General features: G+C 68.6%; 49 protein-coding genes and 2 pseudogenes (1 of these 51 only partly in view). 30 read left to right on the top strand and 21 right to left on the bottom strand.

Annotated elements, in window-relative coordinates:
• Positions 1–414 (bottom strand): annotated as a pseudogene (locus U4Z64_RS33665) (hypothetical protein); the annotation flags it as partial.
• 554 nt (positions 415–968) lie between these two features.
• On the opposite strand from U4Z64_RS33665, the gene U4Z64_RS33670 reads away from it, so the two are divergent.
• The 3 genes and pseudogenes from U4Z64_RS33670 to U4Z64_RS33680 all read left to right on the top strand — a co-directional run.
• Positions 969–1,322, top strand: a complete 354-nt coding sequence (locus U4Z64_RS33670) for a DUF4148 domain-containing protein (protein WP_321822272.1) — start codon at positions 969–971, stop codon at positions 1,320–1,322.
• Positions 1,323–1,404: 82 nt separating this feature from the next.
• Positions 1,405–2,196: an alpha/beta hydrolase gene (locus U4Z64_RS33675; RefSeq protein ID WP_321822304.1), complete on the top strand. Its 792-nt coding sequence runs from the start codon at positions 1,405–1,407 to the stop codon at positions 2,194–2,196.
• 74 nt (positions 2,197–2,270) lie between these two features.
• Positions 2,271–2,483, top strand: a pseudogene (locus U4Z64_RS33680) (amidase); the annotation flags it as partial.
• A gap of 66 nt (positions 2,484–2,549) precedes the next feature.
• On the opposite strand, the gene U4Z64_RS33685 reads toward U4Z64_RS33680, so the two are convergent.
• Positions 2,550–2,687 (bottom strand): hypothetical protein, encoded by a 138-nt coding sequence (locus tag U4Z64_RS33685; RefSeq protein WP_321822273.1) that lies wholly within the window; start codon positions 2,685–2,687, stop codon positions 2,550–2,552.
• A gap of 221 nt (positions 2,688–2,908) precedes the next feature.
• Between U4Z64_RS33685 and U4Z64_RS33690 the strand changes: the two genes are divergently transcribed.
• The 5 genes from U4Z64_RS33690 to U4Z64_RS33710 all read left to right on the top strand — a co-directional run bounded on the left by U4Z64_RS33690 (position 2,909) and on the right by U4Z64_RS33710 (position 7,640).
• Entirely contained in the window at positions 2,909–3,379 is a 471-nt protein-coding gene (locus U4Z64_RS33690) for a rhodanese-like domain-containing protein (protein WP_321822274.1), read from the top strand.
• Between the two features lie 28 nt (positions 3,380–3,407).
• Positions 3,408–4,367, top strand: coding sequence for a serine O-acetyltransferase EpsC (gene epsC, locus U4Z64_RS33695; RefSeq protein ID WP_044849008.1), 960 nt, complete (start codon positions 3,408–3,410; stop codon positions 4,365–4,367).
• Positions 4,364–4,585: a helix-turn-helix domain-containing protein gene (locus tag U4Z64_RS33700; protein WP_044849007.1), complete on the top strand. Its 222-nt coding sequence runs from the start codon at positions 4,364–4,366 to the stop codon at positions 4,583–4,585. The genes epsC and U4Z64_RS33700 overlap by 4 nt, the downstream gene beginning before the upstream one ends.
• A 135-nt stretch (positions 4,586–4,720) precedes the next feature.
• Complete coding sequence (locus U4Z64_RS33705) at positions 4,721–5,653, top strand: family 2A encapsulin nanocompartment shell protein (RefSeq protein WP_034205507.1); 933 nt, start codon at positions 4,721–4,723, stop codon at positions 5,651–5,653.
• On the top strand, positions 5,628–7,640 hold the full coding sequence (locus U4Z64_RS33710; protein WP_321822275.1) for a family 2A encapsulin nanocompartment cargo protein cysteine desulfurase: 2,013 nt from the start codon (positions 5,628–5,630) through the stop codon (positions 7,638–7,640). The genes U4Z64_RS33705 and U4Z64_RS33710 overlap by 26 nt, the downstream gene beginning before the upstream one ends.
• A 93-nt stretch (positions 7,641–7,733) precedes the next feature.
• Here U4Z64_RS33710 and U4Z64_RS33715 read toward each other — a convergent pair whose 3' ends face one another.
• Positions 7,734–8,348 (bottom strand): LysE family translocator, encoded by a 615-nt coding sequence (locus U4Z64_RS33715; RefSeq protein ID WP_044847315.1) that lies wholly within the window; start codon positions 8,346–8,348, stop codon positions 7,734–7,736.
• A 259-nt stretch (positions 8,349–8,607) separates the two neighbouring features.
• On the opposite strand from U4Z64_RS33715, the gene U4Z64_RS33720 reads away from it, so the two are divergent.
• Positions 8,608–9,759, top strand: coding sequence for a porin (locus tag U4Z64_RS33720; RefSeq protein WP_321822276.1), 1,152 nt, complete (start codon positions 8,608–8,610; stop codon positions 9,757–9,759).
• Between the two features lie 109 nt (positions 9,760–9,868).
• Here the strand turns inward: U4Z64_RS33720 and groL are convergent, their stop codons facing one another.
• The 3 genes from groL to U4Z64_RS33735 form a co-directional block, all read right to left on the bottom strand.
• A complete protein-coding gene (gene groL / locus U4Z64_RS33725; RefSeq protein WP_044847313.1) occupies positions 9,869–11,509 on the bottom strand; it encodes a chaperonin GroEL in 1,641 nt (546 codons plus the stop codon).
• Between the two features lie 13 nt (positions 11,510–11,522).
• Positions 11,523–11,813 carry a co-chaperone GroES gene (locus U4Z64_RS33730; protein ID WP_011356207.1) on the bottom strand — a complete coding sequence of 97 codons (291 nt, stop codon included), beginning with the start codon at positions 11,811–11,813 and terminating at the stop codon, positions 11,523–11,525.
• Positions 11,814–11,937: 124 nt separating this feature from the next.
• Positions 11,938–12,684, bottom strand: a complete 747-nt coding sequence (locus tag U4Z64_RS33735) for a hypothetical protein (RefSeq protein WP_321822277.1) — start codon at positions 12,682–12,684, stop codon at positions 11,938–11,940.
• A gap of 270 nt (positions 12,685–12,954) precedes the next feature.
• Between U4Z64_RS33735 and U4Z64_RS33740 the strand changes: the two genes are divergently transcribed.
• From U4Z64_RS33740 to U4Z64_RS33760, 5 genes are all read left to right on the top strand, one after another.
• A complete protein-coding gene (locus tag U4Z64_RS33740; protein ID WP_321822278.1) occupies positions 12,955–14,910 on the top strand; it encodes an arylsulfatase in 1,956 nt (651 codons plus the stop codon).
• Positions 14,911–14,920: 10 nt separating this feature from the next.
• Positions 14,921–15,970 carry a formylglycine-generating enzyme family protein gene (locus tag U4Z64_RS33745; RefSeq protein WP_321822279.1) on the top strand — a complete coding sequence of 350 codons (1,050 nt, stop codon included), beginning with the start codon at positions 14,921–14,923 and terminating at the stop codon, positions 15,968–15,970.
• On the top strand, positions 15,967–16,776 hold the full coding sequence (locus U4Z64_RS33750) for a MetQ/NlpA family lipoprotein (protein WP_321822280.1): 810 nt from the start codon (positions 15,967–15,969) through the stop codon (positions 16,774–16,776). Before U4Z64_RS33745 ends, U4Z64_RS33750 begins: the two co-directional genes overlap by 4 nt.
• Positions 16,770–17,756 (top strand): YkgJ family cysteine cluster protein, encoded by a 987-nt coding sequence (locus U4Z64_RS33755; protein ID WP_321822281.1) that lies wholly within the window; start codon positions 16,770–16,772, stop codon positions 17,754–17,756. The genes U4Z64_RS33750 and U4Z64_RS33755 overlap by 7 nt, the downstream gene beginning before the upstream one ends.
• Positions 17,757–17,821: 65 nt before the next feature.
• Positions 17,822–18,148, top strand: a complete 327-nt coding sequence (locus U4Z64_RS33760) for an antibiotic biosynthesis monooxygenase family protein (protein WP_044847291.1) — start codon at positions 17,822–17,824, stop codon at positions 18,146–18,148.
• Positions 18,149–18,210: 62 nt separating this feature from the next.
• Here the strand turns inward: U4Z64_RS33760 and U4Z64_RS33765 are convergent, their stop codons facing one another.
• Positions 18,211–19,143 (bottom strand): LysR family transcriptional regulator, encoded by a 933-nt coding sequence (locus tag U4Z64_RS33765; protein ID WP_044847290.1) that lies wholly within the window; start codon positions 19,141–19,143, stop codon positions 18,211–18,213.
• A gap of 203 nt (positions 19,144–19,346) precedes the next feature.
• Between U4Z64_RS33765 and U4Z64_RS33770 the strand changes: the two genes are divergently transcribed.
• From U4Z64_RS33770 to pdeR, 4 genes are all read left to right on the top strand, one after another.
• Positions 19,347–20,120, top strand: a complete 774-nt coding sequence (locus tag U4Z64_RS33770; protein WP_124487714.1) for a putative hydro-lyase — start codon at positions 19,347–19,349, stop codon at positions 20,118–20,120.
• A gap of 273 nt (positions 20,121–20,393) precedes the next feature.
• Positions 20,394–21,698: an MFS transporter gene (locus U4Z64_RS33775; protein ID WP_321822282.1), complete on the top strand. Its 1,305-nt coding sequence runs from the start codon at positions 20,394–20,396 to the stop codon at positions 21,696–21,698.
• A 130-nt stretch (positions 21,699–21,828) separates the two neighbouring features.
• Positions 21,829–25,467, top strand: coding sequence for a hydantoinase B/oxoprolinase family protein (locus U4Z64_RS33780; protein WP_321822283.1), 3,639 nt, complete (start codon positions 21,829–21,831; stop codon positions 25,465–25,467).
• Positions 25,468–26,141: 674 nt separating this feature from the next.
• Positions 26,142–28,145: a cyclic di-GMP phosphodiesterase gene (pdeR, locus tag U4Z64_RS33785; RefSeq protein WP_044847286.1), complete on the top strand. Its 2,004-nt coding sequence runs from the start codon at positions 26,142–26,144 to the stop codon at positions 28,143–28,145.
• Between the two features lie 51 nt (positions 28,146–28,196).
• On the opposite strand, the gene U4Z64_RS33790 is transcribed toward pdeR, so the two are convergent.
• The gene (locus U4Z64_RS33790; protein WP_321822284.1) at positions 28,197–29,060 is read right to left on the bottom strand and encodes a crotonase/enoyl-CoA hydratase family protein; all 864 of its coding nucleotides are present in this window, start codon (positions 29,058–29,060) and stop codon (positions 28,197–28,199) included.
• Positions 29,061–29,619: 559 nt separating this feature from the next.
• Between U4Z64_RS33790 and U4Z64_RS33795 the strand changes: the two genes are divergently transcribed.
• From U4Z64_RS33795 to U4Z64_RS33805, 3 genes are all read left to right on the top strand, one after another.
• Positions 29,620–31,590 carry an APC family permease gene (locus tag U4Z64_RS33795; protein ID WP_321822285.1) on the top strand — a complete coding sequence of 657 codons (1,971 nt, stop codon included), beginning with the start codon at positions 29,620–29,622 and terminating at the stop codon, positions 31,588–31,590.
• 168 nt (positions 31,591–31,758) lie between these two features.
• Positions 31,759–32,760 carry an OmpA family protein gene (locus U4Z64_RS33800; RefSeq protein ID WP_321796449.1) on the top strand — a complete coding sequence of 334 codons (1,002 nt, stop codon included), beginning with the start codon at positions 31,759–31,761 and terminating at the stop codon, positions 32,758–32,760.
• 58 nt (positions 32,761–32,818) lie between these two features.
• Complete coding sequence (locus U4Z64_RS33805) at positions 32,819–32,944, top strand: hypothetical protein (RefSeq protein ID WP_321796664.1); 126 nt, start codon at positions 32,819–32,821, stop codon at positions 32,942–32,944.
• 135 nt (positions 32,945–33,079) lie between these two features.
• Here the strand turns inward: U4Z64_RS33805 and U4Z64_RS33810 are convergent, their stop codons facing one another.
• Complete coding sequence (locus U4Z64_RS33810) at positions 33,080–33,238, bottom strand: hypothetical protein (RefSeq protein ID WP_185500344.1); 159 nt, start codon at positions 33,236–33,238, stop codon at positions 33,080–33,082.
• 611 nt (positions 33,239–33,849) lie between these two features.
• Here U4Z64_RS33810 and U4Z64_RS33815 point away from each other — a divergent pair.
• Complete coding sequence (locus U4Z64_RS33815; protein ID WP_321822286.1) at positions 33,850–35,760, top strand: DUF3857 and transglutaminase domain-containing protein; 1,911 nt, start codon at positions 33,850–33,852, stop codon at positions 35,758–35,760.
• Between the two features lie 336 nt (positions 35,761–36,096).
• Here U4Z64_RS33815 and U4Z64_RS33820 read toward each other — a convergent pair whose 3' ends face one another.
• Positions 36,097–37,131, bottom strand: a complete 1,035-nt coding sequence (locus tag U4Z64_RS33820) for an AraC family transcriptional regulator (protein WP_124487704.1) — start codon at positions 37,129–37,131, stop codon at positions 36,097–36,099.
• Positions 37,132–37,201: 70 nt separating this feature from the next.
• On the opposite strand from U4Z64_RS33820, the gene U4Z64_RS33825 reads away from it, so the two are divergent.
• A complete protein-coding gene (locus U4Z64_RS33825) occupies positions 37,202–38,413 on the top strand; it encodes an MFS transporter (protein WP_321796459.1) in 1,212 nt (403 codons plus the stop codon).
• 17 nt (positions 38,414–38,430) lie between these two features.
• Positions 38,431–38,775, top strand: coding sequence for a hypothetical protein (locus U4Z64_RS33830; protein ID WP_321822287.1), 345 nt, complete (start codon positions 38,431–38,433; stop codon positions 38,773–38,775).
• A gap of 18 nt (positions 38,776–38,793) precedes the next feature.
• Here the strand turns inward: U4Z64_RS33830 and U4Z64_RS33835 are convergent, their stop codons facing one another.
• Positions 38,794–39,261, bottom strand: a complete 468-nt coding sequence (locus tag U4Z64_RS33835) for a MarR family winged helix-turn-helix transcriptional regulator (protein WP_044847277.1) — start codon at positions 39,259–39,261, stop codon at positions 38,794–38,796.
• A gap of 82 nt (positions 39,262–39,343) precedes the next feature.
• On the opposite strand from U4Z64_RS33835, the gene U4Z64_RS33840 reads away from it, so the two are divergent.
• Together U4Z64_RS33840 and U4Z64_RS33845 are read left to right on the top strand one after the other, a co-directional pair.
• A complete protein-coding gene (locus U4Z64_RS33840; protein ID WP_124487701.1) occupies positions 39,344–39,712 on the top strand; it encodes a hypothetical protein in 369 nt (122 codons plus the stop codon).
• 148 nt (positions 39,713–39,860) lie between these two features.
• The gene (locus tag U4Z64_RS33845) at positions 39,861–40,478 is read left to right on the top strand and encodes a glutathione S-transferase family protein (protein WP_321822288.1); all 618 of its coding nucleotides are present in this window, start codon (positions 39,861–39,863) and stop codon (positions 40,476–40,478) included.
• A 64-nt stretch (positions 40,479–40,542) separates the two neighbouring features.
• On the opposite strand, the gene U4Z64_RS33850 is transcribed toward U4Z64_RS33845, so the two are convergent.
• From U4Z64_RS33850 to U4Z64_RS33865, 4 genes are all read right to left on the bottom strand, one after another.
• Positions 40,543–41,265 (bottom strand): HAD-IA family hydrolase, encoded by a 723-nt coding sequence (locus tag U4Z64_RS33850; protein ID WP_321822289.1) that lies wholly within the window; start codon positions 41,263–41,265, stop codon positions 40,543–40,545.
• Between the two features lie 29 nt (positions 41,266–41,294).
• Positions 41,295–42,266 (bottom strand): ornithine cyclodeaminase family protein, encoded by a 972-nt coding sequence (locus U4Z64_RS33855; protein ID WP_321822305.1) that lies wholly within the window; start codon positions 42,264–42,266, stop codon positions 41,295–41,297.
• Positions 42,267–42,433: 167 nt separating this feature from the next.
• Positions 42,434–43,567 carry a DSD1 family PLP-dependent enzyme gene (locus tag U4Z64_RS33860; RefSeq protein WP_321822290.1) on the bottom strand — a complete coding sequence of 378 codons (1,134 nt, stop codon included), beginning with the start codon at positions 43,565–43,567 and terminating at the stop codon, positions 42,434–42,436.
• Positions 43,568–43,680: 113 nt separating this feature from the next.
• Entirely contained in the window at positions 43,681–44,607 is a 927-nt protein-coding gene (locus U4Z64_RS33865) for a LysR family transcriptional regulator (RefSeq protein WP_321822291.1), read from the bottom strand.
• A gap of 436 nt (positions 44,608–45,043) precedes the next feature.
• On the opposite strand from U4Z64_RS33865, the gene U4Z64_RS33870 reads away from it, so the two are divergent.
• The 3 genes from U4Z64_RS33870 to U4Z64_RS33880 are packed head-to-tail and all read left to right on the top strand — an operon-like array spanning position 45,044 to position 50,252.
• A complete protein-coding gene (locus U4Z64_RS33870) occupies positions 45,044–45,634 on the top strand; it encodes a DUF2760 domain-containing protein (protein WP_321822292.1) in 591 nt (196 codons plus the stop codon).
• A complete protein-coding gene (locus U4Z64_RS33875; RefSeq protein WP_321822293.1) occupies positions 45,631–47,472 on the top strand; it encodes an Hsp70 family protein in 1,842 nt (613 codons plus the stop codon). The genes U4Z64_RS33870 and U4Z64_RS33875 overlap by 4 nt, the downstream gene beginning before the upstream one ends.
• 5 nt (positions 47,473–47,477) lie before the next feature.
• Positions 47,478–50,252, top strand: coding sequence for an Hsp70 family protein (locus tag U4Z64_RS33880; RefSeq protein ID WP_321822294.1), 2,775 nt, complete (start codon positions 47,478–47,480; stop codon positions 50,250–50,252).
• A 222-nt stretch (positions 50,253–50,474) separates the two neighbouring features.
• Here U4Z64_RS33880 and ctlX read toward each other — a convergent pair whose 3' ends face one another.
• Complete coding sequence (ctlX, locus tag U4Z64_RS33885; protein WP_321822295.1) at positions 50,475–51,452, bottom strand: citrulline utilization hydrolase CtlX; 978 nt, start codon at positions 51,450–51,452, stop codon at positions 50,475–50,477.
• Positions 51,453–51,510: 58 nt separating this feature from the next.
• Positions 51,511–52,590 (bottom strand): ornithine cyclodeaminase, encoded by a 1,080-nt coding sequence (locus tag U4Z64_RS33890; RefSeq protein WP_044845387.1) that lies wholly within the window; start codon positions 52,588–52,590, stop codon positions 51,511–51,513.
• A 296-nt stretch (positions 52,591–52,886) separates the two neighbouring features.
• On the opposite strand from U4Z64_RS33890, the gene U4Z64_RS33895 reads away from it, so the two are divergent.
• Positions 52,887–53,318 carry an Lrp/AsnC family transcriptional regulator gene (locus tag U4Z64_RS33895; RefSeq protein ID WP_044845386.1) on the top strand — a complete coding sequence of 144 codons (432 nt, stop codon included), beginning with the start codon at positions 52,887–52,889 and terminating at the stop codon, positions 53,316–53,318.
• Between the two features lie 60 nt (positions 53,319–53,378).
• Here the strand turns inward: U4Z64_RS33895 and U4Z64_RS33900 are convergent, their stop codons facing one another.
• The 4 genes in view from U4Z64_RS33900 to U4Z64_RS33915 are tightly spaced (at most 46 nt apart) and all read right to left on the bottom strand, a layout consistent with a single transcriptional unit that may run on beyond the window.
• A complete protein-coding gene (locus U4Z64_RS33900; protein WP_124520387.1) occupies positions 53,379–53,972 on the bottom strand; it encodes a peroxidase-related enzyme in 594 nt (197 codons plus the stop codon).
• Complete coding sequence (locus U4Z64_RS33905) at positions 53,969–54,499, bottom strand: hypothetical protein (protein ID WP_321822296.1); 531 nt, start codon at positions 54,497–54,499, stop codon at positions 53,969–53,971. Before U4Z64_RS33905 ends, U4Z64_RS33900 begins: the two co-directional genes overlap by 4 nt.
• 46 nt (positions 54,500–54,545) lie before the next feature.
• Positions 54,546–55,997 (bottom strand): NAD(P)/FAD-dependent oxidoreductase, encoded by a 1,452-nt coding sequence (locus U4Z64_RS33910; RefSeq protein WP_321822297.1) that lies wholly within the window; start codon positions 55,995–55,997, stop codon positions 54,546–54,548.
• Positions 55,994–56,844, bottom strand: partial view of a LysR family transcriptional regulator gene (locus tag U4Z64_RS33915; RefSeq protein WP_044845383.1) — the 3' portion only. 172 nt of this gene lie beyond the right edge of the window; the window shows 851 of its 1,023 coding nt (coding positions 173–1,023); its start codon lies beyond the right edge, outside the window; it ends in the stop codon at positions 55,994–55,996. The genes U4Z64_RS33910 and U4Z64_RS33915 overlap by 4 nt, the downstream gene beginning before the upstream one ends.

The following is a 56,844-nucleotide window of genomic DNA, read 5'->3' on the forward strand; positions in this document are numbered from 1 at the left end:
TTTGATGTAGTTGCCGGACCAGAGCTTCGGGTTCAGAAACCCATCCGGCGTCACACTCTCCGTGTACTTCGCGGGCGTCAACTGTCCGGCATCGATACCGTGATACATCATCTGATCGTCCAGACGTCCGAGCCGGCGATTCAGACCGGCGCACAGCCCTTCCTCCGAGGCCTCGAACCATTCGCCCTCCGAGTTCACCCCATGCACGAAGATCACGATACCGGGCAAGGGCAATTGCTTGATGCAGATGAGCGGCGTGTTCTTCGCAAACATCGTCACGCCTTCGCCCCGGCCGACGACGATCGGCGGCGGTGCCGGCCGATATGCGGGCGCGTCCGGCGCAGCCGCGTGCGAGACGCGTTCGTCATTGCGCGTTTTCGCTTCCGATCGAGAATCGAAAATTGAATCGGTCATCCAGACTCCTCAACATGCGGGATGCGTTCCACCGTCATCGAACCGACACGGAATGAAAAGATAAGTATCCGAAGCAAGAGGGAAACGTGATCAGGCGGCGAGCATACTGAATCGGCGCGCGTGAAAGACGCGGTCGCCCGAAAACTCCGCGCGGAGGCCGTGATAACGGACACGGATTGTCAGAATGTGTTTCAGGCCCGAATCGGTCGCATGGCTTCGTTGTTGACGTAGTGCGTGGCCTTGCGACCCGCTGTCATCCGACAGGCGACCATCCGGCGAATCAGCCTCATGACGCAATTGCGCGCGAGATCGTGTCCGTACTTGGCAGCGCTCGAATCGCGATCGTCCGTATGTGCGTGGCGATACTGACGGATTTGTATCGCACTGTATCTATCGAGTCTCTGGAGACATCGGATTGCACTGAAGGCGGGTTTCGGAAACAAGCCGGATACGTGAGCGGGTTCTACTGTCGACATGCAGAAAACGTTCGGTGCCAAGCGTTCGCACCGGATGCCGAGTGATCGATACCCCACCTTCCTTCCAGGAGAAATCTCATGAAAACCGCTCGAATCCTCGCAGTTGCCGTACTCGCTTCGATCCCCGCCTTGTCGTTCGCCGATGCCGGCCACGGCCTCACGCGCGCCGATGTGCGCGCCGACCTCGTCCGGCTCGAGCAGGCCGGCTACAACCCGGCCGGCAGCGACGCGCGTTACCCGGACGATATCGCCGCCGCACAGAACGTCATCGCAGCGCAGCAGGTCGCGCGCTCCGATCAGAACGGCCCATCGAAGTCGCAGGACGACAACGTGGCTGCCGCGTCGGCGCCGGCCGCCCGCTACGCCGCGGCCGACCAGCGCGCCGCGCGGAACGCGCGCACGGACGCGGACGATCTGTACGCGCATTCGTGATCCGCTGCCGCGCCTGCCGCACGCAGGCGCGGCTCGATCAGCAACACTTCAGATGAACAACACGATGAAAAGGAGCATGACGATGGTCGGTTTGACGAAACGGGTTCTGGTGTCCGCTGCGGTGCTCGGCGGGCTGTTCGGTGCGGTCTCGGCGCAGGCGGCGCCCAAGGAAGACCTGAAGGGCACGAACGTCGTGCTGGTGCACGGCGCGTTCGCCGACGGATCGAGCTGGAACCGCGTGATTCCGCTGCTCGAAGCGCGCGGCCTGCATGTCGTATCGGTGCAGAACCCGCTGAGCTCGCTCGCCGCCGACACGGCCGCGACGAAGCGCGCGATCGACGAGCAGAAGGGGCCCGTCGTGCTGGTCGGCCATTCGTGGGCCGGTGTCGTGATCAGCGATGCGGGCAACGACGACAAGGTGAAGTCGCTCGTCTACGTCGCCGCGTTCGCGCCGGACAGCGGCCAGTCGATCGCCGACGTCACGCAGGGGCTGCCGGCACCGTCGTGGGCCGGCGAGTTGCGCAACGATGCAGGCGGTTTCGCGACGCTGTCGGACAAGGCGATCGCACAGGATTTCGCGCCGGACCTGCCGCCCGCGCAGCAGCGCGTCGTCGCGGCGACGCAGGGGCCCTGGTACGGTGGCTGCATTTCGGAGAAGGTCGCGCAGGCCGCGTGGCATGCGAAGCCGTCGTCGTTCGTCGTCGCGACGCAGGACCGGATGATCGATCCGAAGCTGCAGGAGGCGATGGCGAAGCGGATCGGCGCGACGGTCACGCGTGTGAACGGCAGCCACGTCGCGATGCTGAGCCAACCGAAAGCCGTGGCCGACGCGATCATCGCGGCCGCGGAACGTGCGAAGCAGGATGCGCAGTGAGTGAAGGCGGCGGCGCGGCGTGCTTGACGCGCGGCGCCGTCGGTGATTGTGAAGTCCCTTGACGAGGAGAATTCATGACGCGGCAACTCTGGCAACTGTCGGCGACCGAAATCGCGCAGCGCGAGCAGCAACGTGAAGTGTCCGCGCGGGAAGTGGCGGATGCCGCGCTGGCCCGCCTCGAAGCGGTGAACCCGGCGATCAACGCGGTGGTCGAGCATCGTCCCGACGACGTGCGTCGGCAGGCCGACGAGGTGGGTCGCGCGATTGCCCGCGGCGGCGATCCGGGCCGCTGATGCGGTGACGGGCGTGGTGCGTCGGCGATGCACCGCGCCGGCCGCCTCCCGTTCGCCGATTCATCGAAGCGTGCGCCGTTCGACCCGGCCCACGATTCCATTCAGGATTCCATCACGACGTGCGGCGCGCGTCGCATGCGGCATCGTTCCCGGCTTCGCCGCCGCCGATCCTTTCAAAAAACCTTCGATGCGCGACATCGAACGGCCATCGCTCCCCGTCCTCCGCACGAATCCGCCCCAATTGCGCGCGTCTGCTATTGCATTTCACGCGCTGCTGATTAGGAAATGAATTTTTATTGGTTCTGCTTCCCCGAGCGCGCTCGCATAGTGGGGCTGACGGCTATAGACAGCACGCAAGCTGCACCGGCCGCATTCCCGGCATGTTTGATCATACGAATCTGCGAGAACAAGGAAGCGTGATGACGTTTGCATTGGAAGAACGAACCGCCGCCCAGCAGGCGCTCGAAGACGCCCGCGCGGCGGCCGCAGCGGCGGGCACGCCGTACGCGGGCGGCGTGGCGCCGGAAGCCGCGTGGGCGCTCTTTTCCGCCGGCGACGCGTTGCTGGTCGACGTGCGCACCGCGGAAGAACGGAAATTCGTCGGCCACGTGCCGGAGTCGCTGCACGTGCCGTGGGCGACCGGCACGAGCATGACGCGCAACCCGCGCTTCGTGCGCGAACTGGAAGCGAAGACCGGCAAGGACGCGGTCGTGCTGTTGCTCTGCCGCAGCGGCAACCGCTCCGCGCAGGCAGCCGAGGCCGCGGCCAAAGGCGGCTTCACGCAGGTATTCAACGTGCTCGAAGGGTTCGAGGGCGACCTCGACGAACAACAGCATCGCGGCGGCAGCAACGGCTGGCGCCATCGCGGCCTGCCGTGGGCGCAGGACTGAGTCACGGCCGTTACGGGGAGAAGTCAGCATGGCCGCATTCGATATCGACGACATCGTTCAGTCGCTCCAGACCGTGCGCCGCGCGTGGCGCGAGAAGCAGCGGCGCTCGCTCGAACCGGGCGGGCGCGACCTGCCGGCGCGCGAGGCGCTCGCACAGATCATCGGCGCGCTCAAGGGCGTGCTGTTCCCGATGCGGCTCGGGCCGCCCGACCTGCGGCAGGAGAGCGAGAACTTCTATGTGGCCCACGCGCTCGACGCGGCGCTGAACGCGCTGCTTGCGCAGGTGACGCTCGAGCTGCGCTACGCGGCGCGGCAACGCAACGCCGACGCGCAGATCGACGAAGCGGCCGCCACCGCCGTGCAGGCCTTCGCGGCACGCCTGCCCGACATCCGCCGGCTGCTCGACAGCGACGTGCTGGCCGCGTTCCACGGCGATCCGGCGGCGGGCAGCGTCGACGAAGTGCTGCTGTGCTATCCCGGCATTCTCGCGATGATCCACCACCGGCTCGCGCACGAGCTGTACCGGCTCGGGCTGCCGCTGCTCGCGCGGATCATCGCCGAGCAGGCGCATGCGGAAACCGGCATCGACATTCACCCGGGCGCGCGGATCGGCGGCGGCTTCTTCATCGACCACGGCACGGGTGTCGTGATCGGCGAGACCGCGATCATCGGCGAGCGCGTGCGCGTGTACCAGGCCGTCACGCTCGGCGCGAAGCGCTTCCCGCGCGATGCGGCCGGTCATCTGGAGAAGGGGCTCGCGCGCCATCCGATCGTCGAGGACGACGTGGTGATCTATGCGGGCGCAACGATCCTCGGGCGCGTGACGATCGGCCGCGGCGCGGTGATCGGCGGCAACGTGTGGCTCACGCAGGACGTGCCGGCGGGCGCGAACATCACGCAGGCCGTGCTGCGCAGCGAGGCGAATGCCGCGCCGCGCGCGCGAAGCGAGCCGGCCGAGCCGGTGCCCGACGCACAGGTGACGACATGAGCGACCTGATCCAGCACTTCGGCGCCAACGTGCGCAAGCTGCGCGAGGCGCGCACGTGGTCGCAGGAGCAGCTCGCCGAACACGCGGGGCTGAACCGCTCGTACGTCGGCGAGATCGAGCGCGGCGAGGCGATCGCCTCGATCGTCACCGCCGACAAGATCGCGCGCGCGTTCGACGTGTCGATCTCGACGCTGTTGCCCGGCGTGTCCGTCGCCTGACGCATTCCGCTTCCTTTCCCATTCGGTGGTGCCGCGTGACGGCTATAGCATGTTGAGCCGGCAGGTGCGTGCTTCCGATAATCACCCAGCGTCATAAGCAATCCCGTTTTTCATCTTAAGAACCCGGAGCCACACATGTCGACCGTTGCAAGCGGCACGGCCGCGCTGAGCGATCACGCCGCCCGCCAACTAGCGAACGCTACCAAGACCGTCCCGCAGCTTTCCACGATTACGCCGCGCTGGCTGACCCATCTGCTGCAGTGGGTGCCGGTCGAGGCCGGCATCTACCGCCTGAACCAGGTGAAGAACCCGGAAGCCGTGCGCGCCGCGTGCACGCAGCTCGAGGACGAAAGCGTGCTGCCGCAGACCTTCGTGCCGTACGAGGAACAGCCGCGCGAGTATTTCCTGAACGCGGTGAGCACGGTGCTCGACGTACATACGCGGATCTCCGATCTCTATAGCAGTCCTCACGACCAGATCAAGGAACAGCTGCGCCTGACGATCGAGACGATCAAGGAACTGCAGGAAAGCCAGCTGATCAACAACCCGGACTACGGGCTGCTCGCGAACGTGACCGACGAACAGCGGATTTTCCCGCTGACGGGCGCGCCGACGCCGGACGACCTCGACGAACTGCTGACCAAGGTATGGAAGGAACCGGCGTTCTTCCTCACGCACCCGCTCGCGATCGCCGCGTTCGGCCGCGAATGCACGCGGCGCGGCGTGCCGCCGCCGACGGTCAGCCTGTTCGGCTCGCAGTTCCTCACGTGGCGCGGCATTCCGCTGATCCCTTCGGACAAGGTGCCGGTCGCGGACGGCAAGACCAAGATCCTGCTGCTGCGCGTCGGCGACAAGCGCCAGGGCGTGGTCGGCCTCTATCAGCCGGGCGTCGCGGGCGAGCAGGGGCCGGGCCTGTCGGTGCGCTTCATGGGGATCAACAACCAGGCGATCGCGTCGTACCTGATCTCGCTGTACTGCTCGCTCGCGGTCCATTCGCCGGATGCGCTGGCTGTCCTCGATGACGTCGAAATCGCCAAGTACCATGACTATCCCGACACCTACCGTTAATCCCGGCTCGGCCGGCAGCGACGCGCTCGCGTTGCCGCACGCGCCGCTGCCGGCCGGCCTGCCCGACCCGGCGGCGCTCGCGCGGCTCGCGTCCGAGTTCTTCGCGACGCCGCCCGGGCAGGCCACCGCGCCCGGGCTGTCGGCGGGCAGCGGGGCGGTCGGCGGCGTGCCGTCGGCGCTGCCGGCTGCCGCGCCGATCCTCGCGTCGGTGAGCAATCCGGCGCCGGGCGGCTCGCCGCTCGCGGGGCCGGGCGGCACGGGCACCGGCGTGCCGGGCCTCGCGCTGCCGCAAGGCAAGGCGCCCGGCACGAACCTCGCGCCGTCCGCGCCGACGCACGTGCTGTCGCTCGGCAATCGCGTGCCCGCGCTCGCGCCGCACGCGGCCGCGCAGAACGGGCTGCCCGACAACGCGGTGTCGATCGCGCCCGCGTTCGAGCCGCGCGTCGGCGGCGCGGCGCTCGGCGTGCCGCAGGCGCAGGCGGCGGTGTCGGAGGGCGCGGTGCAGGCCGCGCCGTCCGCGTCGCCGTTTTACTTCACCGACGGCTCGCGGCAGGGCTGGCAGGCGACGCCGCAGGACATCGTCGTGCCGTCGAACGGCCTCGCGTCGCCGGAAGCGTTCGGACTGCCGGGGGACGATGCGCTGCGCGAACTGCTCGCCGTGCAGCGCGACGTGCCCGTGTCGCGCGCATCGGGCGGCGAGGTGCCGCGTTACTTCATCGACGATACGCGCGTAGCCGAGCCGCAAGGTCAGTTGTATCGCGGCGCACACCCGCCGTTCGACGTGAACGCGATCCGCCGCGATTTCCCGATCCTGCAGGAGCGCGTGAACGGCAAGCAGCTCGTCTGGTTCGACAACGCGGCGACGACGCACAAGCCGCAGGCCGTGATCGACCGACTCGCGTATTTCTATGCGCACGAGAACTCGAACATCCACCGCGCGGCGCATGCATTGGCCGGCCGTGCGACGGATGCGTACGAGCATGCGCGGGAAACGGTGCAGCGCTTCATCGGCGCGTCGTCGCCGGACGAGATCGTGTTCGTGCGCGGCACCACCGAGGCGATCAACCTGATCGCGAAGTCGTGGGGCGTGCAGAACGTCGGCGAAGGCGACGAGATCATCGTGTCGAACCTCGAGCATCACGCGAACATCGTGCCGTGGCAGCAGCTTGCCGCACTCAAAGGCGCGAAGCTGCGCGTGATTCCGGTCGACGATTCGGGGCAGGTGCTGCTCGACGAATACCGGAAGCTGCTCAACGACCGCACCAGGATCGTGTCCGTCACGCAGGTGTCGAACGCGCTCGGCACGGTCGTGCCGGTGAAGGAGATCGTCGAACTCGCGCATCGCGCGGGCGCGAAGGCGCTTGTGGACGGTGCGCAGTCGATCTCGCACATGCGCGTCGACGTGCAGGCGCTCGATGCGGACTTCTTCGTGTTCTCCGGGCACAAGATCTACGGGCCGACCGGGATCGGCGTCGTGTACGGCAAGCGCGCGATCCTCGACGACATGCCGCCCTGGCAGGGCGGCGGCAACATGATCGCGGACGTGACGTTCGAGCGCACGGTGTTCCAGCCGCCGCCGAACCGCTTCGAGGCCGGCACCGGCAACATCGCGGATGCGGTGGGGCTCGGCGCGGCGCTCGACTATGTGAGCCGCGTCGGCATCGAGAACATCGCGCGTTACGAGCACGACCTGCTCGCGTATGCGACGAGCGTGCTCGCGCCGGTGCCGGGCGTGCGGCTCGTCGGCACCGCGCGCGACAAGGCGAGCGTGCTGTCGTTCGTGCTGAAGGGCTATGAGACCGAGGAAGTCGGGCAGGCGCTGAACGAAGAGGGTATCGCGGTGCGCTCCGGGCATCACTGCGCGCAGCCGATCCTGCGGCGCTTCGGGCTCGAGGCGACGGTGCGGCCGTCGCTGGCGTTCTACAACACGTGCGATGAGGTCGATGCGCTCGTGAGCGTCGTGAGAAGGCTGGCGGCACGGCGCTGAGGCGCGCGGCATGCGGAAAGGCCGCTTGCGACTCCCGGCAACGGGGCGTCGCAAGCGGCCTTTTCTCGTGGCGATGCGGCAGCGCGACGGCGCTCAGCGCCCGGCCAGCATGCGCCCGCCGAGCCCCATCAGCAGCAGCCCGGCCGTCGTGTCGAGCACGGCCTTGCGCCGGATCAGCAGCCGGCGCACCGACGGATGCGATGCGAGCAGCGCCATCGCGCAGTACCACGCGCCCGAAATCCCGATCGACAGCACGACGACCGTGAGATCGAGCCACACCGGCGTATGCGCCGGCACCATCAACGCGAAGATGCTGCCGTAGAACGCGACGGATTTCGGGTTCGTCATGCTGACCACGTAGCCCTTCTTCGCGGCCTGCCAGCCGGAGGACGCGGGCGGCGCGGACACGGCGAGCGGCTTGCGTGCGCTCAGCACCATCTTCAGGCCGAGCCAGATCAGGTACGTGGCGCCTGCCAGTCGCAGCGCGGTGTGCACCCAGGCGACGTGGGTCACGAGCAGGCCGAGGCCGGCAATCGCGATCGCGGCCCAGGTGCCCGATGCGGCGGCGAGGCCGAGCCCGGTCATCACGCCTGCGCGGCGCTGCGCGAGCGCGGTGGACGTGACGATCACGAAGTTCGGGCCGGGGCTGGCCACGCTGAGCAGCAGGACGCCGGCGAGCGGCAGCAGGGTGTTGATGGTGGTCGACATGGCGCGGGCGGCGAAGCGGCGGAAGGAGCGTTCATCTTACCCCGGCGTGCCGTCGATGGCGCCTCGCGGTCGTTTCGGCACCGGCCGGCGAGCGTGCGCCGCACGCCGCCGTCATTGTTGAGCGCGTTGGAAAGGTGCAATCCGGAATCGGCAATAGGTGTCGCGAATATGACCGATTATTCTCCCGAGCGCAGTACCGTCCGCCAGCCGCAAATGCTGTCGGACTGCTTACAAAATCAATCGCTCAGGGAGGCCTTTCATGAACCGCATCGTCTTATCCGGTGGTGTCGGCGCGGTGTTCGCCGTAGCAGCGGCATCACCCGCCTTTGCGCAGAGTTCCGTCACGTTGTATGGCCTCGTCGATACGGCGATCCGCTATCAGACTAACGCCGGCCCCGACGGCCGGGACCTGGTCGGCATGACGGTCGGCCCGGAAACGCACAGCCGCTGGGGCTTGCGCGGCAGCGAGGATCTCGGCGGCGGCCTCGCGGCGATCTTTCGTCTCGAGAACGGCTTCGAGCTCGGCGACGGCAGGCTGCACGTCGCGAACACGCTGTTCAGCCGGCAGGCGTACGTCGGCCTGGCGAGCGACCGGTACGGCTCGCTGACCTTCGGCAACCAGTACGCGCCGCTGTACGACACGATGGGCGACGTGTTCGACCCGATGACCGTCGGCGACTACTGGCAGGACAGCTGGGCGTACAACGGCATCGGCAACTACCTGACGGTGGCGAACTCGGTGAAGTACAAGTTCTCGACCAACGGCTTCAGCGTCGATGCGATCTACGGGTTCGGCAATCATGCCGGTGCGATGGGTCTCGACAGCACGTACGGTGTCGAGCTGACCTACGCGCAAGGGCCCGCGTCGATCAACGCCGGCTTCCAGCAGACCTCGGTGTCGTCCGTGAACGGCAGCGCGGTCAACGGCGCGAAGGTGAACTTCCTGCACGTGAGCGGTGCGTACCAGGTCACGCCGTCCGTGCGCCTGCTGGCCGGCTGGCTGCACGGGCAGGACAAGACGGGCACGACCGACTTCAACATGCAGCAGGCCGGCGCGCCCACGCTCGGTGGCGGCAGCCCGAATCGTATCGACGATACGTTCTACGTCGGCGCGAACTGGCAGGCTACCGCGCCCCTGCTGATCACGGTGGCCGGCTATTACGGCCACGCGCGCAATGCGGAGCGGCTCGACGGCACGCTCGGCTCCGGAATCAACTACTCGGCGACCGTGCTGGCCGAATATGCGCTGTCGAAGCACACCGAGGTATACGGCACGGTCGATTTCGCGCGCGGCAACGGCGCGTTCGCGGCCGACTATCCGGGCGCCACCAACCGGCTCACCGGCAAGGTCGACCAGATCGGCAGGACCAACAACGTCGGGGCCGCGATCGGCCTGCGCCAGATGTTCTGACGACGGCGGGCGCGGCGTTCACGCATGAAAAAACGCGTGGCGACCGGTGCCGCCACGCGTCGTGGATCGAAGCGCGGTTGCCCGGTTCGGGCGGCCGCGCACAGCGATGTCAGAAATCGAACCCGGGCCCGCCCGCACCCGGGCCGCCCGGCACCGCGGCCGGCGCCGCATCCTTCGGCGCTTCGAACACGGTCGCGTCGGTCGTCAGCAGCAGCCCCGCGACCGATGCCGCGTTCTGCAGCGCCGTGCGCGTGACCTTGGTCGGATCGAGCACGCCCGACTCGACGAGGTCGCCGTATTCGCCGGTCTGCGCGTTGTAGCCGAAGTTGCCCGTGCCTTCCGCGACCTTCGCGACGACCACGCTCGCTTCCTCGCCCGCGTTCGTGACGATCTGGCGCAGCGGTTCCTCGAGCGCGCGCAGCACGATCTTGACGCCCGCGTCCTGGTCGGCGTTCGCGCCCTTGAGCGCGCGGATCGCCTGCCGCACGCGGATCAGCGCGACGCCGCCGCCCGGCACGATGCCTTCCTCGACGGCCGCACGCGTCGCGTGCAGCGCGTCGTCGACGCGGTCCTTCTTCTCCTTCACTTCGATCTCGGTCGCGCCGCCGACCTTGATCACCGCGACGCCGCCCGCGAGCTTGGCCACGCGTTCCTGCAGCTTTTCACGATCGTAGTCGGAGGTCGCTTCCTCGATCTGCACGCGGATCTGCTTCACCCGCGCCTCGATGTTCTTCGCGTCGCCCGCGCCGTCGATCACGGTCGTGTTTTCCTTGCCGACCTCGATGCGCTTGGCCTGGCCGAGTTCGGCGAGCGTCGCCTTCTCGAGCGTGAGGCCCGTTTCCTCGGCGACGACCTGGCCGCCGGTCAGGATCGCGATGTCTTCCAGCAGCGCCTTGCGGCGATCGCCGAAGCCCGGCGCCTTGACCGCGACCGTCTTCAGGATGCCGCGGATGTTGTTCACGACGAGCGTCGCGAGCGCTTCGCCTTCGACGTCTTCCGCGATGATCAGCAGCGGACGGCCCGACTTCGCGACCTGCTCCAGCACCGGCAGCAGGTCGCGGATGTTCGAGATCTTCTTGTCGTGCAGCAGGATGTACGGGTTCTCGATCTCGGCGATCTGCTTGTCGGCGTTGTTGATGAAGTACGGCGACAGGTAGCCGCGGTCGAACTGCAGCCCTTCGACGACGTCGAGCTCGTCGGCGAGCGACTTGCCGTCCTCGACGGTGATCACGCCTTCCTTGCCGACGCGGTCGATCGCCTCGGCGATGCGCTGGCCGATCGATTCCTCGCCGTTCGCGGAGATCGTCGCGACCTGCGCGATTTCCTTGCTGGTGGTGGTCGGCTTGCTGATCTTCTTCAGCTCGTCGACGGCCGCTGCCACCGCCTTGTCGATGCCGCGCTTCAGGTCGAGCGGGTTGAGCCCGGCCGCGACGTATTTCTGGCCTTCACGCACGATCGCCTGCGCGAGCACGGTGGCCGTCGTCGTGCCGTCGCCGGCGGCGTCGCTGGTGCGCGACGCGACTTCCTTCACGAGCTGCGCGCCGATGTTCTGCAGCTTGTCCGCGAGTTCGATTTCCTTCGCGACCGACACGCCGTCCTTGGTGACGACGGGTGCGCCGAAGCTGCGTTCGAGCACGACGTTGCGGCCCTTCGGCCCGAGCGTGACCTTCACCGCGTTCGCGAGAATGTTGACGCCTTCGGTCAGCTTCGCACGTGCGACGTCGCTGAAAATGATTTCCTTCGCTGCCATGATTTGCACTCCGTTATTGATTGACGACCGCGACGATGTCTTCCTCGCGCAGCACGAGGAATTCATTGCCGTCCACCTTGACCGCCTGGCCCGCGTACTTGCCGAACAGCACGCGTTCGCCGACCTGCAGGTCGGGCACGATGCGCTGGCCGTCCGCGTCCTTGCGGCCGGGGCCGACGGCGATCACTTCGCCCTGGTCGGGCTTTTCCGCGGCGCTGTCGGGGATCACGATGCCCGAGGCGGTGGTGGTTTCCTGGTCGAGTCGTTTCACGATGACCCGGTCGTGCAAGGGGCGTAGGCTCATCTGTCCGTCCTGTTCTGTTGTGTCGAAATTGGCTGGCACTCTTTAGCAGAGAGTGCTGACGAGTATAAAAACGCGTGGCGGCGCGATCCAATAACGGATTCCGAAATGCATTTGCGTGGATGCGCTATGGACGATCACCCGACAGCGCTGCTGAACGCTGTGTGTTCTTTTCCGCGTTCTCCAACGTTCGCCGCAACAGCGTCAGTTCGATTAGCTCGAGTTGGTAAGCGAAGCGCGACTGGACGCGCTTCAGCATCATCGAGCCGACGGACAGACCGAAAACCAGCGCGATACCCCAGAGAATCGCCGTATTGCTGAAGTTTCCGGAGACGAATCCGTTCGTCAGCGTGTTCCGCAGCCACGGCAATCCGCCCGCATCTTTGATATTGGTGAGCGTGATGGCAAGAAGCGCATAGGCCGCCGTACCTCCGCCGAAGAATGAAACGACGCGTGAGTCGAGGCGCTTCACCTTGAGTTGCAGGCAATGCTGCGCGTATTTCAGTGTGTTGTCGGCATAGCTGTTCAGAAGCCGGGCGCTTTTCTCATCAGTCTCTATCTCGCGAATGAGCGTATCCAGCGCTTCCTGTTTCCAGCGAAACATCTGCATGACGCCGACGATGGGCTCAACGATGAGAGAGAGAAGGCTCAAGACCACGGTGAACGCATAGAGCGCCAAGGCCGGCGTTTTTTGCCACTCTGCAGGCGCCAGTTTGTGCCATGCCACCATCAAGAGGAGCAGCAGAAAACAAATGCCGCCGCCAGCAAGCAGAAGTATCGAGCCCTTCCGCGCTCGCTCCATCGACAATGCTTTTGCCGGCCGGTAAGGCTCGAACGTAGAGAGGGTTTTCAGTAGGTCCTTGATTTTCAACATGAGGTCTCCGATGAACATTTCACGGTCGGGTGGCATACAGCGTTGTGCTTTCGACCGACAACAATATGCGGTCGCACGCTTTCATCGCGGTATGCGATCGGATTATGCGTTCGGGATTTCATTTCCTATCTCGATATCGGGAATGACCAGCACGGGCAAGCGCGGGGCGGCGTGCATATTCCCCCTTCCCGTTAGCATGTGACGAATCCGACTTTGGGCGCCGCGCGGGCGCCGCTAAGATCGCCGATCCGTAATCGAGCGTTCGACAAAATGAAAAAGTCCGCGTCGCCGTTGCATGCCTTCCGTTTCCGTGTCGTCTGCGCCGCGATTGCCGGCGCGTTGTCGCTCGCATCGTGCGGGGGCGTCGACAGCGATGCGCCGTCGCAGTCCGCCGCGACACCGCCGCAGGCCGCGAAACGCCCGAACATCCTGTACATCATGGCCGACGATCTCGGCTATTCCGACATCCACGCATTCGGCGGCGAGATCAACACGCCGAACCTCGACGCGCTCGTCGCGTCGGGCCGCATCCTGTCGAACCACCACACGGGCACCGTCTGCGCGATCACGCGCGCGATGCTGATTTCCGGCACCGATCACCACCTCGTCGGCGAAGGCACGATGGGCGTGCCGACCGACGAGCGGCGCGGGCTGCCCGGCTACGAAGGCTACCTGAACGATCGCGCGCTGTCGTTCGCACAACTACTGAAGGACGCCGGCTATCACACGTACATCGCCGGCAAGTGGCACATCGGCTCGGGGATCGTCGGCAGTGCGACGGGCAGCGGACAGACGCCCGACCAGTGGGGTTTCGAGCGCAGCTACGTGCTGCTCGGCGGCGCGGCGACGAACCATTTCGCGCACGAGCCGGCCGGCTCGTCGAACTACACGGAAGACGGCAGCTACGTGCAGCCGGGCCAGCCCGGACAGCCGGGCGGCGCGGGCGGCAATCCGGCCGTGTTCTACTCGACGGACTTCTATACGCAGAAGCTGATCTCGTACATCGATGCGAACAGGCAGGACGGCAAGCCGTTCTTCGCGTACGCGGCCTACACGTCGCCGCACTGGCCGCTGCAGGTGCCGGACCCGTGGCTGCACAAGTACGCAGGCGTATACGACGCCGGCTACGATGCGATCCGCAACGCGCGGATCGCGCGGCAGAAGGCGCTCGGCCTGATTCCCGCCGACTTCAAGCCGTTTGACGGCCTGCCCGAAACGACGGCCGCGTCGCCGGCGACGGCGAACAACGGCACCGCGAACGCGAAGTACATCAGCGCCGTGCATTCGGCCGCCGACGGCTACAGCGACTACGGCACCGGCAAGGTCGACAAGCTGTGGGCGAGCCTGAGCCCGGCCGAGCGCCGCGCGCAGGCGCGCTACATGGAGATCTATGCGGGGATGGTCGAGAACCTCGACTACAACATCGGCCGCTTGATCCAGCACCTGAAGGACATCGGCGAATACGACAACACGTTCATCATGTTCCAGTCGGACAACGGCGCGGAAGGCTGGCCGATCGACTCCGGCGCGGACCCGACGGCGACCGACACCGCGAACGGGCAGGAGCCGGTCTATTCGACGCTCGGCACCGACAACGGCAAGCAGAACGCGCAACGGCTGCAGTACGGGCTGCGCTGGGCCGAAGTGAGCGCGACGCCGTTCCGGCTCACGAAGGGTTATTCGGCCGAAGGCGGCGTGTCGACGCCGACGATCGTGCGGCTGCCGGGGCAGACACGCCAGTTGCCGACGCTGCGCGCGTTCACGCACGTGACCGACAACACGGCGACCTTCCTCGCGGTCGCGGGCGTCACGCCGCCGTCGCAGCCGGCGCCGCCGCTCGTGAACACGCTGACGGGTGTCGACCAGAACAAGGGCAAGGTCGTCTACAACAACCGCTACGTCTATCCGCCGACGGGCCAGTCGCTGCTGCCGGTGCTCACCGGCTCGGCGACGGGCGAGGTGCATACCACGCCGTTCGGCGACGAAGCGTACGGCCGGGCATACCTGCGCAGCGCCGACGGCCGCTGGAAGGCGTTGTGGACCGAGCCGCCGCTCGGGCCGCTCGATGGCCACTGGCAGCTGTACGACCTTGCGGCGGACCGCGGCGAGACGACCGACGTGTCGGCGCAGAACCCGTCGGTGATCAGCACGCTCGTCGATCAGTGGAAGACGTACATGAGCAACGTCGGCGGGGTGGAACCGCTGCGCCCGCGCGGCTACTACTGAGGACGGCACGATGCAGTTCCGCTTCCGGACACTCGGCACGGCGCTCGCGGCCACGCTGTTCGCGGCTGCGTTCGCCGTCGGCTATGCGAGCCCGTCGGCGTCGCCCGCCGGCGCCTTCGACGACGCGAATCGCGGCCGCCCGCTCGTGCCGCTCGGCTCGGAGCGGCAGTGCGAGCGCTACTCGGGGCTGCCCGCGAAGTGGCGCGACGACCCGAAGGCCGGGATGGTGCACCTGAGCGGCGGCGCGTTCGTGTTCGGCAGCACACGCGGCTATGCGGACGAGCGTCCGGCGGGCGACGGCAAGACACGCGTCGGCGGCTTCTGGATCGACCAGACGGACGTGACGATCGCGCAGTTCGCTGCGTTCGTGCAGGCGACCGGCTACGTGACCGAGGCCGAGCAGCAGGGCGGCGCGGCCGTGTTTCACGTGCCGACGCGCGACGAACTGAACGCGCGCGACCTCGCGTGGTGGACCTGGGTGAAGGGCGCATCGTGGCGGCAGCCGCGCGGCCCCGGCAGCAGCGTCGACGGGCTCGGCAACCTGCCCGTCACGCTCGTCACGCAGCGCGACGCGCTCGCGTATGCGCGCTGGCTCGGCCGCGATCTGCCGACCGAAGCCGAATGGGAATATGCGGGCAAGGCCGGTCGCGACGACGCGTCGCTCGATGCGGCGCCGCGCGACGCGCAGGGCAAGCCGGCCGCGAACTACTGGCAGGGCGCGTTCCCGGTGCTCGATACGGCCGAGGACGGCCACGCGGGCCTGGCACCGGTCGGCTGTTATGCGGCGAACGGTTTCCACCTGTACGACATGATCGGCAACGCATGGGAATGGACGAAGGACACGTACACGGGCCCGCATCAGTCGCACACGAACGGCGACACGGCGGCCGTCGCACCGCCGACGCGCCGGCACGACACGCCGATGGTGATCAAGGGCGGCTCGTTCCTGTGCTCGCGCGATTACTGCGTGCGCTATCGCGCGTCGTCGCGCGAACAGCAGGAAGCGGATCTCGGTGCATCGCATATCGGGTTCCGCACGATTCTGAGGGATGCGTCATGAAGCGGGTGATGCATTGCGTTGCCGCGTCGCTGATCGTTGCATGCGGTGTCGCCACTTCGGGCTGGATCGTTGCGGCCGAATCCGTCACGTCGACGATCCGCGTCGGCGTGACACGCGGCGTGCATGCGGACATCCTGGACGAGGTGAAGCGTGTCGCCGCCACGCGCGGGCTGAGCGTCGACGTCGTCGAATTCGACGACGCGTCGCGCATCGATACTGCACTCGCCGACGGCAGGATCGACGCGGCGAGCTTCGAGGACGCGCAGCGCCTTGCCGCGACGCGCACGGCGAAAGGTCATGCACTGAACGCCGTCGCGCCGACCGTCACGCTGCCGATGGCGCTCTATTCGCGCAAGATCAGGAGTCTGAACGAACTGCAGCCGGGCGCGACGGTCGCGATCCCGGCCGATTCGCGCGGGATGGCTCGCGCGCTCGTGCTGCTGCAGAACGACACGCTGGTGACGCTGCGCGACCAGGCCGGCCTGCATGCGACGCTGCGCGACGTGACGGGCAACCGGCTCGCGCTGAAGTTCGTCGCGCTGCGCCGCGACCGGCTGCATGCGGCGCTCGACTCGGCCGCGTTCGTCGCGATCGACTACGAGGACGCCGCGCGCGCGGGGCTGCAGCCGGCGCGCGACAGCATCAATCTCGAGGATGCGCGCTCGCCGTATGCGAACGTGCTGACCGTGCGCGACGCCGACCGCACGAAGCCGTGGGTCGCGCAGCTCGTCGCCGCGTATCACTCGGACGACGTCGCGCATTTCATCCTGACGCGCTATCAGGACTCGGTGCGGCGGCCGTGGTAGACGACTATCGCCTCGCGTGCAATGCGTGCGGCCGCTGCTGCAACAGCGCGCCGACGCTGTCGTTGCGCGAACTGTTCCGGCATCGGCACCGCTTCGTCGGCGCGCTGACGATCCATCGTGTGCCGAAGCGGCGCATCGGTGAACGGACGCGCGCGGGCGGACGCGACCATGCGCTCGACGCGGACGACATCGCCGCCTGCGATGCGCTCGCGAACGCGTTGTTCCACCGCGCGCGCGGCGCGAGCGACGAATGGATTGCACTGACGCTCCAGGGCTACGACTATCCGTCGCTCGGGCGCTGTCCGGCATTGGCCGACGACGGCCGCTGCAGCGTGCATGCGGACAAACCTTCGATCTGCGGCGCCGTGCCGCTCGATCCGATGCTGCCGGACCGCCTGCAATCCCGCGTGCTCGCCGGGCGGCGCGACGAGACGGCGTGGCTCGGTGCGAATTGCATCGTCGGCGCGGACGGCGGCACGGCTTCCCTCGATATGGCGTCGGCGCTGCCGCTCGTGACGGCAGGGCAGGTCGCGGACCGCGCGGCGCTCGACACGTTTCGCGATGCGCTCGCGTTCGAGCGCGCGGTATGGCGCGACGCGGTATTCGCATCGCTGATCGACGGCGGACCGCAGGTGCGCGCGGCGTTGGCGCGGCTTGCGCCCGGCGGCTACCTGACGATGTCGATCGTGCCGGTGCTGCTGGCCGTCGCATCGGTGTCCGCACATTGCCGCGCGTTGTGCATCGACTTCATCGACGCGCAGCGCGCGTTGATCGACGCACGTATCGAGGCGGCACTCGCACGCCGTCGTCTCGACGATCGGCCGGCGACGGCCGAATTGCGCGGCTTTGCACAGGCACTCGAACGTGCGGGGCACGCACTCGCCGCGATGCCGGCCGCCACGGCAGGCACGCGCACCGACGCCCCGCGCATCGATGCGTGGCTCGACGATCGGCACGCTTCCATCGCGCTCACCGCGTGACACCGGCGGCACGCCGCGCGTGCCTTACACTTGGCGCTCTTTCAACCGTCTCCGACGGGGCGCGCATGTACGCATCGACCTTCATTTTCCGCGCAGGGCAATACGACGACGAATTCCACCGCCTCGACCGGCAGATCGCCGACATGGCGCGCGCGACGCCCGGCTACCTCGGCGAGGAGACGTGGGAGAACGCCGAGGCGGGGCTGATCCAGAACGTCTACTACTGGGAATCGGAGGCGGCGCTGCGGCAGTTGATGCAGCATCCCGCGCATCTGGAAGCGAAGGCGAAGCAGGCGCGCTGGCTGGACGGCTATCGCGTGGTGATCTCGCAGGTGCTGCGCGAGTACGGCGACGGCAAGCTCGCGCAGCCGCATGCGCGGCAGCCGGCGTAAGCCGATCGCCGAACGGGCGCTTCAGGCGCCGTGCGTGATCCGCCCGGGATCCCCACACCACATCAAAGCGCCTCGACCAGCAGCCGGTTGCTCTTCTCGCAATACTCGTGACACGCGGCGCGCGCCGCGATCGACGCGCCATGCACGAACTTCGGCGCGTCCGCCCGCCGCGACATCGACACGACGATCGACGGCGGCGACGGCTGCAGCGGCAGCTCGACGACCTCGCCGCTCGCGATCAGCGCATCCACGAACAGCACCGGAATCGCGGCGACGCCGAAGCCGTCGCGTACGAGCTGCACGATCACCGAGATCGACGGCGAGCCGGTGATGCGCGTCTCCGACAGCGGCACGCCATGCGCGTGCGCGAGCGTGCGCACGATGTCCTCGAGCGCGCGGTGCGGCGCGGTACCGCGCCCGTAGGTCAGGATCGGCTGGCGCAGCACCTGCCGCGCGAGGCCGGTGCGCGCAGTCGGCAGCAGCCCCGCGCGCGCGATCCAGCGCACCGGATAGTTCGCGAGCGCGTCACAGACGACCGACGCCTCGTCGCTTCCCTCCACGCGAATGATCAGGTCCAGTTCGCCGGCCATCAGCCGGCGCTGCAGCACGACGCTGACGTCGACGGTCAGGTCGATCTCCAATTGCGGATAGTCGGCGGCGAGGCGGCGCAGGTAATGCGGCAGCCAGCTGTGCACGACCGTCTCGATCACGCCGAGCCGCAACTTGCCGCGCAGCGCGCTTTCGCCGGCCGCGGCGGCCTGCAGCTCGTGCGTCGCCTCGACGACGGCCTTCGCATAGCCGAGCAGGTACTCGCCGTTCGGCGTGAGCCGGAATTCGCGGCTGTCGCGGTCGACGAGCACGGTCTGCAATTCGTCCTCGAGCGCCTTCAGGCGCTGCGAGATCGCGGCCGGCGTCGCATGCAGCGCGGCGGCCGTCGTGCGGAAGTTGCGCAGCTTCGCGAGCGTGACGAAGGTTTCGAGGAAACGCGTGTTCATGGCGGTCGGCAAGGCGTTGGGCGCGCAGCTTGCCCCGCTGAAAAAATGAACGGGACTGGGGAAAACCCGGCTTCGTGTAAAGAAATTCTATACACGCGGCGCAAAAAATCTCGTTGGCGACAAAATTTTTTCTTTTCTATTCTTCGCCGTATCCGCTGACGCAACCGTCATTCCGACGACCTATCGATCTGCCCGCGACCATCATGACGCCTACCGAATTCCGCCAGTCCGTGCGCAACGGCACGTTCCGCAGCCCGACGGCCGGCCAGTGCGGCCCGTTCGCGCAAGCGAATCTCGCGATCCTGCCGAACGCGTACGCGCACGATTTCCTGCGCTTCTGCCAGGCGAACCCGAAGGCGTGCCCGCTGCTGGGCGTAGGCGAACCCGGCGCGTTCCGGCTCGACGTGCTCGGCGAGGATCTCGACATCCGCACCGACGTGCCGAGCTACAACGTCTACCGCGACGGGCGCCTGACCGAGCGGGTCGAATCGCTCGAAGCGCTGTGGCGCGACGATTTCGTCGTGTTCGCGATCGGCTGCTCGTTCTCGTTCGAGGACATGCTGGCGCGCGAAGGGATCGGGCTGCGCCACATCGAGGAGGGGCGCAACGTGCCGATGTACCGTACGACGATTCCGAACCGGCGCGCGGGAATCTTCGGCGGCCAGCTGGTCGTGTCGATGCGGCCGCTGCGCGGCGCCGATGCGATCCGCGCGGTGCAGATCACGAGCCGGTTCCCGGGCGTGCACGGCGCGCCGGTCCATATCGGCCATCCGCAGGAACTGGGCATCGCCGATCTCGGCGCGCCCGATTTCGGCGACGCGGTGACGGTGCGCGACGGCGAGCTGCCGGTGTTCTGGGCGTGCGGCGTGACGCCGCAAACCGCGCTGATGGACGCGAAGCTGCCGCTCGCGATCGCGCATACGCCCGGCTACATGCTGATGACCGACATCACGAACGCGTCGCTGGCCGTGTTCTGACCCGACCGACGCCGGCGGCCCGCACGGGCGCCGGTCCGGCCCCGACGCGGCGGCATGCCGCGACCACAGACGATCCGCCCGCCCGGAGGGTGGTGTGCAGCCGCAGCGCGACGCGCCCAAGCAACACACGACGCAAGCAACGCACGACGCCGACACACCACGCGAACACACGACGCAAGCAACACACGACGCAAGAAGCGCACGACAAACACGACACGCACCACCCGCACCACACGCAAGGTCTCGACCGCATATTTCGACAGGAGCTTCACCATGGAAAGCAAGACCCTCGCGGCGCCCGCCGCCGACCCCGCGGGCCCCGCACGCAACGGCCTGTTCGGATGGTATGCGGACGCGCAGCCGCGCGAACGCCGCGCGTTCTGGAGCTGCAAGGTCGGCTACATGCTCGACGGGATGGATACGCAGATGCTGTCGTTCGTGATCCCGACGCTCGTCGCGACCTGGGGCATCTCGCTCGCGGACGCCGGCTTCATCGGCACGATGACGCTGCTCGCGTCGGCGCTCGGCGGCTGGATCGCGGGCATCCTGTCCGACCGGATCGGCCGCGTGCGCACGCTGCAGCTGACGGTGCTGTGGTTCGCCGTGTTCACCGCGCTGTGCGGGCTCGCGCAGAACTATCACCAGCTGCTCGCGGCGCGCGCGCTGATGGGCTTCGGCTTCGGCGGCGAATGGACGGCCGGCGCGGTGCTGATCGGCGAAGTGATTCGCGCCCGCGATCGCGGCAAGGCGGTCGGCCTCGTGCAGTCGGGCTGGGCGATCGGCTGGGGGCTGTCGGCGCTGCTGTATGCGCTGCTGTTCTCGGTGTTGCCGGCCGAACAGGCCTGGCGCGCGCTGTTCCTCGTTGGCCTCGCGCCGGCGCTGCTGGTGGTCGTGATCCGCCGCTACGTGAAGGAGCCGGACGTCTACGAGAAGGAGAAGGCCACGCAGGCGAAGGTAGCCGACGCGCCGTGCCTCACCGAAATCTTCGCGCCGAAGCTGCTGTCGACGACGCTGCGCGCGGCGCTGCTGACCACCGGCGCGCAGGGCGGCTACTACGCGATCACGACCTGGCTGCCGACGTTCCTGAAGACCGAGCGGCACCTGACCGTGATGGGCACCGGCGGCTATCTTGCGATGATCATCTTCGGCTCGTGGGTCGGCTACCTGACGAGCGCGTACCTGACCGACCGGCTCGGCCGCAAGCCGAACTTCATCCTGTTCGCGCTCGGCTCGATGGTGATCGCGTTCGCCTACACGTCGCCGGTGCTGCACCTCACGAACGCGTCGATGCTGTGGCTCGGCTTCCCGCTCGGCTTCTTCGCATCGGGCATCTTCTCCGGGATGGGGGCGTTCCTCACCGAGCTGTTCCCGACGCGGGTGCGCGGCTCGGGCCAGGGCTTCTGCTACAACGTGGGCCGCGCGATCGGCGCCCTGTTCCCGTTCCTGATCGGCGCGCTGTCGAAGCACTACGGGCTCGGCGCGAGCATCGGGATCTTCGCGGTCGCCGCCTACGGCGTGTTGATCGTCGCCGCGCTGACGCTGCCCGAGACGCGCGGCCGCGAACTCGACGCCGCATAACGCCGCATGGGCGGGCGCCCGCCCGCCGCCTTTCTACCGCTCCCTTTTCATCGAAGCCCTCACGCGGCGCGCGACGCGCGCCGTGCGGCGGCGCTCGTCCTTCGTTCAACGACGCATCGAGTTCATCGCCATGACTGACCGACACACTTTCCCCGTTTCCTCCGACGCCGCGCGCTGGCAATTCTGGATCGACCGCGGCGGCACCTTCACCGACATCGTCGCGCGCCGGCCCGACGGCTCGCTCGTCACGCACAAGCTGCTGTCGGAGAATCCCGAGCAGTATCGCGATGCGGCCGTCGCCGGCATCCGCCACCTGCTCGGCCTCGCCGACGGCGAGCCGATCACGCCCGAGCGCGTCGACATGGTGAAGATGGGCACGACGGTCGCGACCAACGCGCTGCTCGAACGCAAGGGCGAACGCACCGCGCTCGCGACGACGCGCGGCTTTCGCGACGTGCTGCGCATCGCGTACCAGAACCGGCCGCGCCTGTTCGATCTCGACATCGTGCTGCCCGATGCGCTGTACGAGACCGTCGTCGAGGTCGACGAGCGGATCGGCGCGCACGGCGACGTCGTCGTGCCGCTCGACGCGCAACGCGCGGAAGCGGCGTTGCGCCGCGTGTTCGAATCGGGCGTGCAGGCGCTGGCCATCGTGCTGATCCACGGCTATCGCTACACCGCACACGAGCGCGCGCTGGCGGATCTCGCGCGCCGGATCGGCTTCACGCAGGTGTCGGTGTCGCACGAGGTGTCGCCGCTGATGAAGATGGTGTCGCGCGGCGATACGACCGTGGTCGACGCCTACCTGTCGCCGATCCTGCGCCGCTACGTCGAGCAGGTCGCCCACGAGATGCCCGGCGTGAACCTGCAGTTCATGCAGAGCAGCGGCGGCCTGACACGCGCCGACGCGTTCCAGGGCAAGGACGCGATCCTGTCCGGCCCGGCCGGCGGCATCGTCGGGATGGTGCGCGCCGCGCGCGCGGCCGGCTTCGAGCGCGTGATCGGCTTCGACATGGGCGGCACGTCGACCGACGTGTCGCACTACAACGGCGAATTCGAGCGCGTGTTCGAGACGCAGGTGGCCGGCGTGCGGATGCGCGCGCCGATGATGAGCATCCACACGGTCGCGGCCGGCGGCGGTTCGGTGCTCGGCTTCGACGGCGCGCGGCTGCGCGTCGGGCCCGAATCGGCCGGCGCGAACCCGGGGCCGGCCGCCTACCGGCGCGGCGGCCCGCTGACGGTGACCGACTGCAACGTGATGCTCGGCAAGATCCAGCCCGATCACTTCCCGCGCGTGTTCGGCCCGCATGCGGACCAGCCGCTCGACCGCGACGGCGTGGCCGCGAAATTCGCGGCGCTCGCCGACGAGATTCACGCGGCGACCGGGCGGCGCGACACGCCCGAGGCGCTGGCCGAAGGGTTCCTGGAAATCGCGATCGGCAGCATGGCGAACGCGATCAAGAAGATCTCGGTGCAGCGCGGCCACGACGTGTCGCGCTACGTGCTGACGACGTTCGGCGGCGCGGGCGGCCAGCACGCCTGTGGCGTGGCCGACGCGCTCGGGATGACGCAGGTGTTCGCGCATCCGCTCGCGGGCGTGCTGTCCGCTTACGGGATGGGGCTCGCCGACCAGACCGCGATGCGCGAGCGCGCGGTGGAAGCCGTGTTGTCCGATGAATCGTTGCCGGCGCTGAACGCGGCGCTCGACCGGCTGGCCGACGACGCGGTCGGCGCGCTGCTCGAACAGGGCGTGCCGCCGGAGCGCATCGCGACCGAGCGGCGCGTGCACCTGCGCTACCAGGGCACCGATTCCGCGCTCGACGTGCCGGCCGGCAGCGTCGCCGCGATGCAGCAGGCGTTCGAGGCCGCGTACCGGCAGCGCTATGCGTTCCTGATGCCCGGCACGCCGCTGGTCGCCGAGCTGGCATCGGTCGAGGCGATCGGCCGCTCGGATGCGCCGGTCGAGATCGCGCCGCTCGTGCCGCGCGACGCGGGCGCGGCGCCGCGCGCGCACAGCGCCGTGCGTTTCCATTCCGGCGGTCAATGGCACGACGCGGCGCTGTACGTGCGCGACGCGCTGCTGGCCGGCGACACGATCGACGGCCCGGCGATCGTCGCGGAGAAGAACGGCACGACCGTCGTCGAACCCGGCTGGCGCGCGCAGATGACCGCGCAAGGCAACCTCGTGCTGACCCGCACGACGCCGCTGCCGACGCGCCGCTCGCTCGGCACCGATGCCGATCCGGTGCGGCTCGAGATCTTCAACAACCTGTTCATGTCGATCGCCGAGCAGATGGGGCTGCGGCTACAGAACACCGCGTATTCGGTGAACATCAAGGAGCGGCTCGACTTCTCGTGCGCGATCTTCGACGGCGACGGCAACCTGATCGCGAACGCGCCGCACATGCCGGTGCATCTCGGCTCGATGGGCGAAAGCATCCGCACGGTGATCGAGCGCAACCGCGGCCGCATGCGCGACGGCGACGTGTTCATGCTGAACGACCCGTATCACGGCGGCACGCACCTGCCGGACGTCACCGTCATCACGCCGGTGTTCGCGGACGGCTCGGACACGCCGCTGTTCTACGTCGGCTCGCGCGGCCACCATGCGGACATCGGCGGCACGACGCCGGGCTCGATGCCGCCCGATTCGACGCACATTGACGAAGAGGGCGTGCTGATCGACAACTGGCAGCTCGTGTCGGCGGGCGTGCTGCGCGATGCCGACACGCGCGCGCTGCTCGCATCGGGCCGCTATCCGGCGCGCAACGTCGAGCAGAACATGGCGGACCTGCGCGCGCAGATCGCGGCGAACCAGAAGGGCGTCGACGAGCTGCGGCGGATGGTCGGGCAGTTCGGCCGCGACGTCGTGCTCGCGTTCATGGGGCACGTGCAGGACAACGCGGAAGAAGCGGTGCGGCGCGTGATCGGCGCGCTGCAGGACGGCGCGTATCGTTATCCGCTCGACAACGGCGCCGAGATTCGCGTCGCGATCCGCGTCGACCGCGCGGCGCGCCGCGCGGAGATCGACTTCACCGGCACGTCCGCGCAGCTCGACAACAACTTCAACGCGCCGAAGGCCGTCTGCATGGCCGCGGTGCTCTACGTGTTCCGCACGCTGGTCGGCGACGACATCCCGCTGAACGCCGGCTGCCTGAAGCCGCTGACGGTGATCGTGCCGGCGCGCTCGATGCTGAACCCCGAGTATCCGGCGGCCGTGGTATCGGGCAACGTCGAAACGTCGTCGGCGATCACCAACGCGCTGTACGGCGCGCTCGGCTGCGTCGCATCGAGCCAGGGGACGATGAACAACTTCACGTTCGGCAATGACCGCTACCAGTACTACGAGACCATCGCCGGCGGCAGCGGCGCGGGCGACGGCTTCGCGGGCGTCGGCGCGGTGCAGACGCACATGACGAACTCGCGGCTGACCGACCCGGAGGTGCTCGAATGGCGCTATCCGGTGCGGCTCGACTCGCATCGGCTGCGCGCGGGCTCCGGCGGCGCCGGGCGCTGGCGCGGCGGCGACGGCGCGGTGCGGCGGATCCGCTTCCTCGAGCCGATGACCGCGTCGATCCTGTCGAACAACCGGATCCACGCGCCGTTCGGCGCGGCGGGCGGCGGGGCCGGCGCGCTCGGCCGCAACACGATCGAGCGGGCGGACGGCACGGTCGAGACGCTCGAGCATATCGGCCGCGCGCAGATGGCGCCGGGCGACGTGTTCGTCGTCGAAACGCCGGGCGGCGGCGGGTACGGCGCGGCGGGCTGAGCGACGGGGTGTGACGTACGCGGAAAGCGGTGCGGCGGGGCGCCCGCCGCACCGCTTTTCGCGCGTTCCGGGCGGCAATCGCACCGGTTCCATTCATGCTGCTGCATCGGCTGCGTGGCCCGGCGATCTATTCGCTCGCACCGATCGACGCGATGTTGCAACAGCGATGGGAATAAGGGCGCGCATTCACGCACGAACGGGCAACGAGAATCCCCGATTCCGCGCGCGGCGCAATGCGATCCGACCCCGCCGCAGCGCCGTGCCGACACATCGCTGCCGGGATGCCTCGATTTCCCGCAAACCGCCGTCCGGCGGGGCGCTCCGGCGATTCCACCGGCCGGGTTCGACGCGTTCGCGACCGGCTTCGCGCCTCCCGCCGATCACGAAAAATCCGTCATGCCAACCGAGTTCCGATTCCTTGACACCCCGTTCCAAATGTGAGTGCCAATCTTCTTCGTCATTTGATAAGATGGGTTCCATCATTCGTTTGGAAAACCTGCGCGCGAGATGCGCGAACGCCGGGTCGCATTGGTTGGAAACAAGTACGGAACGAGGGCCACTGGCACGGTCATCACGACTGCCCCGCCGGGTACGCGCGCTGCGCGCCCGGGGATCGGGGGCGGCCGGCTCGCCTCCGTCTACACTGTGCGTTTTTTCTGGATCGGGGCGTGTCCATGGATGACGAAAACGATCGCGCCGTGCTCGAAGCGCATCTCGGTACGCATAGCCCGTGCTGGCGGCTCGGCAGCGACAGCAATGCACTCGAGCTGGCCGCCGTTCGCGGCCTGACCAATGTCGCGGTGGCGCTGACCGGCGAGCAGGCCGCGCGGATCCGCGCACTCACCGGCGTCACGTCGCATCTCGTGCTCGAACTCGCGCTGTTCGGCGATCCGGTCAGCCTCCATCTGGTCGGCAGGAAGGTCGACACCGCCAATTGGGCCGGCACCGCCTCCGCCTATTCCGATACCGCGTCCGTCGCGGGCGACCTCGCGCACGGGCTCGCGTTCGCCGAGCAGGTCGTGTCCGAAGTGAATTCGCTCGTCGTGATCCTCGACCGCAACGGCATGGTGCAGCGCTTCAACCGCCTGTGCGAGGAAGTGACCGGCAAGCGCGAGGTCGACGTGATCGGCCGCAGCGCGTTCGAGCTGTTCATGAGCCCCGACCAGGGTGCGCAGTCGCGCAGCAACATCACCGGCTTTTTCGCGAGCAACCGGGCGTTCGAGGTCGAGCGCTACATCAACACGGTCAACGGCCCGCGCCTGTTCCAGTTCCGCAACAAGTTCGTGCAGAGCGGCAGCGGCGCCGACGAGCAATTCCTGATCTGCTCGGGCGTCGACGTCACCGAGGAGCGCAACGCGCAGCAGCGGCTCAGCGAACTCGCGAATTCCGACGTGCTGACCGGCTTGCCGAACCGTCATGCAATCAGCGAGCGCATCCGCGTCGCGCTGGCCGCGGACCGCACCGATGTGCGCGGCCAGGTCGGCATCCTGTTCCTCGATCTCGACAACTTCAAGCGCGTCAACGACCACTACGGGCACATCACCGGCGACCGCCTGCTGCAGGACGTGTCCGCGGTCATCGGCGGCTGCCTGCCGTCCGGCGCGACGCTCGCGCGGCTCGGCGGCGACGAATTCCTGGTGCTGTTCGAGCACGGCACGCGGCCGCTGCTCGAGGCGACCGCGCAGATCATCCTCGAGCGGCTGCGTACGCCGATCCACCTCGGGCTGGTCGAGGTCTACACGAGCTGCTCGATCGGCATCGCGATGTATCCGCAGCACGGCGATTCGCTCGAAACGCTGATCCGCAGCGCCGACACCGCGATGTACGTCGCGAAGGAAGAGGGCAAGCATACGTACCGCGTGTTCTCGCTGGAGATGAACCAGAAGGTCGCGAAGTACATGTGGCTCGACACGAACCTGCGCAAGGCGCTCGAGGAAGAGCAGTTCGTGCTGCACTACCAGCCGGTCGTCGACATCGCGACCGGCGACGTGCACGCCGTCGAGGCGCTGATCCGCTGGCAGTCGCCGGATCGCGGGCTCGTCGCGCCGATCGAGTTCATCCGCTTCGCCGAGGAATCGGGGCTGATCGCGCCGCTCGGGCGCTGGGTGATGCGCACCGCGGCCGCGCAGGCCGCCGCGTGGAAGGCGAAGGGACTCGACGTGCGGATCGCGGTGAACGTGTCCGCGCGGCAGTTGCAGGACATGAACATCGTCGATCAGTTCGCGTCGATCCTCGACAGCGCCGGGTTGAAGCCGAGCCTCGTCGACATCGAGCTCACCGAAAGCAGCTTCATCGAGGACGAAGAAGCGGCGCACGAGCTGATGAAGCAGTTCCGCCAGCTCGGCGCGGAGGTTCACCTCGACGATTTCGGCACCGGCTATTCGTCGCTGTCGCAACTGTCGCGGCTGCCGCTCGATTCGATCAAGCTCGATCGCAGCTTCATCACGGGCATCGACCGCAACCCGCGCTCGCAGGCGCTGGTGCGCTCGGTCGTGTCGCTCGCGCGGGCGCTGAGTTTCTCGGTGGTCGCCGAGGGCGTCGAGACGCACGCGGAAGCCGAATTCCTGAAGCAGATCAACGTCGACCACGCGCAGGGTTTCTACTTCGCGCGGCCGATGCCGGCCCAGGCCTTCGAGGCCTGGCTCGCGGAAACCAGAAAGCTCAGGCTGATCGCCTGAGCCTCCCCGCATGACGGGCGCCGCCGCTTGCGCGGCGGCGCGCCGCTCACGTCACACCGTGCGCAGCTTCGATACGCGCCGGTTCTGCAGCATCACCAGGCGTTCCATGTACGCGAGATCCTTCGGCTCGATCGTGAACGCCGCGTGCACCCATTCCTCGGTGATGTCCATCAGCTCGGAACGCGTGAGATGGAACACGCGTTCGCGGGCGCGCAGCATCGCGCGCACGCCGTTCAGCTTAGGCTTCATCACGTCGATGAAGGTGCGTGTCGCGAGATACGCATCGCCCGCGTCGAACGTCTGGTCGACCAGCCCGCGATCCTCGTACCACTCGGCCGCATGCGCCTCGCCGGACGAGATCAGCGCTTCCGCGAGCCCGCGGTCCGCCTTGCGCGCGACCAGCGAATAGCCGCCCATGCCCGGGAACAGGTTGAACGCGATCTCGGGGAAGCCGAGCTTCACGCCCTTCTGCGCGAGCATGTAGTGGTGCGCGAGGGCGGCCTCGAAGCCGCCGCCCAGCGCGCTGCCCTCGACCATCGCGATCGAGATCGCCCCGGTGCCGAAGCCCGTGTAGATCTCGTATACGCCGTCGATGCACGAGCGCGCGTAGGCCATCAGCTGGTCGCGGCGGCCGCTGCGGATCGCGTCGACGAAGAAGCTCAGGTCGCCGCCGACGTTGAACAGCTCGGGGACGAGCGAGCCCGTCACCCAGAAGTCGAACGGCAGGCCCGAGTCGCGTGCGACGCGCGCGAGATGGATGATGTCGGTGACGAGTTGCTGGTTGAAGCACGGCCGCGGCTCCGATCGCAGCATCATCCACATGACGTTGCGGCCTTCTTCGTAGAACGCGGTCAGCTGCGTGAGTTCGCCTGCTTCGTAAAACGGACGGCACGCCGGATGGGATTGGAGTTGCATGGTATGTCCTCGAGAGATGTGGTTTTTCAGAGACCGACGCGGCCGGCGACGTGGAAACCTGCCCCCGCACGGCGCCGGCCGCGAGGCACCGCCATTGTTGCGCGCGCACAAATGTCGAATTGCGGGGAACAACGCATGACGGGGGCGCGGGCGCGTATCGCGTCGGGCGCGAACCGTGCGGGTCATGCGGGCGATGCGAACGATGTGGTCGATGTGATCGCCCGGCGGGAGAACCGTGATGAGAGGTGGGCGGGATCGGGCCGGTGGTCGTCAGGGGCGGTGAAGGTGGTGAAGGCAGCGAAGGCGGCGAAGGCAGCGAAGGCGGTGAGGGCGGCCGCGATGACGATGCCGTGCGCGATCCGCGCGATCCGCGCGATCGGCCGGCGGGCGGTACGGGCACGCCGCTTCGGCCGACGCGCAGCGTGCCGGCCGCTTACGCGTTGAAAGCGGCGCCGTGCCGCCGACCACGTCTCATGGATTGTGCGGACTGGTGCAGCGGCCGGGCGTCGGCTAGCTTTAGAGGATGACGCCGCCGCGCCCGGCGTCCCGGGAGGGGACCGTGACCGCATTCCAGAAGATGTGGCAGCTGCTCGTCGGAAAGCCGCTGGACCCGCTCGATCCGCGCACGCGCCATGCGATCGCGGTGACGCCGTTGCTGGCTTGGGTCGGACTCGGCGCGGACGGCCTGTCGTCGTCGTGCTACGGCCCGGAGGAAGCGTTCCTCGCGCTCGCGCACCACACGCCGCTTGCGCTGTTCCTCGCCTGCGCCACCGCGGCGACCGTGTTCATCATCGCGCTCGGCTACAACCAGGTGATCGAGCTGTTCCCGACCGGCGGCGGTGGCTATCGCGTCGCGACCTCGCTGCTCGGGTCGAAGCCGGGGCTCGTGTCGGGCGCGGCGCTGCTGGTCGACTACGTGCTGACCGTCGCGACGTCGCTCGCGAGCGGTGTCGACGCGTTCTTCAGCCTGCTGCCGGTCAGTGCGCAGGCGTTCAAGCTCACGACCGAGATCGTGCTGATCCTGCTGATGACGGGGCTCAACTTCCGCGGGATGCGCGAATCGATCATGGTGCTGCTGCCGATCTTCATCGGCTTCGTCGTGCTGCATTTCGGGCTGATCGTATACGGCGTCGCGGTGCACGGCAGCGCGCTGGCGACGATCGTGCCCGACGCGGTGCACGAGGCGCACGGGATGTCGCAATCGCTCGGCGTGTTCGTGATGCTCGCATTGCTGATGCGCGCGTTCTCGCTCGGCGGCGGCACCTATACGGGCCTCGAGGCCGTGTCGAACAACGTGAACATGCTCGCCGATCCGCGCGTGCCGAACGGCAAGGCGACGATGTGGTACATGTCGACGTCGCTCGCGTTCACGGCCGGCGGCATCATCCTGCTGTACATGCTGTGGCACGCACGGCCCATCGAAGGCGAGACGCTCAACGCGGTCGTGTTCGGAAGCGTGATCGATCATCTCGGGCTCGGCTCCGCGTTCGCGCGCCACGCGCTGCTCGCGGCGGTGCTCGCGTTCGAGGCTGGGCTGCTGCTGGTCGGCGCGCAGACGGGTTTTCTCGACGGGCCGGCGGTGCTGTCGAACATGGCGTCGGACTCGTGGGTGCCGCGCCATTTCCGCGACCTGTCGACGCGCCTCGTGCGGCAGAACGGCATCATCGTCGTCGGCCTGTCGGGCCTGCTGATCCTGCTGTGGACGCACGGCAGCGTCGACGTGCTCGTCGTGCTGTACAGCATCAACGTGTTCCTCACGTTCAGCATGTCGCTGTTGGGGCTGTGCACGTACTGGTGGCGCCATCGCAGCGAGCGCGGCTGGTTCAAGCACTTCTTCCTGTCGGCGCTTGGGTTCAGCGTGACGTCGACGGTGCTCGTCATCACGCTGATCGAGAAGTTCACGGCCGGCGGCTGGCTGACGGTGCTCGTGACGAGCGCGGTGATCGCGCTGTGCGTCATGATCAACCGCCACTACGCGTACACGCGCGCGCAGCTCGCGAAGGAAGACGCGCTGTTCTCGGGGCCGCCGCCGGCAGTCGACGAGGCGACGGCGCCGGGCAAGCCCGACCCGTCGCAGCCGACGGCTGTGCTGCTGGTCGGCAAGCATCGCGGCGCGAGCATGCATGCGCTGCTATGGGTGAACCGGCTGTTTCCCGGGCACTTTCGCAACGTGATCTTTCTCGCGGTGGGCGAGGTCGATGCGAAGGCATACGACGGGCACGAGCATCTCGAACGCCTGCGGCACACAATCACCGAGGCGCTCGACTATTACGTCGCGCACTGCCGCCGCAACGGCATCGCGGCCGACTACCGGATCGCGTTCGGCACGAACCCGGTCGTCGAATTCATGAACCTCGCGTCGTCGACGCTCGATGCCTATCCGAACGCGGTGTGCTTCGCGAGCAAGCTGATTTTCAGGCGCGTGAATTTCCTGACCGCGTGGCTCCACAACCAGACGCCGGTCGAACTGCAGGCGCGGCTGCACGTCGAGGGGCGGCAGATGGTGTTGTTGCCGATGAACGTCGGGTAGCGATGCACGCGGGAGACGCCCGCGCACGCTTGGAAACGATTCAACATGACGTGGTGCGTCATATTGTTCAGTATTCGCAAACTATTGCCCGTTTTCCCGGAAAGATTTGATAAGATGCGCGCGCTTCGACGCCATCAACAGAACGACAAATCCTTTCCGAGGGGCTCAATGAAGAACGCAGCATCGTCCGTATTCCATGTCGCGCGCCGTGGCCGCAACGCACTGTTCGCCGCCGCGCTGCTGTCGCTTTCGTCGCTGGCGAGCGCCGGCGGCGACAAGCCGGGTGCGAAAGATCATCCGTTGCTCACGCGTTTCGCCGGCGCGACCATCACCGCATATTCGCAGACGCCGTTCGACGAGGCGTTCCTGCCGAACCAGCCGATCGACGACGAGAGGACCGCCAAGGGCCTGAATCTCGAAGGCAAGATCACGCGGATCTCGTACGCGATCGACGGCGGCCGGTCGACGCTGGAAGTCGAGCGCAACTATCTCGACGCGCTGCAGAAGGGCGGCTTCCAGATTCTGTTCCGCTGCACGGCGGAGCAGTGCGGAAAGAGCGGCGGCAGCGACTTCCAGAGCGTCGTGATCAATTCCGGCCGGCTGCGGCAGGCGGGCGGCGGCGACGCGAACTTCGGCGACAAGCACCGCACGATCCTCGCGAAGCTGCCGCGAGCGTCCGGCGATGCGTATGTGTTCCTGCACATCATGGACAGTTCGGCATCGAACAAGCGCACGCTCGTCTACGAGGAAGTCGTCGAAGTGAAGCCGATGCAGACCGGGCAAGTCAAGGTGCTCGATTCCGGTGCGCTGCAGAAGGGCCTCGCCGCGACGGGCAAGATCGCGCTGTACGGCATCTACTTCGACACCGACAAGGCGCAGGTGAAGCCCGAGTCGAAGCCGCAGCTCGACGAGATGGCGAAGCTGCTGACGGCGAACCAGGCGCTGAAGGTGTACATCGTCGGCCATACCGACAATCAAGGGCAGTTCGCGCACAACGCCGACCTGTCGCAAAAGCGCGCGGAGGCCGTCGCACAGGCACTGGCGACGACCTACAAGATCGCGCCGGCGCGGCTCGTCGCGAAGGGTGTCGGGTCGCTGTCGCCGGTTGCGTCCAACGGCGACGACGCCGGCCGCGCGCAGAACCGCCGCGTCGAACTCGTGCAGCAATAACGCACGCCGGACCGGACGCACGCGCTGCGCGAACGAACAGGGCCGCGGCAACGCGACCGTGACGGGCGATGTGACGCCGACGCGCTACGACCTCAACGGGCAATTGCACGGGCAGCATGCACAGGCCGGCGCATACACGCTCGCGTGGACGTGGCGCGGCAAGCACGTCGGCGATTGCCATTGAACGCAACGACGCTCGACGCGCAAGCAGCCGGACCGCGAGCGCCCTTCTGCGCCCGTTGCTGTCCTCGAGAAACATGTGCCGCCATTCCGGGGCTGTACGCTTGAAGGGGCTCGACGTGCGCGGCGCGCTTTCCGCTTACGAATGGTGATGCGTATGCGAGCGTGCCGAGCGCTGCGACGAGCGGTGCAGCAGCCGGTCGCGCGTGCGGTCGCGGCTGCGCCGTTCCGCGAAGAACAGCACCGCGAACACGAGGACCGCGAGCATCAGGATGATCGCGACGATAGCGTTTTCCATGTCGCCTCCGGCAGGTAGGGGCCGGTGCCGGTCGTTCCGACCCCGGGCCGCGAACGCGCACACGGCGCAGCGGAAACGGGGGGCAAGAACGAGGGCCAGGCCGCGTTCGCGTCAGCATCGGCATCGCTTCGATCAGCGCGATTCCGAGCCGCGCGCCGATCGCGGCGCCGACACGTTCAGGATGCCACCGTTCGAGATGCAGCGCACCGATCGGGATCACGCCCGGCAGCGCGAACGCGATCACGAGATAACCGATTTCGAATTCGTGTCGATCGGCACGATGTCTCCCTCCCCATGTCGGCGTGTCGAATTCACCCGATCGTCATGCGTTTCGGCGACCTCGCACGCGCGCGTTACGCGCCCAAATAATATGTCGCGACATGACATAAATGGCGATCGCGCAGCCAGCAGGGCGCGAAAGTGCGACAGTCTGCCGGCGTGACGCATGCGCGCTTCCTCGTGCGCCCGCTGCATGGCGGCGCGGGCCGCCGCCCCGTGGCTTGACGCTCGCGGGCACGTCACCCACACTGGGTTGAACGACGGGGCGCGGCGCGCCAATGCGTGCCCGAGTTGCGTCCCGACCTGAACACGAACGCGCGGAGAGCTTCGACGTGGTGCGTTTTCCGTTCCGATCGACCGGCAGGCTGCCAGGTCGCGCCGCAGCGCTCGCGGTTGCCGTGACCGCGGTCGCGCTGGCGTTCGTGCGTCCCGCGTTCGCCGACGCGGGCGATGCAGCGCCCGTCACGCTCGTCAGCGACGTCCATGTATTCGTGATCCAGCACGACGGCTCGCTCGACGAGGACGACGATTCGACACTGCGCGCGAACGATGCGAACGGGATCGATGCGATCGCGCAGCGCTATGTGTGGTTCGACAAGAACCTCGAGAAGGTCGACCTGGTAGCGGCCGAGACGATCGATCGCGACGGTGTCGCGCATCCGGTCGGTCCGGAAGGCATCCGCGATGTGCAGGAGCCGCGCTCGGCCGGCGCGCCGACGTTCCAGGACGGGCTGCTGCGCACCGTCGTGTTTCCCGGCGTCGAAGCCGGATCGAGCACGCGCATCGCGTTCCGCAAGTCGCGCACGAAGCCGGTCAACGCAGGTTACTTCGGCTACTACGTCGAACCGTCGCGCGAGCCGGTGGAGAACCAGCGGCTGATCTTCGACGTGCCGGCCGACATGCCGCTGCATGCGGACGCGCGCGGTTACGTCGCGCTGCCGCCGGTGACCGCGAACGGCCGCACGCGCTACGCATTCGAATACCGGCACGGTACGTACGACCGGATCGAGAACGGCTCGGTCGGCTATCCGACCTACGGCGACCGGCTCGTGGTGTCCACGCTGCCCGACTACGCGGCGTTCGCCGCGCGCTACCGCAACGCGGCCGTCGACCCGGGCGCGAACGATCCGGCCGTCGTGCAGCTGGCGCGCGCGCTCACCGCCGGCGCCGCCGATCCGCGCGATCGCGCGCGCGTCCTGTACGACTGGGTGCAGGCGAACGTGCGTTACGTCGCGCTTTTTCTCGGCGAGACGGCGGCCGCGCCGCACCGCGTGACCGACATCCTGCGCAACCGCTACGGCGACTGCAAGGACCACGTCGCGCTGTTCGGCGCGTTGCTCGCGGCGGCCGGCATCCGCAGCGAAGCGGTGCTGATCAATCTCGGCTCCGTGTACACGCTGCCGTCGGTGCCCGGTTACGGCGGCGGCGCGATCAATCACGCGATCACGTGGCTGCCCGATCTCGGCGTCTACGCGGACACCACGACGGCCGGCATCGCGTTCGGCTACCTGCCGCCGATCGTGATGGACCGGCCGGCGCTGCTCGTCGACACCGGCGTGCTGTCGCGCACGCCGGCCACCCAGCCGAAGCACCGCGCCGCGCGCGTGGAGATCGATGCCGCGCAACCGGGCGCCGCGCGGTTTCATGCGCGCGTCGAGGACGACGGCTGGACCGCGGAACTCGAACGCACGCTGTTTCGCCGGGCGGCGCCCGACCGCATCCGGCAGCTCGCGAACGAACGCCTGCGGCAAAGCGGGCTGCGCGGCCGCGCGCAGATCGCGACGAGCGATCGCCGTGCGACGGACGGGCCGTTCGACGTCACGTATGCCGGCACGCTCGATCACTTCGTGTGGCCGGACGGCACGACCGCCGTGCCCGCGCTGTCGAGCCTCACGGGCGGCATCGCGACGCAGGTCGAGGGCTGGCTGGCCGAGCCCGTGCGCACGCAGCCGTGGGCATGCATCGGCGGCACGTTCGACGAGACCGGCCAGGTCGCGCTGCCGGCCGACGTCGCGGTGACCGACCTGCCGGCCGATACGGCCGTGCACGACCGTTTCGTCGAGTTCACGTCGCATTACGTATTCGATGCGGCTGCGCACGTCGTGCAGGTCACGCGGAGGATGAAGGCCGAATTCGGCCGCCAGGTCTGCACGCCCGACGAGTTCACGGCACTGCGCGCGTCGCTCGAACGCATCGAACGCGACACGCAGGCGCAGATCGTCGTGCGGGCCAGGCAACGTTGAAGGTCGGGCGCGGCGCACGCAGCGCCCGGTGCAATCGCGCGTGCGGCCGAAGCCGGCCGGCGCGCAGGAGACGAACATGACGGAACGGGAACACGAGATCGCCGACCTGTCGAAGGAATTGCTGGGCCGGATCGTGCAGGGTGCGGTGACGAACGGCGCGCCGGTGGAGCGCAACAGTGCGCGGCGCTGGCCGTGAAGTGCGCGACGGCGCTGATCGACGAACTCGACGCGCGCAGCGGCTGAGCAGGATCGTCACGCGCGGCGGCTGATCGTGCGATGCCGGGGCGACCCGGCAGGCGTTCGCTGCGCCGTGCGTTGCGCGTGACGCGTTACACGTCACGCATCGGCGTGCGTGTCGCCTTCGGCACGCACCGCGCCCGGCGGCCTGCCGACCACGCGCTTGAACGCGCGGCTGAACGCGGCGAGCGACCCGTAGCCGAGCCGGTACGCCACCGCTTCGATCGTCTCGCCCTCGCGGGCGATCCACTGCGCGGCGAGCCGCATCCGCAACTCGGTCAGGTAACGCACCGGCGTCATCCCGGTGGCCGCGAGAAAGCGCTCGGCGAATACCGAGCGCGACACGCCGGCTTCGGCGGCCAGTTCCGCGACGCTCCAGTTGCGCCCCGGATCGCGATGCAGCGCGACGATCGCGCGGCCGAGCTTCGGCTCGCGCAACGCCTGCACCCAGCCCGTCGCGTCGCCGCATCCGCACTCGACCCAGCCGCGCACGATGAACGCGGCGACCACATCCGCGAGCCGCGCGAGGATGCCCGCGAAACCCGCGCGCGCGGCGCACGATTCGCGCTCCATCGCGTCGAGCATCGGGCGGATTTCCGGGTAACGCGCGAGCAGCGTGCCGACGTGCATGAATGCCGGCATCGTCCCGACGAGCGGCTGCATGCCGCCGAGATCGAGCTCCATGCACGCGCTGAAGATCAGCGCATCGCCGGCGGCCGGCTCCGTCGCGGCGCAGGTCGTCGCGCCCACCGACGCGACCGTGTCGCAGATCTTCGCGGCCGCGAAGCCGCCGATCTCGCGGCACGGCGCGTCCGGATCGGACACCAGCGCATGCGTGCGGCCGTGCGGCAGCAGGATCGCGTCGCCGGCCTCGAGCCGCACCGTCGTGCCGTCCGCGTCGCGCAGCAGCACGGGCCCGCGCCCGACGAAATGGAACTGCGCGCGGCCCGGCGCATGACCGAAGCTCAGCCCGAACGGCCGCGGCACCTGGATCCGGCGGTACTGCACGCCGCTCAGGCGCATCCCCAGCAGCAACTCGCTGACGAGGTCGTGTACGTCGGGCACGGGGGGAAGCAAGGGCTCGGACATCGCGAGATTCGGACGATCGATCAACAAGAACGGATTGTATGTCATAGACCGTCCTGCCGCTGTTCCTTACGATACGCCCTCATCAGTACTTTCCCTAACCGACACGGAACCCCGCATGAATCCCGGAATCTCCTCGGCCGCTTCGACGGCGGCCCCCCGTGAACCGGCCTGGGGCGCGGTATTCGCGATGACGCTCGGCGTGTTCGGCCTCGTCACCGCCGAATTCCTGCCCGCGAGCCTGCTCACGCCGATGGCCGACAGCCTCGGCGTGACCGAAGGCGTGGCCGGCCAGGCCGTCACGGCCACCGCGACGGTCGCGCTCGTCACGAGCCTGCTGATCTCGGCGCTGACGCGCACGATCGACCGCCGGCGCGTGCTGCTCGCGTTCTCGGTGCTGCTCGTCGCGTCCAATCTCGCGGTCGCGTTCGCGCCCGACCTGACGACGCTGCTGATCGGCCGTGTCGTGCTCGGCGTCGCGCTCGGCGGTTTCTGGACGATGGCGACGGCCACCGCGATGCGGCTCGTGCCGACCGCGATGGTGCCGCGTGCGCTGTCGATCATCTTCAGCGGCGTGGCGGTCGCGACGATCGCGTCCGCGCCGATGGGCAGTTATTTCGGGCACCTGATCGGCTGGCGCAACGTGTTCCTGATCGCGGCCGGGCTCGGCGCGCTCGCGTTCGTGTCGCAGGTCATGACGCTGCCGTCGATGCCGCCGAGCGGCACCACGCGGCTGCGCACGCTCGTCGACGTGCTGCGCCGGCCGACCGTCGGCCTCGGGATGTTCGCGACGATCCTCGTGTTCACCGGGCATTTCGCGTTCTTCACGTATCTGCGGCCGTTCCTCGAACAAGTCGCGGGCGTCGGCGTGAACGGGCTGTCGGCGATCCTGCTCGGCTACGGGATCGCGAACTTCGTCGGCACGTCGCTCGCCGGGCGCGTGCTCGAGCACCGGCTGCGGCCGATGCTGATCGGGATGCCCGCGCTGATGGTCGTGCTCGGCGTCGCGCTCGTCGCACTCGGCCGCGCGCCGATGATCGACGCGGTGCTCGTCGCGTTGTGGGGGATGGCGTTCGGCGGCGTGCCCGTCGCCTGGTCGACGTGGGTCACGCGCACCGTGCCCGACGAAGCCGAGAGCGCGGGCGGGCTGATCGTCGCGGCGATCCAGCTCGCGATCGCGACGGGCGCGGCGGCCGGCGGCGTCGTGTTCGACGCGAACGGCGCGGGCGGCGTGTTCCTGGGCGCGGCGGCGGTGCTGGCCGTGGCGGTCGCGACGATCGTGACCGGCGTGCCGAAGCGGGTCGGCGTGGCGCCGGCGCTGGCCGACTGACGGATTGCGGCACGCCGATGCGCGCGATCGCGCATCGGCTGGTGGCGCGGCGAGGTCGCGCCAGTCGCGCATTAGCCGGCCCGAGTCATGCGGCGCGGCGTGGCCGAGTCGATCGTATCAAGCGGGTAGCGGGACAGGACGCCTCCTGGGCGATGTGCGCCGCCGGCATGGCGGCGCGACACCCGAAGCGTGCTTTCGGCATCTGCTCGCTGTCGACGAAACCGCCGGAAACCTACGCACTGCGGCTCGCAACCGTCATCGACGGCGCGCTCAGCAGCGGGCAGGCACTGCATGCGCACGGGCCCGTGCGCTTCCTGCAGGAATGCGCGCAACTGCTGATGCCGAAGAAGGGCCGGAAGTGAATGACGTGACGCGCCGCTTCAGCCGCGCGTAGCCGGATCCTCCGACAGCGCGCGCAACTGGCCGCGCAACACATCGACTGCTTCCGGCGCGAACGGCCGTTCGATCTCGGTATGGGTCTGCTGCCAGAGCGGGAACGCTTCGGCCAGCAACTGATGACCGGCCGGCGTGAGTTCGAGCAGGCGGCTGCGCTTGTCGTCCGGATCCGTCGTGATCGTGAGCAGCCCGCGCCGCTCGAGCGGCTTGAGCGCGGCGGTCAGCGTGGTGCGATCCATCGCGAGCAATGACGCGACCGATTTCATCGCGGCCGGCTGCGGCCGGTTCAGCGACATCAGCAGCGAGAACTGGCCGTTGGTGAGATCCAGCGGACGCAGCACATCGTCGAAGATGCGCGCGAGATTGCGCGCCGCGCGCTGCATGTGCAGGCACAGGCAGCAATCGCGCACCATCAGCGTCGTTTCGAAAGGGAGCTTTTCTTTGCGTGCCATGTTGCAATTGTGTTGATATCAACCTATTGTGTCAAGGGCGAGGTGCGGCAGCCCGCCGTGCCCGCCATCGGACGGAGGAAGCATGAGTGCTCAACAGCAGTTGTATCTCGCGGTATTCCTCGGCAGCAAGGATAGCCCGGGGATGAAGGCGTGGATGGCGTTGCCGGAGGACGAGCGGCGCACGCGGGAGCGCGAAGGGATCGCCGCGTGGCATGCGTGGGTCGAGCGGCATCGCGACGCGATCGTCGAGCCCGGCGGGCCGCTCGGCAAGACCAAGACGATCGGCAAGGGCGGCGTGACGGACACCGCCAATGCGATGAGCGGCTTCACGGTCGTGCGTGCCGCATCGCACGACGCGGCCGCCGCGCTGTTCGAGGGCCATCCGCATTTCACGCTGTTCCCGGGCGATGCGATCGACGTGATGCCGGTGCTCCCGGTACCCGGCATGTGAGCGGCGACAGGCGCTGCATGCGTGGGCGAAGCGGCCGAAGTGATCGAAGCGTTCGAAGCATTCACATCATTCAAAGCACTCGAAGCGGCCGATTGGCCGTCGCCTGCGCGCGGCGATTTTTCCCGACATTATCGATGGAGACATTGCGATGAAGCTTTACGGATTCGCCGGCACGCGCACGCAACGCGCGCTCTGGGGGCTCAAGGAACTGGACGCGGATTTCGAGTTCGTGTCGGTCAACCTGCTAAAAGGCGAGCACAAGCGGCCCGAATTCCTGCGCCTCAATCCGGCCGGCAAGGTGCCCGTGCTGGTGGACGGCGACCTCGTGATTCCCGAGTCGGCCGCGATCGTGCTGTATCTCGCGGACAAGTACCCGGAGAAGGCGCTGCTGCCCGTCGATCTCGCTTTGCGCGCGCAGGCCTATCGATGGGTCATGTTCGCGGTGACGGAGCTTGAGCAGCCGCTGTGGCGGATTACGCGCCATTCGTTCCTCTATCCGCCGGAAAAGCGCTCGCCGGCCGATATCGAGCTGGCACGCGAGGATTTCGCGACGATGGCCGCGATCCTCGACAAGCATCTGGAAGGGCGCGAATTCATCGTCGGCGACACGCTGACGGTGGCCGATTGCGTGACGGTCTACCTGATCGACTGGGCGAGCGAATGCCACCTGATCGAACCGTTCCCGCAATTGCGTGCGTACCTCGAGCGGCTTTATGCGCGGCCGAAGGCGCCGCAACGGATCGCGGACGCACGCAAGGCGGCGTGAAGCGGCGGTCGGTCATGTCGACGGGCGTGATCGACCGCGGCCGCGCGATCTTGCGGGCTTGCGGTTACGACACCGCGTCGGGCGCACCCAGCGCGCGACACAGCACCGACAAGTCGCGAACGGTCAGATGCGGCGACGGGGCACGATGCGCAGCGTGCTCCGCTTGCGCCCCTGCGTGACGCACGACCCAGGCTGCCTGAAGCCCCGCATTCAACGCGCCGACGATATCGAGGTGAAAGTCGTCGCCGACGTGCAGCAGCTCCCCCGCAGGCACGCCGAGCGTCGCGGCAGCCGCATGGAAGATTTCCGGCTCGGGCTTCGCGAACCCGAACGCACGCGCGCTGAGCGTTTCACGGAAGAACTCGCCGCCGCCGGTCAGTTGAAGGTCCGCATTGCCGTTCGTCACCGCGATCAGCGGAAACCGCGCGCTCAGCCACGCGAGCGCCGGCAATGCATCGTCGAAGAACTCGACCTGGTTTCGCGCCGAATAGAACACGTCGTAGGCGCGGTCGGTCAGTGAGGCGTCTTCGTTCGCGCGCTCCAGCGCCAGCCGGATCGATCCGATGCGCAACGCGCGATAGTCGCCGACGAGATCCGGCCGCGAGCGTTCGTATTCATCGCGCAGTTGAGCCAGCGTCTGCGACGTCGGCAGCACGCTCGCGGTATCGGGTGCGTGCGCGATCAGCCACGCATGCAGCGACGCCTCGGCCCGTGCGACGGAAGGGCCGAACGGCCATAGCGTGTCGTCGAGATCGAACGAGATGGCGGAAACTTTGGATAGACGCATGGCGATGGAAGATATCACGCCGTTGCCGTTCACCACGGCCACGGGATCGAGCGTCCCGTGCCGCTCTCCACGGCGTGCCGATACAGGAAGCGCGCCACGGTCAGGTCCTGCAGCGCGAGCCCCGTCATGTCGAATACGGTGATCTCGCTCGGCGAGCGATCGACCGGCACGGTCCCGGCGAGCACGTCGCCGATTTCGGTGCGCGGCAGATCGGGCGCCCATTGGCACTCGCCGATGCCGCGCGCCTGCTCGTGATCGTCCACGAAAATGCGCGCGCGCTGCAGCACGCCTTCGGGAAGCTCGCGCTTGCCCGCGGTGTCCGCGCCGACGCAGGTCAGGTGGGTGCCGGGCTGAACCGCGTCCGCATCGAACAGCGGGCCGCCGCCCGGCGTGGCCGTGATGACCACGTCGCTGTCGGCCACCGCATCGTTTCGGTCTCGTGCGACGCGGATGTCGCAGCGTTCGCGGAATGCCGATTCGAACACCGCGTCCGCTTCGCCGCGCGCGTTCACGTACTGCACCGTGCCCCGTTGCGGCAGCAGCGTGAGCGCATGGTCGAGCTGGACGCGCGCCTGCACGCCGGTGCCGAACACGCAGAGGCGCGTACTGTCGCGGCGGGCCAGCGCCTGCAGGCCCAGGCCGCCGGCCGCGCCGGTCCGGGCGGTGGTGATCGCGTTGCCGTCCATGATGCAGAGCGGGCGGCCGGTGGCCGGATCGAACAGCGCGATCGTCGCCTGGTGCGGCTCGCCGCCCAGGCTGCGATTGCCGGGCCAGAATCCGGCCGCCTTGAAGCCGAGCAGATCCTGGCTCGCGACGTCGCCCGACTTGATGCCGAACACGCCGCCGGTATGCAGCTTCTCGCGCACGACCGGGAACACGCGCCCTGCGCGTTGGCTGTGCAGCACGAAGGCTTCGCGGACCGCCGCCATCACATGTTCGGCTTGAAGGGCCGGTTCGACGACATCCCGGTCGAGAAGAAGGAGGTGGGCGTCTGTCGGCATGGTGGGGAGCCTGTGCAGGTGCAATGTGAATCGCGGCTTTATAGTTTGTATAGATTTGGACAAATAGTCAATGTCGGGAGGGAGGGCGTGCACGCGGCGGCGGTTGCATCGCCGGACATCGGCGTATCACTCCGACGAATCGGCCACCGCACCGCGATGCCTGGTGCTTACCACCCGTAGAAGCGCGGCCAGTTCCGCACGGTGCCGTCGTCGCCCAGCGCGTGGTATTCCGGATGTTGCGCGCCGGTCGCGCACGCGTGGTTCGGCAGGATCCGCAAACGGGTCCCGATCGGAAACCGCTTCGCGATATCCGTGTCCGGCGTCCCGATGCGCGACACGATGCCGTGCTCCTGATTGGCCGCGCTCATCACGTACTCGCCGAGCACGTCACCGTCTTCGCGACACACCTGCCCGTAGCCGAAATCCCGCGCCTGCCGCTGCGTGCCGCGATCGCGGCTCATCGCCATCCAGCCCGCGTCGACGATGGCCCAGCCTTTTTCTTCCTGGTGCCCGATGACGGTGGTCAGCACCGACAGCGCGATGTCGGACAGTGCGCACACGCCGACGTTGTGCATCACGAGGTCGAACAGCACGTACACGCCCGCGCGGACTTCGGTCACGCCGTCGAGGCGCTCCGCGGACAGCGCGGTCGGCGTCGAACCGATGCTGACGACCGGGCAGGGCAGCGCGGCGGCCCTGAGGCGCTCCGCGGCGTGCACGGTCCGGCTGCGCTCCTGTTCGGCGATCGCGACCAGCGCGTCGCGGGTGTCGTATTCGTAGCTGGAGCCGGCGTGCGCGAGCACGCCGCCGAGCGTCATGCCGCCGTCGACCAGCGCGCGGCCGACGTCGATCAGCAGGTCGTCGTCGGGGGCGATCCCCGAGCGATGGCCGTCGACATCGACCTCGATCCAGACTTCGAAGCGCTCGCCGTGCGCGCGCCCGAATTCGGCGATAGCGTGCGCGGCCGGCAGGCTGTCGGCGACGATCTTCAGGTCGCAGCCCTGCCGGCGCAGCGCGAGCGCCTGGCCGAGCTTCGCGGGAATCATGCCGACCGCATAAACGATGTCGCGCACGCCGCCCGCGAAGAACTGCTCGGCTTCCTTCAGCGTCGATACCGTGATGCCTTGCGCGCCGGCCGCAACCTGCGCGTCGACGACGTGCTGGCACTTGGTGGTCTTCACGTGTGGTCGGAACCGGACGCCGAGCGCGTCCAGATGCGCCTGCATGCGCGCGATGTTGTTACGCATGCGACCGACGTCGATCAATGCGGCGGGGGTGTTGAGAAGGAGGGGAGTGCCCATGATGCGTTGCCTCGGTGGATTGCCGACAGCGAACACAGTAGGACGTTTGGCGCGCAGCGTGTTTAACGCGTGACAAATCGAGCATTAAGCAGCATTTAATCCCAGGACCGCGCTCATGCCTTGCCGCGCCACGGCGGCGGAGCGAGGAATTGCGTCGCGGCTTCGAGGAAAACCCGCTGCCGCGCGGAGCGGCCCGTGCGTGACGGCAGCAGCGCGGTCACGGGCGCGGGCGGCAGATGCCAGTCGGGCAGCAGCCTGACCAGCTTGCCATTCGCCAGCAGCGGCGCGACGTCCCACTCGGAGCGCTCGACGATGCCGAGCCCGGCCAGCGCCCAGTCGGTGATGACCGTGCCGTCGTTCGACGACAGCGCGCCCGTGACGCGAATCACCGCCGATCGTCTGGATTCACCCTTGCCGTCGCCGGCTTGCGAGAAGCGCCAGCGCGGCACGTCCTCGTCGTTCTCGCGCAGGCACAGGCAGTCGTAGCGCGCGAGGTCGGACGGATGGGCCAGTTGCTTGATGCGCCGCGCGTAACCGGGGCTCGCGCACAGGAAGCGCTCGTTGGGCGCGAGCGGATAGCCGATCCACGACGACGACTTCAGGCTGCCGACATGGATGACCACGTCGGCCCCCGCCGCGCTGGTCAGCGGACTCTCCGACAGGTGCAGCGAGATTTCGAGCTTCGGATGCGCGCGTTGCACGTCGCGCACGATCCGCGCGACGTACTTGCGTCCGAAGCCGAACGGCGCGACGACGCGCAGCGTGCCCTGCACGTCGCCGTGATCGCCCGCGATGTTGTTCGGCAGCGCGTCCACGCGCTCGAGAATCTCCACGGCTTCCCGATAAAGCCGCTGACCTTCGTCGGTCAGCTCGATCCCTTTCGGCTGCCGCACGGCGAGCCGGACGTCCAGCCGCGCCTCCATCCGCTGCAGGCGGATCGTGACCGCGGGCGGGGTGAGGTCGAGCAGGCGCGCGGCGGATGCCAATGAACGCGACGCGCCGATCGCGCGCACGAGGCGAAGGTCGTCGAGGTCGAGCATTGCGTGTCCTTTAATGCTGGCGTTGCCGGCCATTAAACATCACATTGCATGAAGCATGTAGCGCTACGCCGGCGCGGTCCCGATGCGAGTGCATGCGTTTCACGTCGCGCGCCCGAATTCGCGCGATTTTCGGGTGAAGGCGGCACGCCGCCGCAAGCCGCGCTGACGCGCCGCAACATCGCGGCCGACGCCCGGCCGACCCCCGATAGCCGGCAGTCCGATGCAATCCGGCGCCGCGCAAAACCCGCGCGTCGTTGTGTTCTGTCCCCCAACTTCTGCCCGGTTCGCCCGCCACAGGGCAAAATACGGGTTTTCCGCACCCGAGAGGGCGCGCCCGAATCACGCGCCGGGCGGCGGCAGTGCGCATTCGCACGCCGCCGCCCGGCGCCCAGGCAAGCTGCTCGCCGTGTCGCGAGCCCACAGGAGTCCAGACCCCATGCCCGAAACCAACCTGTCCTTCTTCGGCCGGCTGTCGCTGGCCGTCGGCACGTTCTTCTCCGTGATCGGCAACCGCGAGTTCGCGGCCGGCGTGCTGCGCGTGCGCGACGGCGCCCCGGCACCGGTCGCGCCGGCGCCGGTTGCGCCGGCCCCCGCGGCAGCCCCGGCGCCCGCGCCCGTGAAGGCGCCGACCCCCGAGCTGCGCGAAGCGAGCCCGCAAGCCGCGCTGCAACTGCTCGGCCTGCTGCAGCGCGATGCGCGCTTCATCGATTTCGTCGAGGAAGACATCGCCGGCTACGCGGACGCCGACATCGGCGCCGCCGCACGCCTCGTGCACGACGGCTGCCGCGCCGCGCTGCGCGAGCATTTCACGATCGTGCCGGTGCGCGATGAAGCCGAAGGCAGCCGCGTGACGCTGCCGGCCGGCTTCGACGCGACGGCCGTGCGCGTGACGGGCAACGTGGTCGGCGCCGCGCCGTTCACGGGCACGGTCAGCCACCGCGGCTGGCGCGTGGCCGACGTGCGCCTGCCGAAGCTGACCGGCAGCCACGACGCCTCGGTGGTCGCACCGGCGGAGGTGGAACTGTGAACGATCCGCGCTATTCGATCGGTATCGACCTCGGTACGACCCACTGCGCGCTGTCGTACGTCGACAGCGCCGCGAGCGACGGCGAAACGATCGCGCAGCAGGTGCTGCCGATCGCGCAGCTGACCGCGCCCGGCGCGCTGGAGTCGCGCGACCTGCTGCCGTCGTTCCTCTATCTTCCGCATGAAAGCGAGCTGACGCAGGGCGACCTGACGCTGCCGTGGACGGCCTCGCGCGCGTTCGCGGTCGGCGAAATGGCGCGCACGCGTGGCGCCGGCACGCCGATCCGCCTCGTGTCGAGCGCGAAGAGCTGGCTGTGCCACCCGGGCGTCGATCGCCGCGCGGCGATCCTGCCGAGCGATGCGCCGCCGGAAGTGGCGCGCGTGTCGCCGCTGGAAAGCTCGATCCGCTACCTGACGCACCTGCGCGAAGCGTGGGACCACGCGCATCCCGACGCGCCGTTCGCCGACCAGGACGTGACGGTCACGATCCCCGCGTCGTTCGACCCGGCCGCGCGCGAGCTGACGGCGGAAGCTGCGCGTGCCGCCGGCTATTCGCGCATGACGCTGCTCGAGGAGCCGCAGGCGGCGCTCTACAGCTGGATCCAGAAGAGCGAAGGCGGCTGGCGCAAGCAGGTGCAGGTCGGCGACCTGATCCTGTGCGTGGACGTCGGCGGCGGCACCACCGACCTGTCGCTGATCGCGGTGGTCGAGCGCGACGGCAATCTCGAACTGCATCGCGTGGCGGTCGGCGAGCACATCCTGCTCGGCGGCGACAACATGGACCTCGCGCTCGCGCACGTGGTCGCGCGCAAGCTCGCGCAGCAGGGCACGCAGGCCGATCCGTGGCAATTGCGCGCGCTGACCTACGCGTGCCGCTCGGCGAAGGAAACGCTGCTGTCCGACCCGACGACCGACGCGGTGCCGCTCGTCGTGCCGAGCCGCGGCTCGAAGCTGATCGGCGGTTCGATCCGCACGGAACTGACGCGCGCGGAACTCACGCAGACGATCCTCGAAGGTTTCTTCCCGCAAGTCGACGCGGCCGCGCGCCCGGTGAGCCGCGCGCGCGTCGGCCTGACGCAGCTCGGCCTGCCGTATGCGCAGGACGCGGGCATCACGCGCCACCTCGCGGCGTTCCTCGGCCGCCAGGTCGCGGCGCTCGACGCACTCGAAGGCGTGCAGCGCACGCTGCCGCAAGGCGCGACGTTCCTGCATCCGACCGCGGTGCTGTTCAACGGCGGCGTGTTCAAGTCGCCGCTGCTCACGCAGCGCGTGCTCGATACGCTCAACAGCTGGCTCGCCGCCGAAGGCGCGCCGGCCGCGCGCCTGCTCGAAGGCGCGGACCTCGATCTGGCGGTCGCGCGTGGCGCGGCGTATTACGGCTACGTGAAGCGCGGCCGCGGCGTGCGCATTCGCGGCGGCACGGCGCGTGCGTACTACGTCGCGATCGAGTCGGCGATGCCCGCGGTGCCGGGGCTGGAGCCGCCGGTGCAGGCGCTGTGCGTCGCGCCGTTCGGGATGGAGGAGGGCTCGGATGCGGCGTTGCCGCCGCAGGAGTTCGGCCTCGTTGTCGGCGAACCGGTGCAGTTCCGCTTCTTCGGGTCGTCGGTGCGTCGTCAGGACCAGGTCGGCACGCTGCTCGACTACTGGTCGCCGGAAGAGCTGCAGGAACTCGAGGAAATCCAGGCCACGCTGCCCGCCGAAGGGCGCACGGTCGGCGAGGTCGTGCCGGTGAAGCTGCATGCGCGCGTGACCGAAGCCGGCACGCTCGAGCTCGAGGCGATCCCGAGCGGCACGAACGAGCGCTGGAAGGTCGAGTTCGACGTGCGCGGCGCCGCCTGAGCGCGATGAAGCGCTATACGGTCGGCATCGACCTCGGCACGAGCAACACGGTCGTCGCGTACGTCGAGGCCGGCTCCGACGCGATCCGCGTGTTCGACGTCGAGCAGCTGGTCGGCCCCGGCGCGGTGGCCGCGCAGCCGCTGCTGCCGTCGGTGCGTTATCACCCGGCGGCGGGTGAACTGCCGCCGGACGCGCTGCGGTTGCCGTGGGCGGCCGATTCGAAGGCGGGTGCGAAGGCTGATCCGAAGGCCAACGCGAATGCGGCCGGTGCACCGCCGGCCGTGATCGGCCGCTATGCGCGCACGCTCGGCGCGCAGGTGCCGGGGCGGCTCGTCACCAGCGCGAAGAGCTGGCTGTCGCACGCATCGGTCGACCGGCTTGCGGCGATCCTGCCGTGGGGCGCGGCCGACGGCGTCGACAAGGTGTCGCCGGTCGACGCGAGCGCGAGCTATCTCGCGCACGTGCGGGCCGCGTGGGATGCGCGTTTTCCCGATACGCCGCTCGCGAAGCAGGACGTCATTCTGACGGTGCCGGCGTCGTTCGACGACGGCGCCCGCGCGTTGACGGTCGAGGCGGCCAAACGCGCGAAACTGCCGGCGCTGCGCTTGCTGGAAGAACCGCAGGCCGCGTTCTACGACTGGTTGTACGGCCAGCGCGCGACGTTGCGCGACACCTTCGCCGCACCGCGCCGCGTGCTGATCTGCGATGTCGGCGGCGGCACGACCGACCTCACGCTGGTCGACGTCGCGCCGGGCGACGACGGCGAACCGGCCTTCACGCGCGTCGGCGTCGGCAATCACCTGATGCTCGGCGGCGACAACATGGACCTCGCGCTCGCGCGCCTGGTCGAGACCCGGCTGACCGAGCCCGGCACGCGGCTGTCGGCCGCGAGCCTGTCGCAGCTCGTCGAACGCTGTCGCGCGGCGAAGGAGCGGCTGCTCGGCGACGACGCGCCGGCCTCCGTCACCGTGACGCTGCTCGGCGCGGGCAGCAAGCTCGTCGGCGGCGCGCGCTCGGCCGAGCTGACGCGGCAGGAAGTCGAGCAGATCGTCGTCGACGGCTTCTTTCCGCAGGTCGAGGCCGGCGAGCTGCCGCGCCGCGCGCGGGCCGCGATCGTCGAATTCGGCTTGCCGTATGCGAGCGACCCGGCCGTCACGCGCCACGTCGCCGCGTTCCTGAATCGTCATGCGGAAGGCCCGCTGCCCGACACGCTGCTGCTCAACGGCGGCGTGTTCCGCGCGGGGGCGCTGGCCGGCCGTCTCGCGCAGACGCTCGGCGCGTGGCGCGGCGCGCCGCTCGACGTGTTGCACAACGCGCATCCGGACGTGGCGGTCGCGCGCGGCGCGGTGGCCTATGGCCTGGCGCGGGCGGGGCATGCGCCGCGCATCGGCGGCGGTTCCGCGCGCAGTTATTTCCTCGTGCTCGACGATGGCGAGGGCGCCACGGCGGCGCGCGGCGTCTGCCTGCTGCCGCGCGGTGCCGAGGAAGGCCGCGAGATCCGGCTCGAGGAACGCACGTTCGCGCTGCAGCTCGGGCAGCCGGTGCGTTTCCACCTCGTGTCGACGGTCGCCGACACCGCGTACCAGCCGGGCGATCTGGTCGAGCTGGACGGCGGCGACTTCGTGCGGCTGCCGCCGATCGCGACGGTCGTCGACGCGAAGGCCGGTAGCGATGCGCGCGAAACGCCGGTGAAACTCACCGCGTCGCTGACCGAGGTCGGCACGCTCGAAATGCACTGCATCGCGACCGACGATGCAGCGCGCCGCTGGCGGCTCGAATTCCAGTTGCGCGGCGATGCGCCCGCGCAGGGCGACGATGCCGCGCTCGCGCGCCATCCGCGCGTCGATCACGCGATCGAGCTGATCGACCGCTCGTTCGGCAGCAAGGCCGCGGACGTCACGCCGAAGGACACGCGACGGTTGCGCGCGCAACTTGAACAGGTGCTCGGCCCTCGCGACGAGTGGGACGTCGCGCTCGCGCGCGAGCTGTTCGACGCGTTGCTTGCGCGCGCGCGTCGCCGGCGGCGCTCGGCCGATCACGAACGCGCGTGGCTGAACCTCGCCGGCTATTGCCTGCGCCCGGGCTTCGGCCATCCGCTCGATGCGTGGCGCATCGAGCAGCTGTGGCCGCTGTTCGACGACGGGATCCAGTACGTGAACGACGCGCAGGTGTGGTCCGAATGGTGGACGTTGTGGCGGCGCGTGGCCGGCGGCCTCGACGACGACGCGCAGACGCAGGTGCGCGATGCGATCGCGTTCCTCGAACCGTCCGACGACAAGCGCCGCAAGCTGCCGTTCGACCCGGCCAAGGTCGGCCCGGCCGACATGACGCGCTTGTCGGCATCGCTCGAACGATTGCCGGTCGAGCGCAAGGTGGAACTGGCCGAGCGGTTGATCGTGCAATTGCAGAAGCCGGCCGAGCGCACGCTGTGCGCATGGGCGCTCGGGCGCATCGGTGCGCGCCGGCCGTTCTACGGCAGCGCGCACAGTGTCGTGCCGGCTGACGTCGCGAACCGCTGGCTCGACGCGCTGTTCGCGCTGGACTGGAAGCAGGTCGAACCCGCGGCGTTCGCGGTCGCGCAGATCGCGCGGATGACGGGCGACCGCGAACGCGATTTGCCGGACGAAACGCGTGAGGCCGTGATCAAGCGCCTGTCTTCCGCGAATGTGTCGGCCGCGTGGATCGACATGGTGCGCGAGGCGATTGCGTTCGACGAAGCCGACACCGCACGTGTGTTCGGCGAAACGCTGCCGGCCGGGTTGAAGCTGCTGGGCGGTTGATGAACGGGCCGGACGATGTTTCGAACTGATTCGTAGATCGAAGCATCGTCCGGCTGCGCCATCGGGCTATCCACGCAGGATGTTCGTTCAGGCCGAAGCATTGTCCGGCGGCGCCATCGGGCTATCCGCGCAGGATGTCCGTTCAGGCCGAAGCGTCGTCCGGCTGCGCCATCGGGCTATCCGCCGCAGGATGTCCGCTCAGGCGTGCGGCACCGATTCGCGTTACCGCGCCACCGATTCCATTTCCTTCACGTCATGTGCTGCGGCCCGCCGCGCGAGATGAATGCCCGCGAGCATGCAGCGCACCGAGCCGCCGGCCAACTCGATCGTCGGCACGTCGAGCGGCAGCAGCCGCGCGGAGCGTTCGATCGTCGCGCGCTGGCCGCCGGTGAGGCAGTCGAACGCGCGCCGCGACAGCGCGAGCACGCGCCCGTCCTTGCCCGACAGCTCCAGCGTATTGCCCGCGAAGTTCGCGATCTGCGCATGATCGAGCGCGATCACGGTGCGGCCCGTTTCGGTCAGGCGTTGAGCGATTTCGTCGCGGCGCCGGCGCTCGGCGATCAGGTCGAGGCCGATCATCGCGAACTCGGTGGCGACGCTCATCATCACGTTCGTGTGATAGATCGGGTTGCCGTTCGCATCGGCCGTGTCGAAGCAGATCGGCTCGAAGTTGAAATGCGTGCAGAAACGCTCGAGCGCGACCGGATCGGCGCGGCGCGAACGCGCGGTGTACGCGATTCGTGCGACGTGGTCGAGCACCATCGCGCCGGTGCCTTCCAGGAACACGTCGTCGTATTCGAGCCCCGAGTAGTCGATCACGTCCTGCACGCGGTATTCCGCTTTCAGCATCTCGACGATGTCCGCGCGCCGCTCGCGGCGGCGGTTCGGGCTATGCATCGGAAACAGCGCGATATGCCCGCCCGGATGGGTCGAGAACCAGTTGTTCGGGAACACGGAGTCGGGCGTGTCGCGCTCGCCGTGATCGTCGAACACGTGCACGCGCACGCCTGCATCGGCGAGTGTGCGCGCGGCGGCCGTGACTTCGTCGCGCGCGGCGGCCGACACCGACAGCGTGTCGTGCGCGCCGCCGACGGCCGTGCGCTGGAACGCGTTGTCGGCCGCGGTCTGCGGATTCGGCAGGAAGCGGTGCGGCCGGATCATCACGACGGCGGCCGGCGCCTGGATCGATACGAGATTCATGAACGTTTGAAGAGACAGGCGGAGAATCGGGCGGCGCGCCGGCCGCCCGGGATGACGATCAGCGTGCGAACGCGGCGACGGCTTCGGTCACGAATGCCGCGTGACCCTGCGCGATCGCGGCCGGATCGTCGATCAGCGCGAACAGGTTCTTCGGATCGACGGCCGGCGGAATCAGCGCGATCTCGACGCCCGCGTTGTGCTGCTGCGCGAGCGCATACAGGTAGCGCAGCGCCGAGTAGTCCTCGAGCGCGAAGCCGACAGAGTCGAACACCGTGACTTCGTCCGCGCGTTCGCGGCCGGTCGTCTCGCCCTGCAGCACGCGCCACAGTTCGGTCACCGGGAAGTCGGCCGGCATCTGCTGGATCTCGCCCTCGATGCGCGACTGCGGCTCGAATTCGACGAACACGCGGCCCGCCTGCAGCACGCCCGCGTCGAGCTCGGTCTTGCCCGGGCAATCGCCGCCGACCGCGTTCAGGTGCATGCCGGGCTCGATCATGTCGGCCGTGACGATCGTCGCATACGCCTTGTCGGCGGTGACGGTCGTCACGATGTCGGCGCCACGCACGGCGTCGGCGGTCGACGCGGCGCGCACGACGCGTAATTCTGGGTAAGCGGCGAGGTTCTTCACGAGCTTGTCGGTCGCGAGCGGATCGACGTCGAACACGCGGATCTCGTCGATGCCGAGCAGCGTATGGAATGCGATCGCCTGGAATTCGCTCTGCGCGCCGTTGCCGATCAGCGCCATCGTGCGCGCGTCGGGGCGCGCGAGCGCCTGCGCGGCCAGCACCGACGTCGCGGCGGTGCGCAACGCGGTGGTCAGCGTGAGTTCGGCGAGCAGCAGCGGGTAGCCGGTGTCGACTTCGGCGAGCGCGCCGAACGCCATCACGGTGTGCATCCCGCGCGCGGCGTTGACGGGGTGGCCGTTCACGTATTTGAACGCGAACAGCGACGCGTTCGCGACGGGCATCAGCTCGATCACGCCGTCGCGCGAGTGGCAGGCGACGCGCGGCGACTTGTCGAAGTCGGCCCAGTGCAGGTAATCGGCGCGCAGCGTGTCGACGAGCGCGCGCAGGAACGGCGTGACGCCGGTCTGGGCGATCAGTCGGGCGGTGGCGGGAACGTCGAGGAAGCGGGTCATCGGTCTGTCTCCATTTTGTTGCCCGGACGCGTGTCCAGGCGTTCTGGTCGACCGGGGCGGGCGTGTCGGCCCGGGCCCCGGCTCCATCAAAAGCGGCGTCGCGGCCCATGCGGCCGGTCGATGGAGTCATTATTTCCGTGAGTCGAGCCAACAAAAAGACGGCAAAAATGGCAGATTTCTCGATAGACTTGGCAGATTGCTGGCCGGATATGGCAGTTTGTTCAAATCATGCTGGTCGAAATGCGTGCCGTCCGGCACGCTGGCGGCCGTGTCACGTTCAACAGGAAGGTCCGTTCATGATTACGCTCGACGACGTCGACCGGCAACTCATCGCGCTGCTGCGCGACAACGCGCGGATGCCCGTCGTCGCCCTTGCGAAGGCGTTGCGCGTCGCGCGCGCGACCGTGCAGAACCGGCTGACGCGGCTGGAGAAGAACGGCGTGATCGTCGGCTATACGGTGCGGCTCAAGCCGGCCGCCGAGCGGCACCGGATCCGCGCGCTGATGTCGATCGCGGTGCAGGGCAATCGCGGCGCGGAAGTGGTGAAGGTGCTGCGCGGGCATCCGAACGTCGCGTCGATCCACAGTACCAACGGGCGCTGGGATCTGGTCGCCGAGCTGCACGCCGATTCGCTCGAGCATTTCGATCGCGTGCTCGGCGCGATCCGGTTGATCGACGGGATCGCGAATACGGAGACGAGCATTCTGTTGTCGACGCACAAGGCGTGACGCGCGGCGGCGCGCGTCGGCCGGTGTGGTCGCCTGCGCCAGCGCCGGCGCGGCGGCGTGTCAGTCGCCCGCTGCGGATTCGGGAAACACCGGTTCGCCCAGCGTCAGCATCAGCCGGTTCGCCCACGCGAAGATCGCGACGGCGTGCGACAGGTCGAGAATTTCTTCGTGGGTGAGCCCTTCGGCTTCGAGCGCGGCGATGTCGCGTTCGTCCACCGTGTCGGGCCGCTCGGTCAGCGCGACCGCATAGCGGATGATCGCGCGTTCGCGCGCGGTCGTGCCGGCTGTTGACGGATCGTCGAACACCTGGTCGATCGCATCGGTGCGTTTCGCGAGCTGCGCGAAGCGTTGTGCGTGCACCGATGCGCAATACACGCAGCCGTTCACGCGCGACACGGCCGTGCTTGCCAGCTCGCGTTCCGCGCGCGACAGTCCGCCGGGACCATACATGATCGCGTTGAACACGCCGGAACGCTGCCGCAGGATGTCGGGCAGGTGGACGAGCAGCAGGTAGTAGTCCGACGTTTTCGCTTGCGGATGGCTCGCTTCGAGCACCGCGAGCTGGTCGGCCGTGGCGCGCTCGAGCGGCACCGTGTCGAGCCATGCACGCCAGCCGAGCGTGGCGGACGTGAAACCGTGCGTGGCCATCGTCATGCGGCCTCCCGGGCGGCACGCGCCTGCAACGCTTGCGCCGCTGCCGCGACACGAAGCTGATACGAGACGAAGGCGACGAGCTGCGACAGCGCGACGATCGCGGGTGTCGTGAACCCGGCCGACTTCAGTGCGTCGAGATCGGACGGGCGTGCGTCGGCGGGCGAGCGCGTCAGGCGCCGCGCATGCGCGAGGAGCGCGCCGAGGCGCGTGGGCAGTGCGTCGAACGCATCGGCGTCCGCGCGGGCGATGTCGTCGGGCGTGCCGCCTGCATCGATCAGCCGTGCGCGATAGGTTGCGGCCAGTGCGTGCGCATTCGAGCGCTGCGCGACATAGCGTGCCGCATGCAATCGTTCGATCAACGAAAGATCGGGCAGCGCGGTGTCGAACAACGCGGCTTCGCTGAGCCGCGTATGGAGCAGCACCTTGTCGCGTGCGCGACGCAGCGTGGCCACGGCATCGCCTTCGCGCAGGCCGGCGACGGCGTCGATCGTATCCGGCGCGGCGGCCGGCGGGATGGGTTCGGTCATCGTGATGGATTCCAGTCGTCGTGAGTAGCGTGGAGCGCGGCGGCGCTCATGCGTCGGCGTCGCGCCATTCGTCGCCCTGCAGCTCCGCGGTCGCGAACGCGACGAGCGCGTCGTAGTGGCGGTCGCGATCGGCGTCGAACAGCCGGCTCGCGATGCCGCGCGCGAGCCGCCCGGCGCCCGCGCTGATCGCGGGGATGTCGCCCGACAGCTTGCCGTGGCTCAGGCTCGCCGCATGGTTGAAGCAATGGATGCGCGTGACGGCCGGGCAGGCGCCGCGCTCGCGTTCCTGGAACGCGAACGCGGGGCCGAGATCGGGCGACTCGGCGAGCTCGTCGAGCCATGTGCCCGGTTCCGGTTGATAGCGATCCTTCCAGCGCCGCACATGCGGCCCGAACGACGCGAATTCCGCGCGTGTCGTCCAGTCGGAATGAAAGCCCGTCGCGAAGATCAGGAAGTCGACCGTGTAGCGGCCGCGCGGCGTGACGACGTCGAGGCCGTCCGCGTGTTCGACCAGCGTTTCGATCGGGCTGGCTGCATGGAAGTGTGCGTGAGCATGCCGCGACACGTGCAGCACGCTGTCGCGCGGCGGCGGTGTCTGCGACGTCAGCGCGTAGTGCATGAAGCGCCACTTCGTCGCATCGTCGAGGTCGGCATAACCGTGCACGAGGCCCGGGCTGCCGATGCCCGTCAGCTTGTTGATGCGCGGAATGTCCGCGCGACGGAAGAACAGGTCGACGCGCGCGGCGCCCGCTTCGAGCGCGGTGCCCGCATTGTCGAACGCGGACGCGCCCGCGCCGACCACGCCGACGCGCTTGCCGGCGAGCGAAGCGAAATCGATCGGCTCGGACGAATGGGCCCAACGCGAGCGCGGCGCGCGTTGCGCGACGGGCGGCACGTACGGGCCACCGAGCCCGTCGCGGCCGGTCGCCAGCACGACGTGTCGCGCGAGCACGGTCTGCGCGTGGCCGTTCGCGCGCAGGTCGAGCGCGAGCAGGCCGTCGTCGCGCGGACGCAGTGCCACGAGCGCGGTGTCGTTGCGCACCGGCAGGTCGAGCACGCGGCGATACCAGCGCAGGTATTCCATCCATTGCGTGCGCGGAATCTTGTAGAGCGCATCCCACGCGTCGCGGCCGTATCCTGCTTCGAACCACGCGCGGAACGTCAGCGCGGGCAGGCCGAGCGCGGGGCCGGTGAGCTGCTTCGGCGAGCGCAGCGTCTCCATCCGCGCGAACGTGATCCACGGGCCTTCGTAGCCGGCCGGTGCGCGGTCGATCACGCACTGGTTGTCGATGCCGAGCAGGCGCAGTTCGGCGGAGGCCGCGAGCCCCGCCATTCCGCCGCCGACGATCGCGACGTCGAGCACGCGCGTGCCGTCGACGTCGCGCGGCGGCACCCACGATGGCGCGGGCAGGTCGAGCCAGCGCAGGTCCTGGGCGAGGCGGGCTTCGAGTGCGTCGAGCGTGTCGGGTGCGTCGGGTGTGTCGGGCGTCGCCGTCATGCGGCCTCCGGGCGGGTACCGCGTGTGCGTGCGGTTCGTGTGGCGCGCGTCGCGCGAGGCGGGCGATCGATGCGCAACCGGTCGCCTCGCAACAACGCGTCGTGCACGGATGCATCGTGAAAGGTCACGTCGTCGAGCAGCGCGCGCGTCGTGTGCTGCAGCGCGTCGAGCAGCGCCTCGACGGCGGCCGTGCGCGTCTTGCCGGCGGGCGTCGCGACACCGAACGCGAACGGGATGTCGACATCGAGCGGTCGTGCGACGACGCCGTCGACCGGCAGTGCCACGCCGGTCGCCGGGTCGACGATGCCGATCCCGACGCCCGCGCGCGCGGCCATCACCGCGTTCAGCGATGCATTGGTTTCGATGAACACGTGCGCGTCGACGCGTGCGGCCGCGAATGCCGCATCGATCCGCTGGCGCAACCGGTGCCGGTTCGCGACCGTCACGATGCGGCGGCCCGCGAGATCGCGCAGCGCGATGCGCGGCTTGCCGGCGAGCGGATCGTCGGCCGGCAGCACGGCGACGCAGGGCGTTTGCGCGATCCAGTGCACGTCGAGCCCCGCATGCGCCATCGGCAGCGTGACGACGCCGATATCGGCCGTGCCGGCGAGCACTTCGTGCACGACGTGTTCGGCCGACTCGCTGCGCAACTGGTAGTGCGGCGCGTGCGCGCCGTCGGGCAGTGCGGCGAGCGCGGCCGGCACGAGCGTGGCCGCGAGTGAAGGCGTGGCCGCGATGCGCACGGGTTCGGCGGTTTCTTCGCCGAGTGCGCGCGCCCGCGCTTCGATCGCGCGCAGGCCGACGAGCGAGCGTTCGACTTCCTCGTAGAGCAGGAATGCACGGCGCG

The organism is Burkholderia sp. BCC1996, assembly GCF_905339955.1.
Classification (GTDB): domain Bacteria; phylum Pseudomonadota; class Gammaproteobacteria; order Burkholderiales; family Burkholderiaceae; genus Burkholderia.

What these genes read in the sequence shown, in the direction of transcription:
- U4Z64_RS33895 (WP_044845386.1), top strand. Translation starts at nt 52,887, where the DNA reads ATGATTACGCTCGACGACGTCGACCGGCAACTCATCGCGCTGCTGCGC.
- U4Z64_RS33860 (WP_321822290.1), bottom strand. Translation starts at nt 43,567, where the DNA reads ATGGGCACTCCCCTCCTTCTCAACACCCCCGCCGCATTGATCGACGTC.
- U4Z64_RS33845 (WP_321822288.1), top strand. Translation starts at nt 39,861, where the DNA reads ATGAAGCTTTACGGATTCGCCGGCACGCGCACGCAACGCGCGCTCTGG.
- U4Z64_RS33825 (WP_321796459.1), top strand. Translation starts at nt 37,202, where the DNA reads ATGAATCCCGGAATCTCCTCGGCCGCTTCGACGGCGGCCCCCCGTGAA.
- U4Z64_RS33820 (WP_124487704.1), bottom strand. Translation starts at nt 37,131, where the DNA reads ATGACATACAATCCGTTCTTGTTGATCGATCGTCCGAATCTCGCGATG.
- U4Z64_RS33790 (WP_321822284.1), bottom strand. Translation starts at nt 29,060, where the DNA reads ATGCAACTCCAATCCCATCCGGCGTGCCGTCCGTTTTACGAAGCAGGC.
- U4Z64_RS33890 (WP_044845387.1), bottom strand. Translation starts at nt 52,590, where the DNA reads ATGACCCGCTTCCTCGACGTTCCCGCCACCGCCCGACTGATCGCCCAG.
- U4Z64_RS33830 (WP_321822287.1), top strand. Translation starts at nt 38,431, where the DNA reads ATGCGCGCGATCGCGCATCGGCTGGTGGCGCGGCGAGGTCGCGCCAGT.
- U4Z64_RS33840 (WP_124487701.1), top strand. Translation starts at nt 39,344, where the DNA reads ATGAGTGCTCAACAGCAGTTGTATCTCGCGGTATTCCTCGGCAGCAAG.
- U4Z64_RS33720 (WP_321822276.1), top strand. Translation starts at nt 8,608, where the DNA reads ATGAACCGCATCGTCTTATCCGGTGGTGTCGGCGCGGTGTTCGCCGTA.
- U4Z64_RS33710 (WP_321822275.1), top strand. Translation starts at nt 5,628, where the DNA reads ATGACTATCCCGACACCTACCGTTAATCCCGGCTCGGCCGGCAGCGAC.
- pdeR (WP_044847286.1), top strand. Translation starts at nt 26,142, where the DNA reads ATGGATGACGAAAACGATCGCGCCGTGCTCGAAGCGCATCTCGGTACG.
- U4Z64_RS33700 (WP_044849007.1), top strand. Translation starts at nt 4,364, where the DNA reads ATGAGCGACCTGATCCAGCACTTCGGCGCCAACGTGCGCAAGCTGCGC.
- U4Z64_RS33810 (WP_185500344.1), bottom strand. Translation starts at nt 33,238, where the DNA reads ATGGAAAACGCTATCGTCGCGATCATCCTGATGCTCGCGGTCCTCGTG.
- U4Z64_RS33675 (WP_321822304.1), top strand. Translation starts at nt 1,405, where the DNA reads ATGGTCGGTTTGACGAAACGGGTTCTGGTGTCCGCTGCGGTGCTCGGC.
- U4Z64_RS33905 (WP_321822296.1), bottom strand. Translation starts at nt 54,499, where the DNA reads ATGACCGAACCCATCCCGCCGGCCGCCGCGCCGGATACGATCGACGCC.
- U4Z64_RS33705 (WP_034205507.1), top strand. Translation starts at nt 4,721, where the DNA reads ATGTCGACCGTTGCAAGCGGCACGGCCGCGCTGAGCGATCACGCCGCC.
- U4Z64_RS33670 (WP_321822272.1), top strand. Translation starts at nt 969, where the DNA reads ATGAAAACCGCTCGAATCCTCGCAGTTGCCGTACTCGCTTCGATCCCC.
- U4Z64_RS33765 (WP_044847290.1), bottom strand. Translation starts at nt 19,143, where the DNA reads ATGAACACGCGTTTCCTCGAAACCTTCGTCACGCTCGCGAAGCTGCGC.
- U4Z64_RS33880 (WP_321822294.1), top strand. Translation starts at nt 47,478, where the DNA reads ATGAAGCGCTATACGGTCGGCATCGACCTCGGCACGAGCAACACGGTC.
- U4Z64_RS33900 (WP_124520387.1), bottom strand. Translation starts at nt 53,972, where the DNA reads ATGACGATGGCCACGCACGGTTTCACGTCCGCCACGCTCGGCTGGCGT.
- U4Z64_RS33780 (WP_321822283.1), top strand. Translation starts at nt 21,829, where the DNA reads ATGACTGACCGACACACTTTCCCCGTTTCCTCCGACGCCGCGCGCTGG.
- U4Z64_RS33910 (WP_321822297.1), bottom strand. Translation starts at nt 55,997, where the DNA reads ATGACGGCGACGCCCGACACACCCGACGCACCCGACACGCTCGACGCA.
- U4Z64_RS33745 (WP_321822279.1), top strand. Translation starts at nt 14,921, where the DNA reads ATGCAGTTCCGCTTCCGGACACTCGGCACGGCGCTCGCGGCCACGCTG.
- U4Z64_RS33870 (WP_321822292.1), top strand. Translation starts at nt 45,044, where the DNA reads ATGCCCGAAACCAACCTGTCCTTCTTCGGCCGGCTGTCGCTGGCCGTC.
- U4Z64_RS33850 (WP_321822289.1), bottom strand. Translation starts at nt 41,265, where the DNA reads ATGCGTCTATCCAAAGTTTCCGCCATCTCGTTCGATCTCGACGACACG.
- U4Z64_RS33800 (WP_321796449.1), top strand. Translation starts at nt 31,759, where the DNA reads ATGAAGAACGCAGCATCGTCCGTATTCCATGTCGCGCGCCGTGGCCGC.
- U4Z64_RS33775 (WP_321822282.1), top strand. Translation starts at nt 20,394, where the DNA reads ATGGAAAGCAAGACCCTCGCGGCGCCCGCCGCCGACCCCGCGGGCCCC.
- U4Z64_RS33865 (WP_321822291.1), bottom strand. Translation starts at nt 44,607, where the DNA reads ATGCTCGACCTCGACGACCTTCGCCTCGTGCGCGCGATCGGCGCGTCG.
- ctlX (WP_321822295.1), bottom strand. Translation starts at nt 51,452, where the DNA reads ATGAATCTCGTATCGATCCAGGCGCCGGCCGCCGTCGTGATGATCCGG.
- U4Z64_RS33735 (WP_321822277.1), bottom strand. Translation starts at nt 12,684, where the DNA reads ATGTTGAAAATCAAGGACCTACTGAAAACCCTCTCTACGTTCGAGCCT.
- U4Z64_RS33740 (WP_321822278.1), top strand. Translation starts at nt 12,955, where the DNA reads ATGAAAAAGTCCGCGTCGCCGTTGCATGCCTTCCGTTTCCGTGTCGTC.
- U4Z64_RS33715 (WP_044847315.1), bottom strand. Translation starts at nt 8,348, where the DNA reads ATGTCGACCACCATCAACACCCTGCTGCCGCTCGCCGGCGTCCTGCTG.
- U4Z64_RS33855 (WP_321822305.1), bottom strand. Translation starts at nt 42,266, where the DNA reads ATGCCGACAGACGCCCACCTCCTTCTTCTCGACCGGGATGTCGTCGAA.
- epsC (WP_044849008.1), top strand. Translation starts at nt 3,408, where the DNA reads ATGGCCGCATTCGATATCGACGACATCGTTCAGTCGCTCCAGACCGTG.
- U4Z64_RS33770 (WP_124487714.1), top strand. Translation starts at nt 19,347, where the DNA reads ATGACGCCTACCGAATTCCGCCAGTCCGTGCGCAACGGCACGTTCCGC.
- U4Z64_RS33760 (WP_044847291.1), top strand. Translation starts at nt 17,822, where the DNA reads ATGTACGCATCGACCTTCATTTTCCGCGCAGGGCAATACGACGACGAA.
- U4Z64_RS33685 (WP_321822273.1), bottom strand. Translation starts at nt 2,687, where the DNA reads ATGTCGCGCATCGAAGGTTTTTTGAAAGGATCGGCGGCGGCGAAGCCG.
- groL (WP_044847313.1), bottom strand. Translation starts at nt 11,509, where the DNA reads ATGGCAGCGAAGGAAATCATTTTCAGCGACGTCGCACGTGCGAAGCTG.
- U4Z64_RS33750 (WP_321822280.1), top strand. Translation starts at nt 15,967, where the DNA reads ATGAAGCGGGTGATGCATTGCGTTGCCGCGTCGCTGATCGTTGCATGC.
- U4Z64_RS33690 (WP_321822274.1), top strand. Translation starts at nt 2,909, where the DNA reads ATGACGTTTGCATTGGAAGAACGAACCGCCGCCCAGCAGGCGCTCGAA.
- U4Z64_RS33835 (WP_044847277.1), bottom strand. Translation starts at nt 39,261, where the DNA reads ATGGCACGCAAAGAAAAGCTCCCTTTCGAAACGACGCTGATGGTGCGC.
- U4Z64_RS33730 (WP_011356207.1), bottom strand. Translation starts at nt 11,813, where the DNA reads ATGAGCCTACGCCCCTTGCACGACCGGGTCATCGTGAAACGACTCGAC.